The following is a 57,533-nucleotide window of genomic DNA, read 5'->3' on the forward strand; positions in this document are numbered from 1 at the left end:
CGCGCCGCCCCGCGAGGAGGTGAAGCCCACGCCCGAGCCTGTCCGCCCTAAAGTGGACCAGCGGGCCGTGTTTACGCCCCGCGCCAACCGCGCCGATGGGGGCGGCAACGGCGTAAACGGCACCAGCAACGCGCCCACCGGCAACAACAACGGCGACAACCCCGGCACCGTGGGCGACAAAGGCGACCCGCGCGGCACCTACGACGGCAAAGCCTACTCGGGCGAGCCCGGCAGCGGTGGCCGCGGCACCAGCCCCGGCAGCGGCGGCCTCGACATGGCCGGCTGGGCCTTTGTCAACCGCCCCACGGCCCCGGCCATCGACAACACCTCAGGCTTCATCCGCTTCAGCATCAAAGTGAATGCCGATGGGGAGGTGGAAGCCGTGCGCAAAGTGTCTGGCAACGTGTCGCCGGCCCAGGAAAAAGCCTGCCGCGACGCGCTGGAAAGCGCCGAATTCCGCCGTACTAACTCGGCCAACGGCGGGGCCACGGGCTTCTACACGTTTAAATTTACAGTGCGCTAAGCTGTAGCGCTGACTGAACGATGTAGGGGCGGGGCTTGTCCCCGCCCGCCATTGAACGGGGCCATCAGAACGGCCGGGCTTGCGTACCGTTGTGGCGGCGGGCGGGGGCAAGCCCCGCCCCTACATCGTTTCAGCTGACAGCTCACAAAAAATGACCTACCAGCAGACCCTCGACTACCTCTACGCCCGGCTACCCATGTTCCAGCGGGTGGGAGTGGCGGGATACAAGCCGGGACTGCAGCGCACCGAGGCGCTGGCCGAAGCGACCGGCCACCCCGAGCGGCGGTTTCGGAGCGTGCACGTGGCGGGCACCAACGGCAAGGGCAGCTCCAGCCACCTGCTGGCAGCCGTGCTGCAGGCCGCCGGCTACCGGGTGGGCCTGTATACTTCGCCCCATCTGAAGGAGTTTACCGAGCGAATCCGCCTCAATGGTCAGCCACTGGCCCCGGAGTTTCTGGTAGAGTGGGTGGCACGCTGGCGGCCTACTTTTGAGCAGGCTGAGGCCTCCTTTTTTGAGGTGTGCGTGGCACTGGCCTTCGATTACTTCGCCCAGGAAAAAGTTGATGTGGCCGTAGTGGAAGTGGGCCTGGGCGGCCGGCTCGACTCGACCAACATTCTGCAGCCGCTGGTGTCGCTCATCACCAATATCAGCCTCGACCACCAGGCGCTGCTCGGCGACACGCTGCCGCTGATTGCGGCCGAAAAAGCCGGCATCATTAAGTCCGGTACGCCCGCCATCATCAGCCAAACCCAGCCCGCAGTGGCAGCCGTGTTCGAGCAGAAAGCCCGGCAGGAGGGAGCCCCGCTGCTGTTTGCCGACCATCACTATCGCGCCGAACTGCTCCGCCCGCCCGCCCCCGACGAGTCGTGCAGCACCTGCGAATCTGGCACGACGGTGAGGTTGTGCTGGACGATGTGGAGCTGGGCTTGGTGGGCGACTACCAGCGCCACAACCTGCCGGGCGTACTGGCTACGGTGGCCGAGCTGCGCCGCCAAGGCTTCGTTATCAAGGAAAGCCACCTGCGCGAAGGCCTGCGCGAGGTAACCCACCTGACCGGCCTGCGGGGCCGCTGGACCATTCTGGACCGCCGCCCGCTCGTCATCTGCGATACGGGCCATAACGAGGCTGGCATCCGGTTCATCGTGGAGCAGCTGGCGCGGTTGCCGCATCGGCGGCTTCACTTCGTGCTGGGCGTAGTGCAGGACAAGGACGTGAGCAAGATGCTGGCCCTGTTGCCTCATGAGACCACCTACTACTTCTGCCAGGCCACCATCCCGCGGGCCCTGCCGGCCACCGAGCTGGCCGAACAAGCCGCCACCTTAGGCCTGAGGGGCACCACGTACGTCACGGTGCCCGCCGCCGTAGCGGCTGCCCGCGCCGCCGCCGAAGCAGATGATGTAGTGTTTATCGGAGGCAGTACCTTTGTGGTAGCCGAAATTGAGGAGCTTTAAGTTCGTCGAAAAGTCCGTCAAACCCACTATTTCACTATCTGACCACTTCACCTTGAGCAGAAGTAAACTCCGGCGCTTTGCCGCCAATGCCGACCGACCGACCATTGTGGAACCGGGCAAAGTAACCTACGAGCAGCTGTCCGGGCGCTGGCACGCCGACTTTTTTGGAAACGACCACCCGATTACGCTCGAAGTGGGCTGCGGCAAGGGCGAATACACCGTGGGGCTGGCCGCGCGCTACCCCGAGCGCAACTTCCTGGGCCTCGACATCAAGGGCGACCGAATCTGGAAGGGCAGCACCCTGGCCCTGGAGCAGGACCTGACCAACGTGGGCTGGCTGCGCACCCGCGCCCACGACCTGGCCGACCACTTCAGCCCCGGCGAGCTGCACGAAATCTGGATTACCTTCCCCGACCCGCGCCCCCGCGACCGGGACATCAAGCGCCGCCTCACCTACCCGCGCTTCCTCGACCTCTACCAGCGCATCCTGCGCCCCGGCGGCCGGCTCCACCTCAAAACCGACAACGGGGACCTGTTCGACTACACCCTCGAGACCCTGCAGCAGCGCCCCGGTACCACCATCATCGCCCAGACTCGCGACCTGTACGCCACGCCCGAGCTATTACCTCACGCCGAGGACATTCAAACCACCTTCGAGCGCAAATACCGCAAGCAGGGCGTTCCGATTAAGTACGTACAGTTCGAGTTGTAGGGGCGGGGCTTAGCTGCGCTGTCCTGCGGTTGTCCCCGCCCGCCGTTGAACGGTACCCATACGGACCGTCCTCGCGGCGTGCGGGGACAAGCCCCGCACCCTACATCGTGCCGCTACTCCTCCAGCGCCTCGAAAAGCGCATCCAGCTCGTCGAAGTCGCGGATGCCGGGCTTGATTTCGTCGCCGCCCTGCAGGATGAGGCCGGTAGGCTGTAGCTGGGCGATTAATTCTGCCACCTGGGCGGGAGCAGGGTTGCCGCTCAGCCACGACGGCTGCTGCTGGGTGCTGGTCGGTAATGTCGCTTCCGACAGACGGGTGATGAGCTCGAAGCCGGCAGTTAGCGCCGTGCGCAACTGGTCCAGGGTATCGGCCGCCACTGGCTGCGGCAGCTCGACCAGTGCCGGGACGGCTACGGGACCATCGGGCCACGAGCCGGTTGCCGGCAGGTTGAGGACAATGCGGGTGAGGCTACACTCCTCTACCAGTCGGTTGATTTCTGATACGGGCATTTCGCTGCCGAACTCCCCGATGATTTCCACGCCGGCCACCCAACCGGCCAGCTCCTTTACTGTGGCCACGTCCACTGCTCCGGGCAGGGCAGGGTCGAGGGTGAAGATGAGGCCGTCGGCGCCCATGCCGGCGCAATAGCGGGCATCGGACAGGTTGTTGATACCGCGGACGAGGACGGGCAGAAGCAGGGACATGCGGGAAGGAGTGAGTCGGTGAACGAGTGAGTGAGCGGGCAAAGATACGCGCATCGGTCCTGCTGCGGGAAACCGTTGCCGCCTCAGCTCGTCACCGGCTTCGTATCTTTGCCCATTCGGCCGGAACCTTTCACGCTCCGGGCGCAATTACAACTGGTATGAACACAACGAAAGGACGGGTGCTGGTCGCTATGAGCGGCGGCATCGACAGCTCGGTAGCGGCCGTGATGCTGCACGAGCAAGGGTATGAGGTGGTCGGCATGACCATGAAAACCTGGGATTATGCTTCGGCGGGCGGCAGCAAAAAGGAAACCGGCTGCTGCTCGCTCGATTCCATCAACGACGCCCGCCAGATTGCCGTGGAGCTGGGCTTCCCGCACTACATCATCGACATCCGCGACGAGTTCGGCGAGGCCGTCATCAACAACTTCACCGACGAGTACCTGGCCGGGCGCACGCCCAATCCCTGCGTACTATGCAACACCCACATCAAGTGGGACGCACTGCTGCGCCGCGCCGACCAACTCGGCTGCGAGTTCATCGCCACCGGCCATTACGCCCAGGTGCGCGAGGAAAACGGCCGTTACGTCATCAGCAAGGGCATCGACGACAACAAGGACCAGAGCTATGCCATCTGGGGCGTGAGCCAGGCCAGCCTGGCCCGCACGATGTTTCCGCTGGGCGAGTTGCGCAAGTCGGCCATCTATGATTTCGCCCGCGAGCGGGGCTTCACCGAGCTGGTGAACAAGCCCGAGAGCTACGAAATCTGCTTCATTCCCGACAACGACTACCGCAGCTTCCTGCGGCGGCGCGTGCCGGGTCTGGAAGCGCGCGTGGCCGGTGGCGAGTTTGTGCTGCGCGACGGCACGGTGGTGGGCAAGCACGAAGGCTACCCATTCTATACCATCGGCCAGCGCAAGGGCCTGGGCATCGCGCTGGGCTTCCCGGCCTACGTCACGGCCATCGACCCCGATACCAACCGCGTGGTGCTGGGCAACTTCGAGGAGCTGGCCAGCTCGCGCACGCTGGTCGGGCAGCTGAACATGGGCAAGTTTGCCTCGCTCGAAGGGCGAGGGCTGGTACCGAGCACCGTTAAAATCCGCTACAACCACGACGGTTCCGCGGCCTTTTTGGAGCAGCGGGGCGAGAAAATCTACGTGTACTTCGAGGAGCCCGTGCACGCCGTGACGCCCGGCCAGGCCGCCGTTTTCTACGAGGGCGACGACGTGCTGGGGGGCGGCTGGATTGAGCGCCACACCATTGGCGAGATTCCCGAGCCGCTGGCCGAGCTGAGCGCTTAGTTGATTGTACTTCGTGCTTCGTTTTTAGTGCTCAGAGGAAAAAACTTCTGAACCGTTACCTTCCGCTTATTAATTGCTACCTGATGAATAAGAACTATCTGCGCCGGAATGGATTGGTTGGTCTGCTGGGCCTGTCGGCAACGGCGCTGTTGCTGGCCAGCTGCGGCGACACCGCCGAGATACAGCCGCAGCTGCAGCCCGACTATTACCCGCTCAGTGTGGGCAGCGTCCGCATCTACGACGTGGCCGATACGACGTGGCGCGACAACGTGCCTACGGCCAGCCGATTCCAGTTCCGGGAGCAGGTACTGGCCGCCCCCGAGCCCGATGCAGCCGGCAAGCTGGTGTATCAGGTGGTTCGTTCGCGCCGCGCTACGGCCGCCGGGGCCTGGCAGCCCGATTCGGTGCTGACCGTAACGGTGGCCCCGCTCAACGTAACGGAGCAGTTCAACAACCGCCGCACGGTGGCGCTGGTGCTGCCGGCCGTGGAGGGTAAAAGCTGGAACTACAACGCCTTTAACTCCCTCGATACGGTGGTGGCCGTCACCCGCTTTTATCAGCAGGTAAATCAGCCCTTCAGCATTACGCGCAACGGCAAAACCTATACCTACCCCAACACCATCACTACTATAAACGACCTGGCGAATTCCATCAATGCCGTGGAGAGCACCATTCAGCGCACCACTTTCGCGCTGGGCGTGGGGCCGGTAAACCGCGTCAGCCGCCGCTACAAGAACGACTGCTCGGGAGCTGAGGGCTGCCGGAGTCCATTCGTCCGGAAGCTCGGCCAGTCGCGCAATCAGGTGCTGATCGAGAGCAGCAATTAGCGGGCGCCGCGAGGCAACGCACCAGTACGTTTGGCGTCCGGGGGATCTGACGGTTCAAATGGCAGAGTAGGGTCCCCTGAACGTTCAACTTACTTTGCCAGCGCATGCGTCGTTTTCTACTGATTGGATTGTTGGTGGGTCTGAGCCTGCCCTCCCTGGCCGCCCGCCCAACTCCGCCCACTGCGGCTACGGATGTGGCTAAAAACACGGTGCGCCGGCACCTGATTTACTTCCGCGACAAAACCGGCACGCCCTTCAGCATAAGCCGGCCCGAGGAGTTTCTGTCGGGGCGGGCGCTGCAGCGGCGCCAGCGCCAGCAGATTACCGTGCTACCCCGCGATTTGCCGGTGAGCCCTGGCTACGTGCAGCAGGTAAAGGCGGTGCCCGGCGTGCAGCTTTGGTACACCTCGCGCTGGTTTAATGCCGCCGTAGTCGCCTGCGACTCGGCCACGCTGGGCCAGCTGCAGGCGCTGCCTTTCGTGCTGAGCGCCCGCACCCTCAACCGCGGTCTGCCCCAGGGCAATGCCCAGCCTAAAACCACTCCTGCGGCCCCAGCCCCCGACCAGACCGCGGCCGACCGCAGCCAGTACGGAAAGGCTTACGCGCAGGTGAAGCAGCTGGGTGCCGAGCGCATGCACGCGGCCGGGTTCCGGGGCGAAGGCCTGCAGATTGCCGTGTTCGATGCCGGCTTTACGGGTGTGAATACGGCCTCCGTGTTTGCTTCTATGTTCACCGAAAACCGCCTGCTCAGCACGTTTAACGTGGTGGAGAAGTCGGCCGCCGTGTTCGGGCGCGACAGCCACGGCACCCAATGCCTGAGCACAATGGCGGGCAACGAGCCGGGCCGCTACCTGGGCACGGCCCCCAAGGCCTCGTACCGGCTCTTCATCACCGAAGACAATGTGGGCGGAACCGAACACCCCATTGAGGAAGTGAACTGGCTGGTAGCGGCCGAATACGCCGACTCGGCCGGGGTGGACATTATCAGTTCCTCGCTGGGCTATACTACCTTCGATGAGCCCTCGCCCAGCTACAGCTACGCCGATATGAACGGCCGGACGGCCCTCTCGACGCGGGCGGCCACCGTGGCGGCCCGCGTGGGCATGCTGGTGGTGAATTCCGCCGGTAACGAGGGCAATCGGTCGTGGCGCTACATCGCGGCCCCGGCCGACGCCGACTCCATTATGACGGTAGGCGCAGCCGACTCGCTGGGTACGGTAGCCAGCTTCAGCTCGCGCGGGCCCACCGCCGATGGCCGCATCAAGCCCAACCTTTCGGCAATGGGCGTGGCCACGGCCATTGTAAACCCAAGCGGCTTGGTTTCGCGGGGCAACGGCACCTCGTTTGCCTGTCCGGTGCTGGCGGGCGTGGCGGCCGGCTTCTGGCAGGCCAACCCCCGCCTCACGGTCCAACAGGTTATCACGCTGCTGCAACGCTCCGGCTCGCAGGCCACGGCCCCCGATAACAACCTGGGTTACGGCATCCCCGACTTTGTACGGGCCTACAACCTGGCCAACCCCGGTATACCGCTGGCCACCGCCCCGGTCCGCGGGTTAGCCGGGGTGTATGTGTATCCCAATCCGGTCGAATCGGATGAGCCACTGTATCTGCAGCTGCCCGCCGGACTGGGCGCGGGTGGCCTGGAAATCCGCATTTATGATGCCCGTGGGGCGTTGGTAGCCAGCCAGCAGGTGGCGCCGGCCGCTACCGGCGCGGTGCGGCTCGAAACGACGGGGCTGCGGCCGGGCATCTTCACCTGCCTGATCGGCCAGGGGCCACAGCAGCAGGCAGTGCGCTTCGTGAAGCAGTAGCCCAGCGCGGCAGCCGTCTAATAGATGTCCACCAAAAAAAGCAGGCCCGCCGGACCTGCTTTTTTTGGTGGACACTATCTGTAAAATCTGCTGCTAAGGATTTGCCGGAGGAGCGGAGGGCTACTGACTGCTGACTTTCTCAGCAGCTTTTACTGGCTGCGCGGCTACCAGAACCGATTGGTGCACACTACCTGCGCTTTTTTCTTCAACCGCAAACCGAGCAGTATTTCGTGGGTGCCGTTGTGGTAGGGCGACAGTCGCGAATGGCCCAGGTCGTAGGAGTAGCCCAGCGCAAACTGCTCGTAGTTAACGCCGGCCATTGCCACGGCTGCGTCGGAAGTGCGCCACGAGATGCCGGCCCACAGCAAATCCTGGTACTTGAGCTTGGCATTGACATCGACGGAAAGCGGGGCCGGACTGACGGCCTTGACCAGCACGGAGGGTACCAGTGACCAATCGTCGGTAAGCGGTAGCATCACTCCGCCCGTGAAAAAGTAGTGCCGCCGGAGTGAGTTGCCCGAGCCGGATGCCAGTTGGTTGGGGCCATAGGAGAAATCGAGCTTATTGGCCAGCAGCTGGGTGCTGGATACGCCCACGAAAAAATTCGAGCTGTACACCCACAGGCCAACCGAGCCGTCGAGCACCCGCGAGGATTCGTTGGGGGCCAGCACCAGGGGGTCGGGGCCGGGGTCGAAGAACTGCAGCTGGCTGCCATCGACGGCAAACTGCTGCAGACCTGCCGACATGCCCAGTGCCGCCCGCAGATTGGGCCTGAGCACCACGTTGTAGGCGTAGGAAACATAGGCGCTGGTGCGGCTGATAGGCCCCGTTGCGTCGCGGTACACCATGCCACCTATTGCATGAAACGGCCGGCGCAGGTCACGCCGGGTGCGCTTGGTGGTGGTGAGCCATTTGCCCAGCGAGGAGTTGACACTGGCGTAGTAGGTTCGGGGGCCGCCCTGCAGCCCTACCCACTGCGCGCGGTAGCTGAACTTCACATCAATATAGTCCTCCGCACCCGTCGCGCCGGGGTTGATGAGGTAGTTGTTATTCATGTATTGGCTGTACTGGGCCTCCTGTTGGGCCAGGGCCGGCGCGGCGGTTAGTAGTAGCAGCAGCGACAGGAGAGAAAAAGGTGTTTTCATAATAGCAGGGGTATTAATTTTCAGGTGCCGGTTGCCAGTGCCCAGTTGCCACACACTGGCAGCCGGGCACTGGTACCAACTCAATAAAGTACCGTCAGCGACCCGCTGTAGGACTTGCCTAGGGGGCCTTTAGTGACAACCACGTAATAGTAGGTGCCTACCGGCGCGGGCTTACCGTTGATGTCGCCGCGCCACTCGTTGGCCCGGCTGTAGTTCTGGGCCGAGAAAACCTGGCTTCCCCAGCGGTTGAACACAGTGACGGTGTTATCGGGGAATTCTTCGATAAACTCAATCTGCCAGGTGTCGTTGCGGCCGTCGCCGTTGGGTGTGAAAGCGTTGGGAATCCGGATGGCCTCGCGCACGGTTACCGTCACCTGGTCGGTGGCGGCGCAGCCGCCGGCCCCGGCCGAGAGCGTGTAGGTGGTGGTGGTAGTCGGTGAGGCCCGGGGCCGCAGCGGGTCGTTGCCCGAGAAATCGAGGCCTGCTGTTGGGGTCCACGTGACGGGGTAATTACCATCAGCAGTGCCTTCCAGCACCACCGAGTTGCCGAGGATAACCTCCTTGTCGGGGCCGGCGCTTATTTTAACCGTCGGCTGAACGCGCACGATTACCCCATTGGAAACAGCCGTTACGGTTTGGCCACAGCTGTTTACCGTGCTCAGGCGCAGCGTCACGGTCTGGCCATCGCGCAGCGTACTGCTGATGAAAACCGGATTGGTAGCGCCGGGTACGTTGTTGCCATCAACCTGCCACTGATAACCGGGGTTCGCGCCGCCTTCCGTTACGCTGGTTGCTCTGAACGTCTGGGGTTCGCCCTGGCAGGCCGGTGGGCCGGCTTCCCGGGCAATAACCAGCGTGGGCGTGGGGGTAGCGGTGCGGGTAACTGTAATTGTGGCCGTAGCCGGCCCGGTACTGCACAGGCCTGCCGTGGCCGTTACTTCCACCCGCACCTGGTCGCCGGTAACCAGCGTGCTGCTGGTGTAGGTTGGGCCGCTGGCCACGGGAATGTTGTTGACAAACCAGCGAAAAGTTGGTGCCGTCCCCGCGTCGGTTGCCACGGCCGTGAAGGTAAGCGGCGTGCCGGGGCACGAAGCGGGCGGCGTGGCCACGGTGACGGTGGGCGTTACCGAGGGCAGCACCCGAATGGTTACCACGTTGGAAACCTGGGTGGAGCAGGTGCCGGTGCCCGACGTAACGCGCCGCCGGAAGTACGTAGTGGCGCTTAGGACAGCTGGCTGGTAAGTGGGGTCGGTGGCCCCGCCAACGGCCGTCCAGGTGCTGTTGTTCAGCGACGACTCCCACTGGTAGGCGAAAGTGCCGGTTCCGCCGCTGGCCGGGCCGGCGCTGCTCAGTGGCGCCGGCGCAGTGCCCGCGCAGATATCCTGGTCAGCGGCAATGCTGCCGGCCAGCAGGTCGGGCAGCACCGTCAGCGTCACCACATTCGATGTCACCGGGTCGCAGGCTGCCGTTAGGGCCTGGCGGCGGAAGTAGGTGGTAGCCGTAAGCGGGCCCGGCGAATAGTCGGCGCTGGTCGCGCCGCTCACTGGCGTCCAGGTTACGTTGTCAGTCGAAATCTCCCACTGGTAAGTCAAGGCACCCAACCCGCCGGTGGCGTCGCCGGTGCTGGTCAGGCGGGCGGGCGTGGCTCCTCGGCACAGGGCCTGGTCGGCGCCAATAGTGCCAGCCACCAGCGCCGGGGCTACCGTAATCGTAACTACATTGGACACGGCCGGGGTGCAGGCAGTACCCGAACTGGCACGGCGGCGGAAGAAGGTGGTAGCCGTCAGGGCACCAGGCTGGTAAGTTGGGTTTGTAGCGCCGCCGACAGCCGTCCAGGTGGCGTTATCGGCCGATGACTCCCATTGGTAGGTAATGGGGCCGGTACCGCCCGTGGCCGGGGTGGCGCTGGTAAGCAGGGCCGGTACTGCCCCGGTACAAACGGCCTGGCTGGCCGCAATAGTACCGGCAGTCAGGGCCGGCGTTACGGTAATGGTAACGACGTTAGACGGGATACTATCGCAGGGGCCGGAGCTTACCTGGCGGCGGAAGAAAGTGGTAGCCGTAAGCGGGCCGGGCGCATACGTTTCGCCCGTGCCGTTGGCCAGGGGCGTCCAGGTGGCATTATTCGGCGATGATTCCCACTGAAAGGTGAATGTGCCGGTGCCTCCGGTTGGGGCCGCCGTGCTGGTGAGCGGGGCCGGTGCGGTGCCCACGCAGACCGTCTGGTTGGCGGCAATGGTGCCCGCCGCCAGGGCCGGCGTTACGGTAATCTTAACCGAAGCCGAAGGGGTGCGCGGCGCGCAGAAGCCCGAGGTAACCAGGCGCCGGTAGTAGACGTCGGCGTTGGGGGCCACGGGCTGATAGGTTTCGCCGTTCGCGCCGGCAATGTCGGTCCAGTTGGTATCATCGGCCGAACGCTGCCACTGGTAGCTGTACTGCCCAGTGCCTTCTGCCGCCGGGGTGGTGCTAGTGAGGAGGGCCGGGGTTTGTCCGGCGCATATGGCCTGCGCCGCCGCAATGGTGCCTGGGGTAGGAGGGCCGAAAATCCGGACTATGCTCTTACTCTCCCGGCAAAAGCACTCCGTTGTAATGCGCAGCGTCACCTCGTAGTCGCCGGGGCGGGGGTAGGTGTGCGGGGGCGGGTTTTGCGCCGTTGACGTGGTGCCGTCGCCAAAGTCCCAGGCGTATTGTGGATTATCAAATTCAACCGGGGGAGCCTCGAAAGTATACTGCAGACACCCCGTAGGTTCTCCGCCGAAGCCAAAGCGCAGCAGCGAGCTTTGGTTGAAGTTGACCAGGCCCAGCCCGCTGAGCTTGCCGCCCAGCTGCAGGCTGTCGTCGGCGTAGGCAATGGCAGCACCCAGCGAATCGGGGTAAGAAATGAAGCCCAGTGCGGGCTGGTTTTCGCGGGCCACATAAATCTTGCCGTCGGGAGCCGTCTGCATCGAGCCCAGGTTTACCGGCGTGGTTTGCCCGAGCGGAATAACCTCGCGGCCTACCGGGCCATTGCCGGCACCGGTGCCAATGGTGCTGATATCGAACTGCAGCAGCTGCGGCAGCCGGGGCGCCGCGCCCAGCACCGTAGCATACAGCCGGCTGCGACCCGGCGAAAACGCCACGCCATAGTAGCCGCCCTGGTTGGCATCAATGATTCGGGGGTTGCTGACCGCTCCCGTCCCGGTGTCGAAGCTGAACAGCTCGACGGTGCTGCTGCTGTCCGTAGTTACTTCGCTGTAGCGGGCCAAAGCCAGCTGCGCTCCGTCGGGCGTCACCTTCATCTGCCCCCGGTAACCCACCGGCGACACGCTCGGCGCGTGCAACGAGCCCACGGTGGAAATGATGGGCGCATCAATAGTTACCGGACCCGTGCCCATGCCGCCGGTAGGAGGCTTCACGCGGTAGGCCAGGAAGGCGTCGCCGCGGTTGTCGTTGCCGGACGTTGCGCTGCCCCAGCCATGCACGATAAGCCAGATGTCACAGCCGTTTTTATGAAACACGGCCGTCATTTTCTCGGCGGTGCCTTTGGCGAGCGGCGTGTTTTTGGTGGCCAGAACTACTGTGCCGGGGCCTCCGCCGGCCGGAATAATAATTTCGGAATAGCTGAGGCCCCGGGGCCCGCCCGCCGCGTCCTGCGTGAACAGCAGGTAGCGCGTTGCTGCATTCGGCGTAGCGGGGGGTGGGCTGCCGGGCATCCGGATCGGGAGCGGGCCATCGGTAACGAGCCGGCTGCCGGCCAGGCCGGAGCCGTTGGTCATTACGCTGCCATCTCCGTTCCAAACGGTTTCACCGTTGCTATAGAAGAGAATCTTGCCGCTACCGTCCGACATTACGCCGGCACCGGCCGGCGCGTCCATGGCCCCATTGGTAAGCACCGTGGGCAAAATGCTGTCGGTGGCCATGTTGAAATCGAGCCCCGCCTTGAAGCCGAAATACCAGGTGTTGGCGAACTTCTCGTCCTCGCTGCATTTCGGCGGACCCGTTGGGCCGGTTTGGGCGCGGGCCGCGGTAGCTAACAGCAGCACCAGCAGTGGGAGCAGCCAGGCCGCTACCAACTGCGGCCACCTGCCTAACCATCGGCGGAGCCAGCCAGCTGGCCGGCCAAAAGCAGACCCGGCCGCAGCAGGTGTATAAAAGATAGTTGGGGCAGAGCGTTGAGGATTTGCGGGCATAGTGGGGCAGGCAAGTAAGCAGGCACTCAAAAGCAGGCTAACAGCAATTCAAAACGGGTGCATTCTGCTTTGTGACTGACAGATACACGCTGCTATATAATACACTTATTCTGCATAAACTACCAGTAGTACTTAGGAAAGCTATATTCTGCCGACCAGGTTTGTCGACCGTTGTTATAAAATGGGGTAAAAGGCCCCAGAAGCAGGATTTTTAGGGCAAGTATAGCTATATCAATAGTTTAGAAGAAACCCGGTAGTGCCCATTTGAGGGCCGGCTTTACCGGTATTAATATGCCAAATATATTAGCTTTCATAATGCGAAAATTATTAGTAATTTGGCATTGATTCCCAGTTGAAGTAGGTTGCCGGCGGAGGCCCGGATTTGGGGTAGCTCCTCCGCGTCGCCGTTCACCAAGTCATCTTCTTTTCTCTTTTGTTATGCTGCAAATGATGGTTACCAGGCGCCTCGGGCGCCGCCAGTTTCACTTCACCGTTCAAGGAGCCAACTTCCACGAAACCGTGGCCGAGTACGACCGGCTCAGCTTCCCCGACGTGGCTAAGTGCGGCCTCTGCGGCTCCGACAACCTCGACCTGACTGCCCGAGAGGCCCAGGGCAAGTTCAAATACACCAGCCTCAAGTGCCTCGACTGCCGCGGCGACGTTACCTTCGGCAAGCGCCAGGACGACGACCAAACCGTATTCCTGCGCAAAACCGAAGACGGCAAGCTCGACTGGCGGGCTTATGAGAAGCCAGCTTAAGTAAGGGCTTAGGGATTAGGGCTTAGAGATTAAGGTGTTTTGAGCATCGCCTGGCACCTGACATACCGGTTATGATAGCCATGTCGTTCACCAATTCGACGCCTCATTCAGCGTCAGGCGAAAAATGACGCTGCCTCTAAGCCCTAATACCTAATCCCTAATGACTACTTTCGTGGCATGAACCCGACTCGTCGCCAGGCCCCGCTGCTGGCCCCCTCGCTTCTTTCCGCCGACTTCGGCAACCTGCAGGCCGAAACCGAGATGCTGGCCGACTCGGCCGCCGACTGGCTGCACTTCGACGTGATGGACGGCCGCTTTGTGCCCAATATCTCATTCGGGATTCCGGTGCTGGAGGCCGTGCACCGCTACGCCCGCCAGCCCATCGATGTGCACCTGATGATAGCGGAGCCCCAGCATTACCTGAGCGCCTTCCGCGACGCCGGCGCCGCCATTATAACGGTGCATTACGAGGCCTGCACCCACCTGCACCGGGTGGTACAGCAGATCAAGCAGTTGGGCTGCCGGGCCGGAGTGGCCCTGAACCCGCACTCGCCCGTGAGCCTGCTCGAAGACATTGCCGCCGACCTCGACGTGGTGCTGGTTATGTCGGTGAACCCCGGTTTTGGGGGGCAGGCCTTCATTCCGAACACGCTGCGCAAGGTGGCCCAGCTGAAAGAGCTGCTGGTAGACGCCGGCTCGTCGGCCCTGATTGAAGTGGACGGTGGCGTAACGCTCGACAACGCGCCCGCCCTGGTGGCGGCCGGGGCCGATGTGCTGGTCGCCGGCTCGTTTGTGTTCAAGGATGGCGACCCGGTAGGCACATTGGCCCGGATGCGGGCCGAGCTGGCCCCCGAAGCCCTCGAAACCAACGACTAAGCCCCGCGGATGCTGTCTGATTTCCGTGCTTCTTTCTGCGCTCCGACTCGTTTGTGGCTCCGGCTGCTGACGGCCCCCGCCACCCGCCCGGGCACCGCGGCGCTGCTGCTGGCAGGCCTGGCTTCCCCGGCGCTGGCCCAGACCAGCCGCGTAACCATAACGGGTATAGTGCGCGACGGCAGCGGCCGGCCCTTAGATGACGTGACAGTGGGCGTGGAAGGCCAGCCCGGCGGCACCAGCACCAACGAACAGGGCCGCTTTTCGCTGAATGTAGGGCGGCCGGCGGCCGGTGGCGCGACCCCGGTGCTGGTGGTGCGCCGCCTCGGCTACCGCCCCGAGCGCCTGAAGCTCGACCTAGCCCAGAATCCGGAACTGCGCCTGGCGCTGGTCGATGACGGTCGGGCCCTGGAGAATGTAACCGTGCGCGGCCGCCAGGACGGCACCGACACTCGCGAGCAGGTGAGCATTATGCAGCTGGAGCCGCGCGCGGCCAAGGAAATTCCTTCGCCGTTCGGCGACTTCTCGGCCATCCTCAAAACGCTGCCCGGCGTAACCAGTACCAACGAGCTGACCAGCACGTACTCGGTGCGGGGCGGCAACTACGAGGAAAACCTGATTTACGTCAACGGCTTCGAGGTGTACCGGCCGTTTCTGGTGACGACGGCCCAGCAGGAGGGCCTGAGCTTCGTGAACCCCGATTTGGTGAACACGATTGAGTTTTCGAGCGGGGGCTGGCAGCCTAAATTCGGCGACAAGCTCTCGTCGGTGCTCAACATTGAGTACAAGCGGCCGCTTAAGTTCGGGGCCTCGGCTACGGGTAGCCTGGTGGGCGGCACGGCCCACGTAGAGGCCGCCTCGCCCAACCGCCGCGTCAGCTACCTGGCCGGGATACGCTACAAAAACGCCACCTACGTCTTTAACTCGCTCCAGCAGCAGCAGGGCGGCTACAACCCCACCTTCTACGACGGCCAGAGCCTGATTACGCTGGCCCTGGGCCCCAAAGACAACCTCGACCGCACCACGGTAAGCTTGCTGAATACCTTCGCCCACAACGATTTTCGCTTCAACCCCGAAAGTGGCGAAAGCACGTTCAGCACCGGCGTCAACCAGTTTTCGCGCCTAATAATTGACTACTCGGGGCGGGAGCGGATGCAGTACGATACCTACCAGGGCGGGCTTAGCCTGAGCCACCAGTTGCGGACCAACCTGCGCTTGGAGCTACTGGGGGGGCTACTCTACTCGCGCGAATTTGAATACCGCGATGTGGAGGCAGCATATTTCATAGCTGAAATCAACCGCGACCCCAACTCGCCCGACTTTGGGGCCGACCGCAACAGGCGGGGCGTGGGCTCGCTTTTCAAAAACTCGCGCAACACGCTCGAAGCCCGCGTGGCCTCGCTCGAAACCCGCGGCACCTGGACGCCGGGCCTGCGCCACACCGTGCGCTGGGGCCTGAAAGCGGGCCGGGAGCAGATAAACGACGTGCTCAACGAGTATAGCTTCGTCGATTCGGCCGGGTATGTGCCCGATTTTCGACGTACCCGTCTGCGCTCCGACCTCAGCCTGAACAGCACCCGCACCCAGGGGTACGCCCAGCACACCATTCGTTTCGATTCGCTGCGCACGCTCACCTACGGCGCCCGCCTCAACTACTGGACCGTGAACGGGCAGACCACGCTCAGCCCGCGGGTACAATACGCTTTCCGCAGTGCCCGCAACCCGCGGCTGTCGTGGAAAGCGGCGGCCGGCCTGTACGTACAGCCGCCCTTCTACCGCGAGCTGCGCTTTCAGTCCGGGGCCCCGCAAAGCCAGGAAGGCGCGCTCAACCTCGACCTGCGGGCCCAACGCTCGTGGCACTTTATTGTGGGCAACGAGCTGCGTTTCCGAAGCTGGGGCCGGCCGTTTCGCTTCACCGGCGAGGCCTATTACAAGTACCTCACCGATGTAGTGCCCTACGACATCGACAACGTGCGCCTGCGCTACCAGGCCAACAACAACGCCAAGGCATACGCCGCCGGCTTCGATGCGCGGGTGAGCGGCGAGTTCATCCCCGGTACCGAGTCATGGTTTAGCCTGGGCGTGCTCACGACCCGCGAGAATCTGGTCGGCGACTCGCTCAATGTCTTCGATGCCAAAGGCCAGGTTATCGGCCGCCAGCCCAAGGGCTACATCCGCCGCCCATCCGACCAGCGCCTGAATCTGGGGATTTTTCTGCAGGACAACCTGCCCAACGACCCCTCGGTGAAAGGCTACGTGAACTTCGTGTTTGGTACCGGCCTGCCCTTCAGCCCGCCCGACGCGCCCGATTTGCGGGGCACCAGCAAGCTTACCCGGGCCTACCGGCGGGCCGATCTGGGCTTCACTAAAGTTGTGAGCCTGCGCACTGCCGCCGAGCTGGCTGCCCGGGGCCGCACCGTACAGCTGGAAACCCTGTGGCTGAGCCTGGAAGTGCTCAATGTGCTGGGGGCCAGTAATTTGGCCGGTTACAACTACGTGCAGGACCTCAACGGCCTGACTTACAGCGTACCCAACTTCCTCTCGAACCGCTTGGTAAACCTGCGGGTAATTGCACGGTTTTAGAAGCGAGGGATTAGGGAAGAACGTCATTCAGAGCGCAGCGAAGAATCTCGCGTGCTGACCGTTGAAATAATTCACAACGATTAGCACGCGAGATTCTTCGCTGCGCTCTGAATGACGTTCTTCCCTAATCCCTAATCCCTAATCCCTAATCCCTAATCCCTAATATGCCCGGGACTGCCACTCGGTGAGGGAAAGGCGCATGTTGGGCAGGCGCGATTTGAAGGCCTCGTCGTCTTTGTCGCCCATTTTGATGGCCTTGCGGGCGTACACGATGGCCGTGCCGTAATCCTGCTGCTGGGCCAGCAGCCGGGCTTTTATCCAGTTATTGTTCACTTCGCTCTGCAGCCGGATCGACTCGTTGATCCAGGTCAGGGCGCGCTCGGGCTGCAGGTTGTTCTGCACGAGGTAGTCGGCGGCCTGGGCCAGCAGCTGCCAGTCGTTGGGCTGTTGCAGCAGGGCCCGCTCGACGCCGGCCAGCACCTGTTTGTGTACTTCTACTTCGAACAGCAGCACCACGGTGCGCTTTTCCCAGGTCAGGTTGAGGTGGGCACCGTTGGGCCGCACGTTGGAAAACCAATAAAGCAGGCTTTCCTGAAACTGGGCCGGCTCGGTCTGGGCCGGCACCCGAATTACATCCTGCTGAGGGTCGTAGCCGTCGGTGCCCCAATTGGTGGTTACGCGGTTGAGCGCCACTTCCCAGTCGCGGTCCTGGTGGGGAATAACGTAGTATGAGTACTGGCCGGCGGGCACGCTCTGTCCGTTCAGTAGCACTGGGGTCGAGAAGCGGATGAGCGTATTTTCGTTGGCTCCGGCGCGCCACACCTGCTCGTAGGGCACCAGCCCGCCCCACACGGTGCGGCTGCGCACCGAGGGCGAGTGGTACTCCACCGTTACGTCGGTGAGGCCCACGGCCTGGGCTACCAGGGCGCGGGGGCTAGCCTGGGGCAGCAGCAGCTCGATACCGGTTGGCACGCCGGTAGTGGGCGGCGGCAGCGGGGCCGCGGCCACCTCGCCAGCCAGGGGTGGCAGCGTAGCAGCTGACCTGGGCGTCTGTTGGGCGCGGACTGCGAGCAAGCTACCGGTGGTCAGGGCAAACAGGAGTCCGAAATGAAGGGCAAGAGAGCGGGCAGTCAGCATAATTCAGAAAACAAAGCAGGACAGGAAACTGTAACATAACCGGTACGACAACCGCACCATCGGTTAAGCAGTAACAATGGTGCCAAAAGTAGGTTGGCCTGTTACGGGAAACGTGAAGTTCTCGGTTTTTTGATAATTTTTTCGGGGAAAAGTTTTCATCCTATTGGTCTGCTCGTACATTTGCCCCGCTACTTAGCCCTTATGATTTTCTCCGCGCCTCGTTTTACTGTCCTGAGCCACTTGGCTGCCCCCGTAGCGGGCTGCCCGGCCGGGGCTGGCGCGTCTGAGTCTGCCGCTTGGCATCATCACGGGCACCATTCCTCTTTCTAGAGGAATGAACGCATCATATTGACCCGTTGGGCGAGCCGCATCAGGCTCCCCGGCCCCCGGAAAAATGGGGGTCCGGCCGGCCTCTGGCCATCTCCAACCGCTATGGGTTGCCCTGCCTCTTTCTTCAGAACATGCCCACCGCCGTTTCGGCTAACCGGGCCAGCCGTCAAATCTTCCCAAATCATCAATTGAGCCCAAATGGCCAATTCCTGATTCTTACTACTTAATAAAAAAAGAATGCTCCGTCTGGCTATCCAGAAATCCGGCCGCTTAAGCGAAGACTCCCTGAACCTGATTCGGGAGTGCGGCATCAGCTTCCTCGCGGCTTCCAACAAGCTCAAAACCGAAGCCACCAACTTCCCGCTCGAAATCCTGTACCTGCGCGACGATGACATTCCCGGCTATGTGCAGGACGGCGTGGCCGACCTGGGCATTGTAGGCCAGAACGTGCTGGTGGAAGCCGGTTTCCCGGATCTGCAAGTGGAAGGCCTGGGCTTCAGCAAGTGCCGCCTGAGCCTGGCCGTGCCCCGCGCCGCCGCCTACGACTCTATCCAGGACCTGCAGGGCGTGAGCATCGCCACTTCGTATCCCAAAATTCTGGGCGAATATCTGGCTGGCCAGGGCGTACAGGCCAACCTGCACACCATCAGCGGCTCGGTGGAAATTGCGCCCAGTATCGGGTTGGCCGAGGCCATCTGCGACATCGTGAGCAGCGGCTCGACGCTGCTCGGCAACGGTCTGCGCGAAGTGGAAACCGTGTTTCGCTCCGAAGCCGTGCTCATCGCCAACCAGAACTTGAACGCCGAAAAGAAGGAGCTGCTTGAGCAGCTGCTGTTCCGGATGCAGGCCGTGCGCCGCGCCCGCCGCAACAAGTACATCATCCTCAATGCGCCCGTCGCGGCCCTAGATGCGGTGAAGCAACTGCTGCCCGGCATCAAGTCGCCCACCATTACCCCGCTGGCCGAGGAAGGCTGGGTGTCGGTGCAGTCGGTGGTGAACGAGGACGATTTCTGGCACATCACCAACCAGCTCAAAGCCGTCGGCGCCGAAGGCATCCTGGTTCTCCCAATTGAGAAAATGATTTCCTGATTAGTGCTTAGTTGTTAGTGCCTGGAGCTTGGTCAGAATAGCCAAGGGTACCCTAAGTACTAACAACTAAGCACCAAGCACTATACCAGATGAATCTCATTCAATATCCTTTGCGAGCCGAGTGGGCCGCGTTGCAGCAGCGGGCGGCCCAGCAGCAGGGCGCCGATGTGGAGCAGCGTGTGCAGCAGATTTTTGAGGACGTGCGCCAGCGTGGCGACGCGGCCCTGCTCGATTATGCCCGGCAGTTCGACGGGGCCGACTTAGCCGCTGCGGGCGGGCTGCGGGTGAGCCAGTCAGAGTTGGCCGCCGCCGAAGCCCAGGTGCCGGCCGAGCTACAGGCGGCCATCCGGCAGGCCCACGCCAACATTCTTCGTTTTCACGAAGCCCAGGTACCAACCGAGGAGCGGGTGGAAACCATGCCGGGCGTACTGTGCTGGCGACGGGCGGTGCCTGTGCAGCGGGTGGGTCTCTATATTCCGGGCGGCACGGCGCCGCTGTTCAGCACCCTGCTCATGCTGGGCGTGCCGGCCAAGCTGGCGGGCTGCCCGAACATCGTGCTCTGCACGCCACCACAAAAGGATGGCTCGGTGAACCCGGTTATCCTGTTCACGGCCCAGCTGCTGGGAATTGATACTATCATAAAAGCCGGCGGGGCTCAGGCCGTGGCCGCGCTGAGCGGCGGCACTGAGTCAGTGCCGGCCGTGGACAAGATTTTCGGCCCCGGCAACCGCTACGTAACGGCTGCCAAGCAGCTGGCCACCCGCTACGGCGTGGCCATCGATATGCCGGCCGGCCCCTCGGAAGTGCTGGTTATAGCCGACGCCACCGCCAACCCGGCCTTCGTGGCGGCCGACCTGCTCAGCCAGGCCGAGCACGGCCCCGACTCGCAGGTTATTCTGCTGTCTGACTCCTTATATATACTGGAGCAAACGAAGGCCGAAGTGGAGCGCCAGCTACGGGAGTTGCCCCGGGCCGAGGTGGCGGGCCAGGCCCTGACCGAAAGCCGCGCTATTCTGCTACGTGATGCGCAGGAGATGCTGGATTTCTCGAACGAGTACGCCCCCGAACACCTTATTCTGGCTGTCGAAACGCCCGAGGCTCTGGCCGCGGGCGTCACCAACGCCGGCTCGGTGTTTCTGGGCCACCTGACGCCAGAAGCCGTGGGCGACTATGCCTCGGGCACCAACCACACGCTGCCCACCAACGGCTACGCCCGCAACTACAGCGGCGTCTCGCTCGACTCGTTCTTCAAGAAAATAACCTTCCAGCGCCTCACCGCCGAGGGCCTGCGCCAGGTAGGCCCCGTGGTGGAAATCATGGCTGAAGCCGAAGGCCTGCGCGCCCACGCCCGCGCCGTTACGCTACGGCTGGAAGCGCTGGCCAGCGGCGGAGAGCAAGGGTAAATACAGAACGTCATGCTCCTGGCGTCCGCTTGCCGAAGCATCTCTACCGCTTCGTTGCACCAGCATTGGTTAGCCAGAGGTAGAGATGCTTCGGCAAGCGGACGCCAGATGGAGCATGATGTTCAACCAGAAAAAATCAGCGAAATCACCTCAATCAGCGCAAATAAACGATTTATGTTCAACCTTGATAGCCTCGTGCGCCCCAACCTCCGGGACATGAAGCCTTACTCGTCGGCCCGCGACGAATTTCAGGGCGAGGCCCAGGTGATGCTCGACGCCAACGAGAACAGCCTCGGCAGCGCCGGCCCCACCCGCTTCAACCGCTACCCCGACCCGCAGCAACGGGCCGTGAAAGCGGAGCTGGCGAAGCTAAAGGGTGTGCAACCCGAGCAGATTTTCCTCGGCAACGGTTCCGATGAGGCCATCGACCTGCTGGTGCGCCTGCTGTGCGTGCCCGGCCAGGATAGCCTGCTGGTGCTGCCGCCCACCTACGGCATGTACGAGGTGGCTGCCAACCTTAATGACGTGGCCGTGGAGCGCCTCCCGCTGACGCTCAACTTCCAGCTCTCGCCCGAAATAGTAGCCGGCGTGCTGGCTTCGCAGGCGAAACTCGTGTGGCTGTGCTCGCCCAATAACCCCAGTGGTAACCTGCTGCACCCCGAGTACATCGAGCAGATTCTGCGCGGTTTCGGCGGACTGGTAGTGGTGGATGAAGCCTACGCCGACTTCGCCCCAATCCTGAGCTGGACGACCCGTCTGGCCGAATTCCCGAATCTGGTGGTGCTGCAGACCTTCTCCAAGGCCTGGGGCCTGGCCGGACTGCGGTTGGGCATGGCCTTCGCCTCGCCCGAAATCGTGGGCTACCTCAACAAAATCAAGCCGCCCTACAACATCTCGGAGGCCACCCAACAGCACGCGCTGGCCGCGCTGGCCGACGCGCCCCGCTTCGCAGAGCTGCGCCAGCAGTTGCTAACTGGCCGCGACTGGCTGGCCGAGAGGCTGCCCGCGCTGCCCATCGTGGCGGAGGTGTTTGCCTCGGATGCCAACTTCCTGCTGGTCCGCTTCAGGCCGGATGCCACGGCGGTGTACAACCATCTGGTGAGCCGCGGTATCATCGTGCGCAACCGCACCACCCAGCCCGGCTGCGCCGGCACGCTCCGCCTCACAGTGGGTACCACTGCCGAAAACGAGCTGCTGCTACAGGCGCTGGCGGCGTTTGAGTTTTAACTTAGCACGTCATGCTGAGCGCAAAGCAGTGGAGCCGAAGCATCTCTCCCGCTTCGTTTGATTACTACTGTAATCAAGTGGTAGAGTTACTGCAACAAGCGGACGCCAGATAAAGCATGACAACGACTTCTAACTAAATAATGAAAAAAGTACTCTTCATTGACCGCGACGGGACCATCCTCGTCGAGCCGCCGACGGATTTTCAGGTGGACGCGCTGACGCGGGAGAAATTTCAGTTTGTGCCCGGCGCCATTACCGGCCTGGCGCGCATTGCCCGCGAGCTGGACTTTGAGCTGGTGCTGGTGAGCAACCAGGACGGCCTGGGCACCGAGAGCTACCCCGAGGCTACTTTCTGGCCCGCCCACACGATGATGCTCGACGTGCTGCGCTCGGAAGGCGTGGAGTTCGTGCGCGAGCACATCGACCGGAGCTTTCCCCACGAAAACCTGCCCACCCGCAAGCCGGGCACAGGCATGCTGCAGCGGTACTTGGGCGAAGCCAGCGGCTACGACCTGCCCAACTCGTTCGTTATCGGCGACCGGCTCACCGACGTGGAGCTGGCCCAGAACCTGGGCTGCCAGTCCATCCTGCTCCAGCCGGAAAGGGAGGGGGCCAACGACCGCGCCGCCCTCACGACGATGAGCTGGGAGAAAATCTACCAGTTCCTGCGGCTGCCCGCCCGCACCGCCGTGGTACAGCGCGACACGAACGAGACTAAAATACGCATCGAGCTTAACCTCGACGGCCAGGGCCGGCCCCAGATGCATACCGGCCTGGGCTTCTTCGACCACATGCTCGATCAGCTCAGCAAGCACTCGGGTGTGGATATGAAGATTGAAGTGCAAGGCGACCTGCACATCGACGAGCACCACACCATTGAGGACGCGGCCATTGCCTTGGGCGAAGCCTTCAACCAGGCCCTGGGCGACAAGCGCGGGCTGGCCCGCTACGGCTTCCTGCTGCCCATGGACGACGTGCTGGCCCAGGCCGCCATTGACTTCTCGGGCCGGCCCTGGCTGGTGTGGGATGCCGAGTTCAAGCGCGAGAAAATAGGGGATATGCCCTGCGAAATGTTCTACCATTTCTTCAAGAGCTTCGCCGATGCCGCCCGCTGCAACCTCAACATTAAGGCCGAGGGGCAGAACGAGCACCATAAGATTGAAGCCATTTTCAAGGCCGTAGCCAAGGCCATCAAAATGGCCCTCGTGCGTGATGCGGGTCGCATGGAAATACCCAGCACCAAAGGCATTTTGTAGGTTACTCATTTGTTTATACAAATGAGTAAGGATGTGAACGGCACTCGTAAGCTCTTCAGATAGAGCGGCAAGCCTACCGGCCTCCCGTCAGAAATTACATCAGTCACTTCTGGCGGGCGAGCTTCAGCGAGCTTGAAATGCTGGGGCTGAGGCGAAGAAACTTGCTTACACAAATGTTAAAACAAATGGATAAACCCGCTTCACAATCGAATATATTTAAATGAAAATAGCCATAGTTGACTATAAGGGAGGCAACGTGCAGTCGGTGCTGTTTGCCCTGGAGCGCCTGGGAGTGCAGGCCACACTCACTGCCGACCACGACGTACTGCGCCGGGCCGACAAGGTCCTGTTCCCTGGCGAAGGCGAGGCGGCCTCAGCCATGCGGGAGCTCAGGGCCCAAGGCCTGCACGAACTGCTGCCGACGCTGACGCAACCCTTCCTGGGTATCTGCCTGGGCATGCAATTGCTGGGCCGCCACACCGAGGAGGGTGGCGGTACTGACATGCTGGGTATTCTACCCTTCGATGTGGTGCGCTTCACGGCCGCCGGGCCGGAGCACAAAATCCCGCACATGGGCTGGAACAATCTGCAGCAGCTGCGCAGCCCATTGTTCGAGGGCCTGCAGGCTGATGACTTCGTGTACTTCGTGCACAGTTACTACGCGCCGGTGGGCGACTACACCATTGCCGAGGCCGAGTATCCCGCACCCTTCAGTGCCGCGGTGCAGCACAATAACTTCTACGCCGTGCAGTTCCACACCGAAAAGAGCGGCCCCGTCGGCACCCGCATCCTAGAGAACTTCTTGAAGCTGTAAAGCTGGTACCGAAAGAACGGTGTCATGCTGAGCCTGCCGAAGCATCTCTACCGCTTCGTAGTATTTATTCAACGAAGCGGTAGAGATGTTTCGGCAGGCTCAGCATGACGAACTGAAAGCTAAGCGCGAAGCACTATCAACTAAGCATCAACCAATGGAAATCATTCCCGCCATCGACCTCATCAACGGCCAGTGCGTGCGCCTGACGGAGGGCGACTTTGCTCAGCAGACCACCTACGACTCCGACCCGCTGGCCGTGGCCCAGCGCTTCGAGGCGGCCGGCGTCAAGCGTCTGCACCTCGTCGACCTGGATGGGGCCCGCGCCAAGCAGCCGGTGAACCTGCCGGTGCTCGAACGCATTGCCCGCCACACTAACCTGCAAATCGACTTCGGGGGCGGCCTGCAGAGCGAGGAGGCCGTACGCGCTGCCTTCGACGCGGGTGCCCGGCAGATTACGGCTGGCAGTATTGCCGTACGCGAGCCCGAAACGGTGAGCGGCTGGCTGACTACGTTTGGGGCCGACCGCATCATCATTGGGGCCGACTACCGCGACAACCACATTTCCATCAACGCCTGGGCCGAGCAGAGCGAGCGGACCCTGCGCGAGTTCGTGGAGAACTACCTTGCCGCTGGGGCCACCACCTTCATCTGCACCGATGTAAGTAAGGACGGTAAGCTCCAGGGGCCTTCGCTGGCTACGTATACCGAGTTGCGTCAGCAATTGCCCGCTGCCGAGCTCATTGCCAGCGGGGGCGTCACGACCATTGCCGATATGGAGGTGCTGGCCGCCATCGGCATGCACGGCGCCATTATCGGTAAGGCCATCTACGAGGGCACCATTACGCTGGAGCAGCTGCGGCCCTGGCTGTAGCGGTTGGTTTGTCCTTTTGTTATTCTGTCTTGCCTCACTCCGCAAATGCTGACCAAACGAATCATTCCCTGCCTCGATATAAAGGACGGCCGCACCGTGAAGGGTGTGCAGTTTGAGGGGCTGCGCGACGCCGGCGACCCGGTGGCGCTGGCCGCTCGCTACGCCCGCGAAGGCGCCGACGAGTTGGTGTTCCTCGACATCACGGCCACCAACCAGAAGCGCGCCACGCTAATAGCCTTGGTGCGCGAGGTGGCCCGCGAGCTGGATATTCCGTTCACGGTGGGCGGCGGCATTGGCTCGGTGGCCGATGTGGAGGCGCTGCTGCTGAACGGGGCCGATAAGGTGAGCATCAACTCGGCGGCGCTGGCTCGCCCCGAGCTCATCAACGAGCTGGCCGCCCGCTTCGGTAGCCAGTGCATTGTGGTGGCCGCCGATGCCCGCTACCATGCCGCCGACGGCTGGCAGGTGTACACCCGTGCGGGCACCAACAACACCGGCCGCGACGCGGTGGACTGGTGCCGCGAGGCCGCCGACCGGGGCGCGGGCGAAATCCTGCTGACTTCGATGAGCAACGACGGCACCAAGGACGGCTTTGCCCTCGACATCACCGGGGCCGTTAGCCTGGCCGTCCCCATCCCGGTTATTGCCTCGGGCGGTGCGGGTTCTAAGCAGGACTTTACCAACGTTTTCCAGCTGGCCCGCGCCGACGCCGGTTTGGCCGCCAGCATCTTTCACTTCGGCGAAATTGGCATCCGCGAGCTGAAAGAACACTTGCGCCAGGACGGAATTCCGGTTCGGCTATAGGGAAGTATTGAGTAGGCAAGTATTGAGTATTGAGTTGAGAAGCGGCAGAGTAACTGTTGGTACTTCTCATCTGATGTTCGAGAACGACACTCAATACTTAATACCAACTACTCAATACTATACAGATGGATTTTGCCAAAATGCCCGATGGGCTGATTCCCGTGATTGTGCAGGATGCTGCTACGGGCCAGGTGCTGATGCTGGGCTACCAGAACGAGGAAGCGCAGCGCGTAACCCGCGAAACGGGCCGCGTCACGTTCTTCTCGCGCTCCAAGCAGCGCCTCTGGACCAAGGGCGAAACGTCGGGCAACTACCTGACCGTGGTGAGCGAGCACGAGGACTGCGACCAGGACGCGCTGCTTATCCGCGCCACTCCCGACGGGCCCACCTGCCACCGCGGCACTACCAGCTGCTTCGAGCAGCCCAACCAGACGGCCTACCCGGCCCCGGCCGTGGGCTTCATCGCGGAGCTGGAGCGGCTGGTGCAGCGCCGCCATCAGTTTCCCGACGAAGACCCCAACTCGTATACTGCCTCGCTTTTCCGCAAGGGAATGCCCAAAATCGCCCAGAAAGTAGGGGAGGAGGCCGTCGAAACCGTTATTGATGCGGTGGGCGGCAACGTGGCGGGCCTTAAGGGTGAAGCCGCCGACCTGTTGTACCATTTGGTGGTCCTGCTGACGGCCTCGGGTTTGTCCTTGGAAGACGTGGTGGCCGTGCTACGCGAGCGGCACAGCACCATTTCGGGGGGCGTGCGGCGCGAGTAAATTCGCCACCCGAGTAAGCTGCCCCAGCCATTGGACCACAGTTGCGTAACCAGAAACTCGTTTCGGCAGGGTCTGCGTACCTTGCCGCCCCTCTTCTCAGCCGTTCTGTATGTCCGTTTCCAACCCCGCCTATCTGTCCCAGCAAAGCCTGACGGTGCTCGTGCCCGTCTATAATGAGGAGGAGAGCCTGGGGCAGTTCGTTATCGAGATGGACAAGTTTCTGGCCCTCACGCCGGTGCCGACCACGGTGCTGTTCGTGAACGATGGCTCGACCGATGGCTCGCTGGCGCTGTTGCGGGAGGTGTGTGGCAGCAAGCCGGGCTACGAGTTCATCAGCCTGAGTCAGAACCAGGGGCTCAGCACGGCCATCAAGGCCGGCATCGACCACGCCCGCACCACGCTCATCGGTTACATCGACTCCGACATTCAAACCACGCCGCTCGATTTTCTGGGCTTCTTCGAGTTCTTTCCCGAGTTCGATATGGTGAACGGCATCCGGGCCAAGCGCCAGGACACGCTCGTGAAAAAGCTGTCGTCGAAGCTGGCCAACGGCGTGCGTCGCACGCTCATCAACGACGGCATTCAGGACACGGGTTGCCCGCTCAAAATCATTAAAAACGACTATGCTCGCCGGCTACCGCTGTTCCACGGCATGCACCGATTTTTAGGGGCGCTGGTGCAGCTGCAGGGCGGGCGCGTGAAGCAGCTGCCGGTGCGCCATTTCCCGCGCTTTGCGGGCACGGCCAAGTACAACCTCTGGAACCGGGCCTGGAAGCCGCTGGTCGACACGTTCGGCTTCCGCTGGATTCGCTCGCGCTGGAAGAACTACGAAATCGGCGAGCAGCACGTTGGTGCCCCGGTTGTGCCGGCCGCGCCATCAGGCGCTACTCGTTAAGCGGCCCGGCGATGCTGAAGTTACCAACGCTGCTGACGACGGCCAATATGGCGCTGGTTATCGGGCTGGTGTCGCAGCTGCTGTTTTCGAGCCGCATCGTGCTGCAATGGATTCAGAGCGAGCGGGCCCGGCGGGTGCTGGTGCCCACGCTGTTCTGGCAAATCAGCCTGGTTTCGTCGTTTCTGATGATTATCTATGGCTTGCTGCGCCACGACCCGGTGATTCTGGGGGCTCAGCTGATCAGCTATGCTATTTACGTGCGTAATCTTCAGCTGCTGGGCGAGTGGGGCAAGCTCCCCGCCGGGTTCCGGGTTGCAGCCTACGCCTTGCCGGTGGCGCTGCTGAGCTGGTTTGTGGCCGGCAACCGTCATTTCAGCCTCCGGGCCATGCTGGGCACCGAAATACCGGGCGGGCTGCTGGTGCTGGGCACCGTGGGCCAGGCCATTTTTCTGCTGCGATTCGTTTATCAGTGGATTTATTCTGAGCGCCGGGGCGAATCGAGCCTGCCCCTAAGTTTCTGGGTTATCAGCCTGGTCGGCTCACTCCTGATTCTGACCTACGCCATTATGCGCCGCGACGTGGTGCTGCTGATTGGCAACGTTTTCGGTACGGTAGTCTACGCCCGCAATATCGTGCTGTTGCGCCGGCAAGGGCTGGCCCCGTCTGGCAGCCCCTCCGAAGCCGGTCCGCCACTGGAGCGCTAGGTGTACGCCGAACGGAGTAGGGGCGGGGCTTAGCTGCGTACCCTACCTCGTGCTGCTAATTTTCCAGCGGTTGTTCTGCCAGCCAGTCCACGAAAGCCCGCAGGCCGTGCTCTAGGTTGGTCTGCGGCGAATAGCCCAGCAGCTGTCGGGCTTTGTTGATGTCGGCGTAGGTTACGTCTACGTCGCCGGGCTGCATGGGCCGGAATTCCAGGCGCGGCTCCACGTCTGCGGCTCGGCCTACGGCGTCAATAAGGTCCAGCAGTGACACGGGCTGGTGGTTGCCCAGGTTCAGGGTTTCGTACACGCCGTGGTGCGTCAGCAGATACTGCACGCCCCGGGCAATGCCGTCCACCGTATCGAGCACGAAGGTGTAGTCGCGGGCCGTGCTGCCGTCGCCGAACACCGGAATGGCCTCCTCAGCCTTTAGCAACCGCACAAATTTATGGATGGCCAGGTCGGGCCGCTGCCGGGGGCCGTACACGGTGAAGAAGCGCGCATTGAGCACATCGAGCCCGTAGAGGTGGTGGTAAGTGGCCGTGAGCTGTTCGCCACTGAGCTTGGAGGCCGCGTAGGGCGAGATGCAGCTGGCCAGCAGGTTCATGTCCTCGCGGAAAGGCTGCTCGCGGGTGTTTCCGTACACGGAGGAGGAGGAGGCAAAAAACAGCTTCCCAATGTCGCGCCCCCGCATCCATTCCAGCAGATGGGCCGTGCCGAGCACATTGTTTTCGAGGTAAGCGGCCGGCAGCTGCACCGAGGGCCCCACGCCGGCTTTGGCGGCTAGGTGCACTACTACGTCCATCGGGTCGGCGGGCAGCGCGTCCACCAGTGCGTCGGGGCCGTGGCGTAGGTCGGTTTCGTGGAAGCTGAAGCGCGGGTGCGCCCGGCAGGCGGCCAGGTTGCGCTCCTTGAGGGCGCGGGCGTAGAAGGGGTCGAAGTTATCGAGGCCGATAACGCGGTGGCCGTCGTGGAGCAGGCGTTCGGCCAGGTGTGAGCCTATAAAGCCCGCGCAGCCGGTAATCAGAATTGAAGCCATGAAAAGAGGCAGGAGAATGTCAATCGGGACCCGTAGGGGTAGTTGGGCAAATGTAATCCGAATTCGGGGTCCGGCGGTTGCTCTTTGCTCGCCGCTGCTACTGCCTTGTGCGCTGGAGGTAGTATGCGGCACAATACCTGTAGCTTTCAGCTGCACCGCAAGCGAACCTAAAACTGGCTCTGTTGCTACCCGCATTCCAGTAGCTACCAGTCAGTCCTTGCTACTATCGTCTATACTACGCTATGTCTCTGCGTTTATTTAAGCGGCCGTCCTCGGCCAGTTCCGGGCTACAGCGGCGCCTCTACGGGGCCGCATGTTCTATGATGCTACTCCTGCTGCTGATCAACTGCCCAGCTCTGAGTCAGGTCCGGGCCGGCTGGCAGGCGCCGGTGCCTTTGGTTGAAGGGCCGTTGGCCATTGGGCATGCGGGCTCGGGCTTTCTCACACAGTTTCGGCCCTTCAACCCGTTGCCGCCCAGCAGCAAGCAGAGTGTTCGGCGGGCTCTGGCCCGTGGGGCCGATGGAGTGGAGGTAGACGTGCGCCTGAGCCAGGACAGCGAGGCCATCCTCTACCACGATTCTCAGCTCGAATCGATGACGACCGGCACGGGTTGCGTAAGCCAAACCCCCGCCCGGGCCCTCACCCAACTCGACTATCGGGTCAGCTGGCCCTATCGGTGGTTTCAGCCCTACGAGCAGGTCGGCCGGCTCGATAGCCTGCTGGTTTATCTGAGAAAGCAGCCCAATTTCCCCTATCTGCATCTCGACCTGCACGAAGACGACCTCTGCGCCACTCACGTACTGGGGGAAGGGCTGATCAGGGAAGGTATTCTTATTGGCAGCACGCTGGCTATGGTCCTGAGTATTATCGTGCTGGTCATGCCGGCCTACCCGCGTTGGGAGGGCCGCCGTGATATAACCGGGCGGCGGCATATGCGGGAGCTAAGGCAGCTTCCGGGTCTTCGGGGGGTGGGGGAGTGGTACAGTCTCGATACACTGCACGTTAAGCAGGTTTGGGCCGCCGGGCAGGCTGTACCTATCTGGCATCCTACTACAACCCAGCTGTCCTCACTGGCCCATCCTATAGTTGTTGTATCGGGCCGGCCAGCCGAGTAATGGATACCATAATGTTTTTCTATTTTATATAACTTAACATAAGTAATAAACAGTCATGTATGTGTTGATCTCAGGAGTTGTAGGAGCAGACTTCCCGTAATGGCTCTCCATTTAAAAACCGAACAGGATCTGCACATTAAATCCGCCAGTATGTGGTGTTTTAGAGGGTCAGATAGTGCTCCTTGGGATATAAACAGTTCGGGCTTACCCTACCGCACATCACATGGGGTAGGGTAAGCCCGAACTGTTTACTGTCTGATATAACCGACTATTCGGTCAGCTGACGCTTGATCTTGTTTAATAAGGCCTGAACCAGCTCCAAATCATCCACGTGCTCAATGGTCAGGTGTGTGTTCAACCCAGGACCGTGCAGATGGATAGCGAATGTATTGGTGGGTATGGCAGCATCCTGTGGTGCTGATGTTACTCCTTTGTCGCTCGTAGCGGTCCGGAGTGGGTCAGCATTGGCTGCTTGTGTTTCTACAGGCCGTGGCTGGTCTTGAGGCTCGGTAGGTACAAAGGTCGAAGGTCGTACGATGGCTGGGGCATCGGTGGTAATTACAGAAGCTGTGGTTCTAGGCTGATCCTCTATATCGTCCGTGTCTAATCCAAATAGGCTGGACACGGCATCCGGGAGGCGTTGTACCTGGGTGCCCTGAGGTACAAATGCCGGTTCCGCCGATATACCGGATACCTTGGTATCCCGGGCAGGTGGTTGGCCAGCACTATCCACCATCGATTGAAATCGGCTTAGTGGTAGTTCGGCACTGGCTAGTTCTCGGCGTGGCTGTTGCTGAGCGGCTAGCTGATCGATATCGGCAATCATATTTTGCTCATTGAGGACACCAACCATGCGTGCACCATCTATAAAGGACTTCGTTACCGCTTGGGCATTGATTTCCTCCACGCCGAATTCACGTACCAGCATCACGTCGAACATGTGCACCGGTAGCTCACGGTTCCTAAACTTGCGGCAGATCTGCGTAAACAGGGGTGGGTGCAGGAACGCCTCGCGCTCGTAAATACGCTCTTCCTGTTTATCGTAGGCATTTTTAATGCGGCGAAACAGATTGGTTGTAGTCAGCAATTCCCGCTTGCTAGTCAAGAGACCAAACTTAACCGCCGAGCCTATGATGGCCTTAAAAGACCCACTCACCTTGCGGTTTAACTTACGGGCTGCTGTGTCGATAGCACATTTGCCACCAGTGTCGTCAACAACTTCAGCAACTTCCCATGCGCTCTGATAAGATGTGCGCGGGTAGTCAATAGTCTTAGGCATAAAGAAGGGAAATGGACGGTAGTATGAAGTCGGGAGCAATAATAAACAAAATAAATAAAAACAGTATTAATAAGTAGTATATAGTATATAAAATTATTACTTTCTTGGACTTTTTATGCTTTTTTTTACCATATCTGTTAATTATTACTACTTTATCTAATTACACTAAACGTATAATAAATACCTTCTATCGTAGGAGCCAGCGGGGCGGGAGGAGAGGTTAATTTAGTGCTACGCGGCTTTCTTCATGCCTACAACTGCTCAACAAGACAAAGTTGCCAAGCAACCAATATTAAGAGCACGCTATTGGTAAAGACCTATCAGAAGCCCTGAAACAGAAGGCTTATCAGATGCTGATGAGATTTTACATTTCAAACAGGGGTGAGGATGCATCTTCTCTCCGTGAGCAGACGGCCTGGCTATATATTACAAGGCTTCCGGTTTAGCCATTGTGTTATCAGCTGTTCACCAATCTAGGCCACCCAAAAGCAACGGGTGGTCCATCAAGACCAACAAAGACAACTCAGATTAGGAAGCTATAAACAGCCAAAGAATATCATACAATATCCTTTTACCATTCCCGACAGATTCGATGCAAGCAGTACATTAGTTCGTGCGCCCATTGACACGGATCCATAACAACAGCCATGCTCTCGGGAATAACACACACCTCATGAGCAGCTCACGCATCTTCAGCCGCATCAGATTCTGTCAAACCAAGCACGGCCGCCACATACAATGCACGAAGCCGTATGATTTGCTCAGGCAAGACCGGGCGGCACAATTGGCAGACTGCCCGGAAAGAGCTATTTCAACCGATGCAATCTGTGCGTGACAGTAGTTGCGGATGCTCCACTCGGTCTTGCCTGAGATATAGATTTATGTTATATAGGTCACGACCAGAACAAACTCTGATACTGCAGATCTATGGGCGGCACGCTAGGGACGATACCAACTAAGGGCAAGCTAATACACCTTTTGGGCGTACCATTTTCCGTGTCATATTTTGTCTTATAATTTATATTATGTTAAGTGATGTGTATTGAAATGTGGCCGACTATATAGCCGGCCACATTTTGGGTCTCCCCTCTACTTGATTATTGAGCTAAACAGAAACCCGACTGTCCTTACTTTACTGCATCCAACTTGGTCGACATTCGCTGCGAATCAGCTTTACGATCCAAACGCAGATACACTTTCTGTAACGCGCTCATCGTGCCGCGGTCGTCGGGCTGCACCTCCAGCGCCTTCTCGAAATACGGCAGCGAATCCTGAAAGAACTTCTTGCCCTCTATTTCCAGCTTCTTTCCCGACTTCTGGTATTCCGCCAGACTCATTTTGCTGGCCCGGGTATAGAAGTCAGCGGCCTTGTTGTAATTATAGATGCCAAGATTGAAGTTGGCGTCGAAGTTATTTGGGTCTATCTCCACAGCCTTCCGATAAGCAACCAGCGCTTCAGCCGGCTTTTTGTCAGTGTCGAGAATCGAGCCTTTCACCGCGTAAAGGTTCGAGTTGGTCGGATCGGCTACGATGGCCCGGTCGATTTTCTCAAGTGCTTCTTTACCGCGGCCTGCGCTCAAGTACATATTCAACTCTTCCAGCATAAAGCCCTTGTTGTTGGGATATGCCTTCAGCGCGTCCTGCACTACTTTCAATGCGGCGGCATCGTCTTTCTGCTGCCGGGCAATCTGCAGCATCCGGCCGTACATCTGGGTCGACTGGTAACCGATACCCTGTAGCTTGCCATACATTTCCTTGGCGCCGGCAAAATTCTCGTTCGCTTCAGCAGCATAGGCAGCGTACAGATACGCCGTTGTATCCTGGGGCTTGATCTGCTGGGCCATCCGATAGGCGTCCATTGCCTTCGCAAAGTCTTTGCTATTGTAGCTTTCTACACCGGCGTTCAGGGCCATACCGTACAGGCCGTCGAGCTTGGCCTCGGCCTGCTTGCCATACTCACCATCCTTACCGTCCAGGCTCAAGGCTTTCGTGTAAGCTTCAAAGGCAATTTTGGCCCCGTCTTCGGTACCGAGGCTTTTCTTATAGATGGGGCTATTCACCATGCTCTCGTAGATTTCGCCCCGGGTAAACCAGGTTTTGGCCTTACCCGACGTTTTTTCGTTGGTAACAGCCTTATCGATTTCCGTCTTAGCCTTGTCCAGCGTACCCTGGCGCTGGTAAAGAATAGCGTTGGTAACGGCCGAGTTCTGGGCCGAGGCCGTGTGTAGGGCAGCGGCGGCCACAAGCGTTAAAAGAACTTTCTTCATGAGAGTTGGGTGAAGAATCTGCAGTTTAGTGGAAGGAATTATAGCGCAAACGGCAGAACTTCCGGGGAAGTTCTGCGTCGCAAGTTAACAGTTGCTTAGTTAGCGCTGAGCGTGTCCGGGTCGGTCAGTTCCGTCAGGTCGTCGTCCGGGGCAGCGGCGGCCGGCAATTCGGCCGGGGCACTACCGTTGGGCTCCGCTCCTTCCAGCAACCCCGCATCCGCCTCAAGCTCCTCGATTTTCTCTTCGGCCGCCACTTTGGCCACTGACGAAATCTCGTCGCCGTTGCTGATTTTCAGCAGCCGCACACCCTGGGTGGCGCGACCGATGCTGCGCAGCTCACTCATCCGCAGGCGAATGGTGATGCCCGACTTGTTGATTATCATCAGGTCGTCGGTGTCGTCTACGGCCTTGATGGACACGAGCTGACCGGTTTTGTCGGTTAGCTTCATGGCCCGCACGCCTTTACCGCCGCGGTTGGTGATGCGGTATTCGTCGAGCGGGCTGCGCTTGCCGTAGCCATTCTCCGACACTACCAGCAACTCCTGCTCGCTCTCCTTATCGAGGCACACCATACCTACCACCCGGTCGCCGCCGGGGAGGTCGTCGGCCAGGGTGATGCCGCGTACGCCGGCAGCAGTGCGGCCCATCGAACGCACTTTGTGCTCGGGGAAGCGGACAGTACGGCCCGAACGCAGCGCCAGTACTACCTCATCGTTGCCATTGAGCAGCTGTACATCGAGCAGCCGGTCGCCTTCGTTGATGGTAATGGCGTTGATGCCGGCCGTGCGGGGACGCGAGTAGGCTTCGAGCGGGGTTTTCTTCACCGTGCCCTGCTCGGTGCAGAACATGAGGAAGGTGTTGTCGAGGTAATCGGGGTCGCGCAGGCCGCGCACGTTGAGTACCGAGCGAATGTTGTCCTCCCGCGGAATCTCAATCAGGTTCTGGATCGGACGGCCCTTGGTGTTCTTACCGCCTTCGGGCACCTCGTACACTTTCAGCCAGAACACCCGGCCGGCCTCCGTGAAGAAGAGCAGGTACTCGTGGGTGGTGGCCACAAACAGGTGCTCCGTAAAGTCATCCTGCTTGGAAGCGGCGCCGCGGGCTCCTACCCCACCGCGGCCCTGGCTGCGGTATTCGTCCAGCGCAGTGCGCTTGATGTAGCCTTCGCGCGAGATGGTGATGACCATTGCCTCGTCGGCAATCATATCCTCCATCGAGAAGTCGCCGCCGGCGTACTCAATCATGGTCCGGCGGGCGTCGCCGTAGCGTTCCTTTATTTCGGCCAGCTCTGTGCGGATGATGTCACGCTGCATGTCCTCGGAAGCCAGTACGGCCTTCAGGTGGTCTACCAGGGCCATCAGCTCGTTGTACTCGGCCACAATCTTGTCGCGCTCCAGGCCGGTAAGCCGCTGCAGACGCAGGTCGAGAATGGCGCGCGCCTGCACTTCGCTCAACGAGAAACGCTCGATGAGCTGCCCACGAGCTACTTCGCCGTCGCGCGAACTGCGGATAAGGGCAATAACTTCATCCAAATGGTCAAGCGCAATCAGCAGGCCTTCCAGAATGTGGGCGCGCTTCTGGGCTTCGGCCAGCTCGTAACGGGTCCGGCGCACCACCACGTCGGCGCGGTGCTCCACGAAGTAATGAATCAGCTCCTTCAAGTTAAGCGTCATCGGGCGGCCCTTTACCAGGCACACGTTGTTGACGCCAAACGAGCTTTGCAGCTGGGTATACTTGTAGAGGTTGTTGAGCACCACGGTGGGCATGGCGTCGCGCTTGAGGTCGTAGACGATGCGCATACCGTCGCGGTCTGACTCATCGCGCAGGTCGGAGATGCCCTCAATTTTCTTGTCATTGATGAGCGCGGCCGTCTTCTCGATCATCGAGGCCTTGTTCACCATGTAGGGAATCTCGGTGATGACGACCTGCTCCTTGCCGGTGCTGGTGGTTTCGAAGTGGGCCTTGGCCCGCATTACCACCCGGCCCCGGCCGGTTTCGAAAGCTTGCTTAACCCCCTCGTAGCCGTAGATGGTACCGCCGGTAGGGAAGTCGGGGGCCGTAACGTGCTCCATGAGCTCGGCAATAGTGATATCGGGGTTAGCCAGATAGGCCACAATACCGTCCACTACTTCCGTCAGGTTGTGGGGCGCCATATTAGTGGCCATACCCACGGCAATACCGGTAGTACCGTTTACCAGCAGGTTGGGGAACTTAGCTGGCAGCACCGACGGCTCCTCCAGGGAGTCATCAAAGTTGGGCTGGAAATCCACCGTATCCTTATCAAGGTCGCCGAGCAACTCGTCGGCCAGGCGCTTGAGGCGGGCTTCGGTGTAACGCATAGCGGCCGGCGAGTCGCCGTCGATGGAACCGAAGTTACCCTGGCCATCAACGAGCGGGTAGCGCAGGCTCCACTCCTGGGCCATGCGCACCATAGTGTCATACACGCTGGAGTCGCCGTGCGGATGGTACTTACCCAGTACCTCACCCACAATACGGGCGCTTTTCTTGTGTGCTTTATTGTAGGAAACGCCCAGATCGGACATCCCGTAGAGCACGCGGCGGTGCACGGGCTTGAGGCCGTCGCGCACATCGGGCAGCGCCCGGGAGATGATAACCGACATCGAGTAATCGATGTAGGCCCCGCGCATCTCATCTTCGATGTTAATCGGAATGATTTTTTCGCCTTCCGCCATAGGGAGCTTATAGTCGGCCGGTAAATCTCCGGGTAAAGGAGGAGCTTACCGGCCCGTGAAAATGAACTTCGTTGAAGCCTGCAAGATACGCAAAAAAGCCCGTTTTATCTAGCCTGAAAGGCTCTTTCAACCACCGTTGGGAGCTCCCTTACCAGCGTAGCAGCAGCGCCTGTCGCGCCCAGGTTTAGGCAGCTCAGCACAACCGCCAATCCGCTTAGTCGTTGATGGTGCGGCTCCGATCGTTTTTGCGCTTCACGTCATCGGGCTTGTACACCTTGATTTTCTCGCCGATGGCCGGGTTCTGCTTTTTCCAGAGCGGCTGCCCGCGGAACTTGGTGCCGTTGTGTAAATGCACCTTGCGGGTGTGGCAGGACTGCATGGGACAGGTGCGGCAAGACGAAACGGCCAGCAAAGCCCCTACCAGCAGAGCTGGCAGACGTAAACGGGAAAGCAGCAGACGAAAAGTATTCATTGGAGTAAAGGTACCAAATATGACGAAGCGAAGAAGGCGCACGGGCGCTTTTAGCGAGGGGCTGATGCTGTTAGCAGCCTATAGACCTGCTCCAACGGTTCGAGGCTACCCAGTTCGGCTACCCCCGGCAACGGCCGACTGACGCCCCCGCGGTTGAGCCATACCGGCCGGATGCCCACGGCCTGGGCCCCCACCACATCGGCCACCCAGTTGTCGCCCACCATCACGGTTTCGGCTGGCCGGCCCTGCAGGCGCTGCAGGGCCACGTGGTAGATGGCGGGGTCTGGTTTGAGCACGCCAACGGCCTCCGACGTAATCAACGCATCCACCAGCCCGCTCATTCCCAGATAATCGAGCTTCTCTTCTTGCTCGCTCGTGCGGTTGTTGGTAACTACGCCTATCCGGAAATCGGGCTTGAGCCGCCGCAGCAGCGCCAGGGCCCCGGCCACCGGCTGCCGAAACTGCCGGTAATGGCCGTAGTGCTCCTCGGCCAGCCCAGCTAGGCTACCGGCCGTAGGGGCCGCCTCGTAGGGCTCGAGCAGTTGCCGGAACCGCAACTCGCGCGCCGTCAGGTAATCCAGCTCGCCGCGCATCACCCGCGGGTGCATCTCTTCCAGCAAGTCGCTGTAACGCATGTACAGCGTATCGGCCGGCACCTCGCGCAGACTGGCGCGGCCAGCTGCCGTGGCCGCCAGCGCCGCCCGGGCCGTGGCCGTGTGGTCGTAGAGCGTATCGTCTAAGTCGAAGAGGATGGTGGTAACAGACATATTTTTTAGCTGTTGGCTGAGAGCTTTTAGCCAACAGCTCATCGTTGAACGAAGCTAACGGCTAGCAGCCGTTAGCTAAAAGCTCCGTTAAGACTGCACGTCCTCCCCTTCCCACTCGCGCAGAAACTGCTGCAGAAACTGCTCCATATAGGCGTGGCGCTCCTCGGCTACCCGGCGGGCGGCGGGCGTGTTCATCCGCTCCCGCAGGTGCAGCAGCTTTTCGTAGAAGTGGTTGATGGTGGGGGCCGTATTCTGCTTATAGCTCTCGAACGAGTCGTGGCTGACGGGTGGCACGGCGGGGTCGTGCAATTGGCGGTTTTTATGGCCCCCATAGGCGAAGGCCCGGGCCACCCCAATGGCCCCAATGGCATCGAGCCGGTCGGCATCCTGCACCAGTTCGCCCTCCACGCTGCTCATGGGCGTGGGCACGCCGAGGCCCTTAAAGCTGATTTCGCGGATGATGGCCTCTACCCTATCCATTACGGCTGGCGTGGCTTGCTGGCTCGTCAGCCAGACGCGGGCGGCGCGCGGGCCAACTTCTTCGTCCCCGCCGTGGAACTTCCAGTCGGCCACATCGTGCAGCAAAGCCCCCAGCTCGGTTACCAGCAAGTCGGCTTCGGGGGTTTGGGCGGCCAGCCGGCGCGCTACCTGCCACACCCGGCGGATGTGCTCCCAATCATGGCCCGTGCCCTCATGGAGGAATTTTTCGCGGATGAAATCGACCGTGGCCGCAATGAGTTGGGAATCGGCAGCAGAAAGTGACATAGAAAGAAAGCGGATAAGAGAGGTTCCGGGCAAAAGTAGGCTGAACCAGTTGAGCCAGCCATAGGAAGAGTTGAGGAATTATTGATCCGATGCCGGAGTTTCACGTATATTGCCTTCAGATGACGCTTTAATATTCCGCAAATGACTATGGTTCGTAGTACTTCCGTGGCCGACATGGTAGCCCTGATGGGTGGCCCGGCCGTAATTCCGCAGCTCGTGCGCAACGAGATGGACCTGCTGGGCGTGGCCATAAAGGGCCTGTCGGTGCAGGCCGTGCGGGCTTTACAGCGCCACCTGGGCTTCTCCAACAAGGAGATGAGCGCGGTGCTGGGCGTATCGGAAAGCACCCTTACGCGGCGCGAGCAAAGCCAGAAGCCCCTAACCCTCGACGAAAGCGAGAAGGCCATTCAGCTCTCGGCCGTGCTGGCCAAGGGCATGGAGGTATTCGAAGAGGAAGCCGATCTGCATTTCTGGCTCAACTCCCCCATACCCGCCCTGGGCGGCCAGAAACCCAAAGACCTGCTCTACTCGGTTATCGGCCGCAGTCAGGTGCACGATATTCTGGGCCGCATTGAGCACGGACATTTTTCCTGAGCTTTTAGCTGAGAGCTATTCGCTGTTAGCTCCCGTTCATTCAGTCGAAAACAAGTCGGCCCGAAAAGCTAACAGCTCTCAGCTAATGTCCAACAACTCAAATCATGAAGCTTTACCGTTTGGGCAAGGCCCCTTATATATCGGATACTTCGGGAAAGGGCGGGCTATACTATGGGGGGCGCTGGCATACGGTAGGGCGGCAGATTCTGTACACGGCGGAACATTTGTCGCTGGCGAAGCTGGAAGTGCTGGCCAACTCGCCGGTGCTGCCGCGCCACTACTTCGCCCTCACGCTGGAAATCCCCGACGATACGCCGTTTCTGGAGTACAGTCCGGCGGCGCTGCCCGCCAACTGGCAGCAGGTGCCCTACCCCGCCGATCTGGCCGAGCTGGGCCGGGCCTGGCTGGAGGCGGGCAGCCACTGGGTGTTGCGCGTGCCCTCGGCCCACGCCCCGGCCGAGTGGAACTACCTGCTCAACCCCCTGCACCCCGACCATAGCCGGCACCTGCGCGTGCTGAGTATCGAGCCTCACCCCTTCGATGAGCGGCTGAAATAGGGCTTCTCCTGATTTGGGGTTGTGGGGCGGCTTATCCCATAGCTGGTAATTCGGGCCGTGGTACGCCGGTTGTAGGATTCGGGAATCGTATACCCATTATGATGCGATAATTCCGGGCATTTATTTCCTATAATGATCAATATTTACTTTACTGACAGGTGATGTATTAGCTGACTTTTACAATCAACATATTTAGTTTGGTATATTATTTTTTGTTGCTGTAAATCCGGAGAGCGGCAAAGGGGCGTAAGTGGGGTCAGATTGTTTCAAAACGTCTCTTCTACATTCCCTCTTTACTTCCGATGAAAAAGCAACTTCTTTCCCTCGCTTTCGTGGCCCTGTTGGGCGGCGCTTCCGCTACCACTGCTTCGGCCCAGGCCAAGATGACGCCCAACACCGTAATGGTTGGTGGCATGGCCATGTACCCCAACAAGAACATTGTTGAAAACGCGGTCAACTCCAAAGACCACACCACACTGGTAGCCGCCGTAAAGGCCGCTGGGCTGGTAGAAACCCTGCAGGGTAAAGGTCCCTTCACGGTTTTCGCCCCCACCAACGCCGCTTTTAACGCCCTGCCCGCCGGCACCGTTGAAACGCTGGTAAAGCCTGAGAACAAGGCCACGCTCACCAAAATCCTGACCTACCACGTGGTTGCCGGCAACATGACGGCCGACAAGATTATGGCCGCCATCAAGGCCGGCAAGGGCACGGCCACCATCAAAACCGTGAGTGGCGGCACGCTCAAGGCCATGATGAACGGCCCCAAGAACGTGGTACTGCAGGATGAGAAAGGTAACGTATCCAGCATCTCCACCTACGACGTTATGCAGAGCAACGGCGTAATTCACGTAATCGACAAAGTACTGATGCCCTAACTGGCACAATATTTTTAATTAAATAAGCCCGCCCCGATATATTTTATATCGGGGCGGGCTTATTTAATTTCAATAAAAGCAAGTTGCAAATCAACCCATTTATTGCGGAAGGCAAAGCCAGCAACCCATGCCACCTGTGACTTTTACGGGCCGTCGTGGTTACCCTCACTCCCACCATCCAATACCTTCCGCTGCATGCGCCACTTTACCGCCGCCGACCTCGGCCAACTCGAAAAGGTTTACCGCCTCAACCTCATCAACGCCATTACGGGCTTCAAGCCGGCCAACCTGCTGGGCACGGCCGATACCGTGGGGCGCACCAACCTGGCCATCATCAGTTCGGTAGTACACCTGGGCTCCAACCCGGCGCTATTGGGCCTGATTATGCGCCCGCCCACCGTGGAGCGCCATTCCTACGACAACATCCGGGCGACCGGCTGCTACACGCTAAACCACGTGCACGAGGGTATCATCAAGGCGGCGCACTATACCTCCGCCAACTTCCCGCGGGAGGTTTCGGAGTTTGATGCCTGTGGCCTCACGCCCGCGTACCACGACGATTTTTCGGCGCCCTACGTGCAGGAAAGTCGCCTGCAAATCGGGCTGGATCTACTTCAGGAAGTGCCCATCGAGGCCAACGGCACGGTGATGCTCATCGGCCGGGTGCAACATCTGTATCTACCCGACACGCCCGGCGTACTCCGCCCCGATGGCTCGCTCGACTTGGCTGCTGCCGGCACCGTGGCCCTCAGCGGCCTCGACACGTACTACGAGGCCCGCCCGGTGGTCCGCTACGGCTACGCCCGCCCCAACCAGGAGCTGGAGAAACTGGATATGTAGGGCAGTATGGACTGGCATTCTTCCTTCGTCGGAATAACAGCTTATGTAACCCCTATCTCACTACTTCAGACCACCCCAAACGCCGCCAGCTCTTCCCAGACGCGGTGGACAGGCAGGCCCATGACGTTGAAGTAGGAGCCTTCGAGGCGGGTGATGGCCACCATGCCAATCCAATCCTGGGCGCCGTAGGAGCCGGCTTTGTCGAAGGGCTGGTAGTGGCGGACGTAGTGCTCGATTTCGGCGGTGGTAAGCGGGCGGAAGTGCACCCGGGTTTCGTCGGCGAAGACCACCTGGCGGCCGTCGGCGGCCAGCAGGCAGACGCCGGTGTACACCTCGTGGGCGCGGCCCTGCAGGCGCTGGAGCATGGCGACGGCCTCCGCTTCGTCGGCGGGCTTGTTGAGCACGTCGTCGTCGAGGCAGACTATGGTGTCGGCCGTGAGCACGATTTCGCCGGGAGCCAGGCCGGGAGCGTAGGCGGCGGCTTTGTGGGCGGCCAGGTACTCGGCAATTTCGGCCCGGCGCAGGTGGTCGGGAAAGCTCTCATCCACTTCCAGCAGCCGGATTTCGTAGTCCAACCCCAAATCGGAGAGCAGCTGGCGGCGGCGCGGCGAGCCGGAGGCCAGCACCAGCCGCGGCCGGGTCGCAGGGGAGGTATTCAACGCAGAAGCAGACAAATCAGAATCAGACACGGAAAACGTCGGTAAACGGGGCGCTGGTTTCCGCCTCGGCAATGCTGCTGAACAGGAAACCGCCAATGGTTTTGGGGAAGAAGAACGTGGATTTGGCCGGCATCACGGCCCCCGAGTGGCATACGCGCTCCACTTCGACCATGCTCACCTCGTTGGTGATAAAGGCGGCCCGGGCCTCGCCCTTGTCTACGCGGGTAAGGCACTCGGGGAAGTTGCGCACGTAGGCAATGCCGGGCCACTGCCGCTGCGCATCAGAGCCCACGATGCCCAGGACCTTTTCGAGCACGAAGTAGTGCAGCACCGTCAGATCGAGGTTTTTGACTTCCGTGGTTGTGGGCCAATCCAGCTGGGCGTGCACTTCAGGACGAAGGCGGATTTTGTACACCTCCCCTTCCCCCAGATACAGCCCGAAAGCCCACTGCTTGCCGGCAATGCGTTCGGGCAGATCGTAAGGGTCGTCGAGGGTGAGCACGGTAAAGTAGGGCTCCAGACGGGCCAGCAGCTCGGCCGCGCTGCCGATGCCGGGCAGGTCGAGTAGCAGCCGGTGGGTGGGCAGAATGCGCAGATCGTCAGCCGCCGCGTTGGTCAGGTACATGAGATGGAAATTCCAGGCCTCGTGGCCGGTGTAGGCCGCTCCGGCCGCCGCCCGGCGGGCCTGGCGGTAGGCCAACGAGCCTTCGTAGCGGTGGTGGCCATCGGCCAGAATCACCTCACGGGCCGCCAGCACGCGCTGGAAATGGCGGATTACGTCGGCATCTTGGATAACAGCCAGCACGTCGCGGGCGCCCTGATAGTCCTCCTCGGTTTCGTAGAGCGGGCTGCGCATGGCCTCATCTAGGTAGGGCTCCAGGTCGAAATCATCGTCGCGGTACAGGCCGTGGGTGGCGCTGGACTGAAATTCGGTGCGGGCCAGCAGCTCGGCCCGGTCACTGACGGCGGCGGGCAGGGTGCTTTCGTGGCGCAACACTACATTCTCATCCCAATCAGTAGCCTTAATGTGGCACATGAAGCCCTTGCGGCAATATTCGCGGGAGCTGCCCGGCAGCCGGAAATACTGGTAGTACACGTAGATGCCCGGCAGCTCATCCTGCTGCAGCACGCCGGCCTGCTCCCACTCGCGCAGCCGCGCCAGGGCCTGCCCGGCGGGGTCGTCGCCGCGGGGCACCGAAAGATGGATGCTGTTGAGCGGGTTCTGATAAAGCGCCTCCCGCTGCCGGGGCGACACCACATCGAAGAGCGGCGACACGAGCCGGTCAATCTGGGAACGTAATCTGGGCCCGTAGCGCCAGCCCCGGACAGGTTGAATTTCAGCCAATCTTCTTTCGTGCTTAATTAATAGGTGATAGAGCTTCGTGCTTAGTTGATAGCGCTTTGTACTTAGTCAGTAGTGCTTAGAGTATTATCTCAATCATCGTAATTGAACGTTCTAAACTCTACCAACTAAGCATGAAGCGCTACAATCAGGGGGCCAAGCGGTTGAGGTGCCACTGGCCGGCGGCGGTGCGCTCGTACACGATGCGGTCGTGCAGGCGCGAGGGGCGGCCCTGCCAGAACTCGACGCGGTGGGGCCGTAGCAGGTAGCCACCCCAGTGCACGGGGCGCGGCAACGGCTCCTGGCCTTCAAATCGAGCCTCAATATCCTGCTCACGCTGCTCCAGGGCTTCGCGGCTGGCAATGGGCTGGCTCTGGGGCGAGGCCCAGGCACCAATTTGGCTGCTACGCGGGCGGCTCTGGAAGTATTCGGTCGAGTCAGCTTCGGAGGCCTTTTCAACCCGGCCTTCGATGCGGACCTGCCGTTCGAGGCCGGGCCAGAAGAACGTGAGAGCCGCCAGCGGGCTGCCGGCCAGTTCCCGCCCTTTGCGCGAGTCGTAGTTGGTGAAGAACAGGAAGCCTTCGTCGGCGGGCAGGCCCTTGAGCAGCACGATGCGGGCGGCGGGCTGACCGGCGGCATCCACAGTGGCCAGGTTCATGGCCGTGGGCTCGTCGAGGCGGGCGGCCAGGGCTTCATCGAGCCAGGCGCGGAACTGGGCCACCGGCTTGGGCCGCACGTCGGCCTCGGTGAGGGTGCGCTGGGAATAGGTCTGGCGCAAATCGGCCAGCTGCTGGTCGTTCATCTTAGGAGCTGTTAGCGGAGAGCTATTAGCTGGTAGCGTTGAACTGGCAGCTCTTGAACAGAAGCCAACAGCTAATAGCTCTCCGCTAACAGCTCATGTAAAACAAAGGTAGTACAATGCGGCGGGGCCGAAACCCTGGGCAGCCCGCGGGCCGTAAGAACAATTCCAGCCCCCACTGTTCCCGGCATCTTTCCCAAAAAAAGCCAACAGCTATCAGCTAAAGGCTAACAGCTTAACCCAATGGCCCGACTTCGCCCTGGCAACCTGCTTATTTCCCAGCCCTTTCTGGGCGACCCCAACTTCGAGCGTAGCGTGGTACTGCTGTGCGCGCACTCCGAAACCGAAGGCTCGTTCGGGCTTGTGCTCAACCGCCCGGCTAACCTGCACCTCTCCGACGTACTGACGCTGCCCAGCGACGAGGCCCTGCCCGCGGCGGCCACACCGCTGGGGGTAGGCGGGCCCGTCGAACCCAACACGCTGCACTTTGTACACCAGCGCGCCAGACTGCCCGATGCCGTGGCGCTGGGCGGGGGCGTGTACTGGGGCGGCGACTTCGGCCGGCTGCTGGAACTGCTCATCAAGGGCGAGCTGACACCCGCCGAAGTACGACTGTTTGTAGGCTATTCGGGCTGGGCCAACGGGCAGCTGGCCGACGAGGTGCGCGAGAAAGTATGGATTGTGGAGCCCGATGCTGCCGCGAAAGTGTTTACTTTGACTAACGATGCCTTTTGGCAGGCCATTTTGCGCGAGAAGGGCGGCCGCTACCGGATGCTTTCCAACTACCCCACCGACCCAAGTTTAAACTAAGCTGTTAGCTGACAGCCAGTAGCTGATAGCTTTTTGTTCAACAACCGACGATAAGCGCCCGTTCAGACGTAGATTTCTGTAAACCCAGCCATAGAGAGCCACCCATAACAAGAGCTAACAGCTGTCAGCTACTGGCTAACAGCTAAATTCAACCACTGTGCCCCGCCCGCTGCGGGGAGTTTTCGCCGACCCTTATGCATCCCGACCAACCGACCCCCACCGGCGCTTCCGGCGCTGACGCCAACGCCGAATCGCCCCAGCAGATTCTGGCCCGCCGCCTGGCGGAGCTAGCCGCCGACCAGCCCGCCGCGACTGACGTGGCCGCCGACGACATTACCGAGCAGCCCGCCCAGGGAACTACGCCCCTGCCCACCGACCAGCCAGCCGGTGCCGGCACGGCCGAGCCATAGGCCGCCGCCACGGAAACGGCGGAAGCCACGCACGCCGCCGCCGACCAGCCCAACACGCCTCCCGCCACTGATAACCAGCTGCCCACCAGCGTACCGCTGCCCCCCGCGCCTACTGCCACCGAGCCCCCGGCCGAAATGCCCGAGCCCAATAACGCGCCCGACCTGGCAGCCGAAGCTACCAGCGCAGAAGCGCCGCACGTAACCCCCGTGGTAGACGTGCCGGCCGGCGAAACCGTGGCCGAAGCGCTGGAAGCCACGCCCGGCGTCGGCTCGCTGCCCACTTCGTCTGATTCTCCGGCCAGCCCCGGCACTACCACCACCGCCCACCAGCCCGCCGCTCCGGCTCTGCCCGACCCGGCCGCTTCTGCGCCCGATGCGAAGGCTCAGTCAGAGGAATCTACAGTCGATTTCGATAGCCTCGATCTGGGCAGCCAAGCGGCCCACCTGCGTGGATTGATGGGGCAGTCCAACGCCGGCAAGAAGCGCCAGTCCATCACCGACCTCTACCGCCGCTACGAAACCGGCTTGAAGGCCGACCGCGCCGACCAGCGCCGGCTGTTTGTGGAAGCCGGCGGAACGGCTGAGAATTTCGCCTCGACCGACCCCGCGGGCCACCAGGAGCTGCAGCAATCCTACCAGGAGTTCCGCGCCAGCAAGGTGCGCGATGCCAAAGCTGAGGACGAGCAGCGTGGCAAGAATCTGGCCCACAAGCAGGAGCTGCTCACGCAGCTACGCCAGCTGGTGGAGTCGGCCGAGACGGAGGACAGTTCAGCCCGCATCAAGAGTCTGCAAAGCGACTGGAAGAACACCGGTCCGGTGCCCCAGACCGACTCGCAGGAACTCTGGAACAGCTACCACGCGCTGCTCGACATCTATTACAACAACCGCGGCCTTTTCTTCGAGATGAAGGAGCTGGACCGCCGCCGCAACCAGGAAGCCAAGGAGGCGCTGAGTGTGCGGGCCGAGGCCCTGGCCGATCAGCCCAACATCAACAAGGCCACCCAGGAGCTGCGCCAGTTGCATGAGGAGTGGAAGCACATCGGGCCGGTGCCCAACGAGCAGCGCGAGCCACTGTGGCAGCGCTTCCTGCAGGCTTCGGAGCTGGTGCACGGCCGCCGGCAGGAGGCTTCGACGGTCCGCAACACCGAAGAAACCGCCAACCTGGAACGCAAAACGGCCCTGCTGGAGCAGCTTACGCCCTTCGGCGAGTTCGAAACGGAGCGCGTGAACGAGTGGCGCAGCAAAACTGACGAGCTGCAGCAGCTGAAGCAGCAGTGGGATGCCGCCGGCCTGGTGCCCCGCAAGCAGGCCGAGCAGGTAAACAAGCAGTTCTGGAGCGCCTACAAAGGCTTTTTCCAGAAGAAGAATCAGTTCTTCAAAGCCCTTGATGAGGAGAAAAGCACGAACCTGAAGCGCAAGCTCGAAATGTGTGAGCAAGCTGAAGCCGCCCTCCAGAGTCCCGATTGGGAAGCCAGCCGCCAGACCGTTATTCAACTGCAGAAAGAGTGGAAGCTGGTGGGCCGGGTACCCGAGAAGCAGTCGGACAAGATCTGGAAGCGTTTCCGTACCGCCTGCGACGCCTTTTTCGACCGCAAGAAAGAGGAAGGCCGTCAGCGCGAGCAGCAGGTGCAGCAGCTCAGCGAAGACCAGACCAACCACTTGGCCACCGTCGCTGAAACCATTGCCGGCCTCTCGGCCGAGCAGCCCGGTACGCTGGAGGGTTTCCGCGAGCAGGTAGCCGGCTGGCGCGCCTTCGACGGAGCCACCCGGCCTCAGGCCGAGGATCGGTTCCAGAAGCTGATGACCCAGTACCTCACCCAGGTGCCCGACCTGGCCTACCAGGACCGTACCGACCTGCTCTTCAGCCTGCAGGTAGAGCGCCTCAAGGCCTCGCCCGACTCCCAGCAGCTGCTCTATAAGAAAGAGCAGGCCCTGCGCCGGGAAATCAGCGAACTGGAAAACGACATCTCGACCCTGCAGACCAACCTGGAGTTCTTCGCCCGCTCGAAAAACGCCGCCCAACTCCGCCAGGAGTACCAGAGCCGCGTGGATGAGGCCCAGAGCCGTATTGAAAGCCTGAAGCGGCAGTTAAAAGCCGTGCGCAGCTAGGCCATAGCAGTATTGAAGTAGATAAAAACACCCCGCTGCTTAGGTAGTGGGGTATTTTTATTTTCCGGGTAGTTAGGCAGTTAGTACAGCGAATCGGGAAAATTCAGCCGATTGCTTGGCAGGTTCACAAGCAAGGCCTACTTTTGTGCCACTTCCCCGCCTCCTTAGCTCAGCTGGTAGAGCAACTGACTTGTAATCAGTAGGTCGTTGGTTCGATCCCGACAGGAGGCTCACGTATTTAATCCCGGAACGCCCGGAAAGTCGCTCATCTGGCAACAGAAGCGGTTTTCCGGGCGTTTTGCGTCTAGCAGGAGAAACTGTTTCGTCCGGCAACGCTACCAATCGTCTGAAGATAAGTAGCAACTAAAGTCTTGCCCTGAAGGGCATAGCTTCAACTGGTGTACTTGAAAAATGAATACAGTTGTTTCCATACCAACGCTGAGTAGCCGGGGCATCCAGTCAAATTGCCGTGGGATGAAACAGCTGGCACCCGTTGGCACGCACCTGGTTCATGCCTTCGTCCAGCGAACCACACAAGGCGCTGCCGCTCTTTTTCTGGCAGAACGGGCAGGCGTGCAAGTCACCGTCGGTATCGACGTACAGGAACCGGTCGGCGGCGCCGCTGCAGCCCAGGCGGCGCTGGTGGTAGCCGTAGTAGGTAACGATGGGCCAGTCGTGGCAGGCCGGGCTGAAATTCAGCAGCTCGTAAAAAGCATCGAGCAAGGCGGTCTGCGTGGCACTCAAAGATACTTCCTGCGCGGCGTAGTGGCCTACGGCCCGCGGCTCCAGCAGCTGAATGAAGGCCACCCCGAGCTGCCGCGCCAGCCGGGCATAACGCAGCAAGTTGGCCGCCGTGGTGAATTCCTTGGTGACGCATACGGCCAAGTTCACTACCAGCCCGGCTTGCTGCGCGTAGGTGGCCGCCTGAATAGCGTTTTCGAAAGCCTTATCGGACCCTCGGAAGCGGTTGTGGAACTCGGGCACGTAATGGTCGAGGCTGATGGAAACGCCTGTCAGGCCGGCTTGCTTCAGCTTCAGCGCGTTGGCGCAGGTGAAGTTGAAGCCCGAGGTAATCACCCAGAAATCGGTGCCGGGCCGGGCGGCGGACAGCACTTGCAGTAGGTCGTGCACGCGCACCATGGGCTCGCCGCCGCTGAAGAAAATCTGGGTTACCTGCTTGTCCTGGAACCGGGCCACCAGGGCGTGGAGGTCAGCCAGCGTGAGGGATTCCTTTTGGTTCAGGGCTTCCCACTCAAAGCAATGCTCGCAGGCCAACGGGCACTTTTTGGTGATGGCCAGAAACACCATGTTCAGCGTGTTTTGCTCGGCCCGAAACGGTACCAAGCGGTTGATGGCCGTGCCGATGTAGGACGTGTACGCCGCCGACGGCCAGCCCGGGCTATGGTAGCCCCGGTAGTAGCGCCCGGCTACGCAGGCCACCTTGCGCGGCACAAACGCGCCGAAGTACTCCCGCCGCCGCTCCTCAAGTAGCGCCAGCGCCTGCCGCACCTTGTCTGGCCGACGTAGAAACCGCAGCAGCAGGCCCGCTTCTACCAGCGTAAAAAGGGCCTTCAGCAGCTTCTTTTTCAGGGGTGAAGCCAGCACGGTGGGCCGTAGGGTGGGCACCGCCACCGGGCGGGTGGCCACCGGAGCGGGCCGGAGTGCCGCACTCAGCACGGGCAGCGGCAAGAGCGTAGATGTTTCCATAACAATCAACGGTTCAGGGCGGTGAGGTTGAGCTGCCGGGCGGTTTCGTAATACCGTTCCTGCGAGAATTCCATGAAGCGGCCGGGCTTGCGGAATCCGTAGAGTTCCGGTAGGTTCGGCAGGCCCTCGTAGTGGCGAATGTGCTCGTAGTAGCCCTTGGTGCGCAGAAACACACTGCGGCCGGGCTGCGTGGTGGGCGCTTCCAGCCGGGACTGGTAACTCAGCGTCACTTCCATGCCGGGATGGGGCTGCTGCAGGTACTGGGCATCGTCGGCCGCGAGGTTGCCGGCCTGGTCCAGACCGTGCTCGTCGAGGGCAGTTTGGGGGCGGCATTTTTCCAGGGTGAAGGGCTGGTCCGGGGTGGCATCCAGGGCGGCGTAGTCTACCTCCCAAAACATGAACCCCGCCTCCAGCTTCACCCGCACCGGGCCGGGGGGCACGTTGGTCAGGTCGAGTGGCACCACCAGGTCGCGGGCAGCCAGCGGGCCGACCAGGGGAATGTTTTCGACCAGCCGCCAGCCCTGGGTGGTTGCCACATACACCTTCAGCGGCATGCCCTGGTCGCGCATCCATTGGTTGATGGTGGCGGCGGGGAGCTGCTTTTCCCTTGAGGCCCAATGGGTGTAGTAGGAGCCGAATTTCTTAGCAAATTCACCGTAGAGGTAATCGAGCCAGAGTGAGTTTTTGGCTCGCAGCACCAGCTTGGCCGTGCGGGCCGCTGCGGGCCGGGCAAATGCGAGGGTGATGTTCCGAACGGCAGTACCCGCCAGCTCTTCATTGAACAGAAAAGCGTTGTGGTCGGCCGCAGCCAACTGCTGGGCGCAGTCCGCACCGGCCAACGACACGGCGCTTATGGCCAATTGCGGGCGGGCGACGGTGTGCACGCCGCCGTGCTGGTCCAGCAGCACCTGCGTGTTGGCCGGGTGCGCCACTACCCACAGCTCAGCCAGATTGGTATACTGCCGCTCCCGCAACTCGTTGGTGAGCTTGAGGCGATACTGCTGACTTTGCGGCTCAATGCCGGGCAGCGGCAGGTAGTCGTCGCGCTCCAACGGGGCGAAAATGGCGCCCCCGTAGGCCTCACCCACAAAATGGTAATTCTGGCCATCATAGGCATACACAAACGGGCAGGAGCTCTTGAGCAGCAGCGCGATAATGCCCACGATGACGAACACGGCCGCCGCAATGCCCAGCCCCACCAGCAGGTAGGAAGCAGTGGTGCGGCCAGTATCTTTTTCCACCAGGTCGAGGCGCTGTACGGCCGCCAGCGGAATGCGCACCAGCTGGCCAGGGCTTTCCTGGTGCTCGGAAATATAGAGGTGCACCACGTTGAGGACCACGTTCTTATCTAGCACATTGTAGCGGGCCGAGGTACCGCCCACGGGTGGCTGGCTGTGCTGCGCTAGTTGCATATAGGGCGCAGCTTTCACTCCTTCCAATACCTCTCCGTTGAAACGCGGGCTGACCAGCTGCCAGGTTTCGGCGCCCTGGTGCACCACAAACACCTTGGAATCGGCCAGGGTGGTGAGCGTGGGGGCAGTTACAGCCTGGTTGCGGGTGTAGTAGTAGCTGCAGCTGAGATGGAGTGGCAGCAGCGCCACCAGCAGGAGCCAGGCGATGCCCCGCATCACCTTCGGCCGCCGGAACAAGCGTAGCATGCTCCCCCGCAGGCGAGCAAGAAGCAGCAGGTTTTTCATGGGGCAGGGGGGTTAAAATTGATAGCCAAAGCCGAGGTTGACGGCGATTTTGAAGTCGCTGCCGGCCAATTCCTCGGTATCCAGGTTTTTGTGGTCTTTGTCGAGCACCTTGGTTTGCCACCCGATGCCGCCTTCGCCCGTGAACACGCACCGCTTACCCACCTGGTACCGCACGCCGTTGTTGAGCAGCAGGGCAACATGTTCACCCACCGCGTCCTCGTAGCGGTACACTTTGCCCAGATTCAGGCCAAAAAAGTCCGCCTCGCCCATGTATTGCTCTCCCGAGCGGTAGCGGAACCGCCCGTACTGCAAAGCGGGACCGAAGAAGTAGCGAAACCGGGCGGGCGGCCCCGTATAGAAGTTAAGCTCCAACCCGGTTCCGAAGAATTTATTGCTCTGATAATAACCCCAGGAACTGCTCTGGTAAACGACCCAGGAATAATAGTTTTCGGCCCGGGCGTGGACCAGCTTCAGCGTAAGCGGCACTTTTAGCCCCACCCGACGCCGGGAGCCAAACAGGTGTTCGTAGGTGAGCGTGGCGTTGATTGAGAGTAAATCTACCGGCCGGATGCCCACTACGTTGCGGCCCAGGTTCACCGGCTTTCGCTCCTTCAGAACACTCAGTCGCTTCGGCACAACTGAAGCAAAATTCTGCTGAGTGCCATTGTGGTAGCGGATATACCGAACATAATCGGTACTGATGATGGTTATGGAGCTATCGGGCCCGGTCCAATGCTGGTAGGAGATGGCCGTGGCCTTCACGGCCAGCACCCGCGCCTCGATGCGGGTATCGTTGATGCACACAATGATGTCTTGCGCCAAGCTGTGTTCCGGATTGCCCAGGCCAGCCAGCAACAGGCCGCAAAGAGCCAATGCCCGACGGCAATGCCCCCATGCGGCCGAACTGCTCAGAAGTAAAATTGCTTGCACGATTTCCTGGTGTTAGGCGGAAGAATGAGCATTGAAATAGAGCTGATTGCGGCCGGGCCGAAGTACTTTCCGGCCTGCCCGGTTTCCACAGCAGTTCGCTTGTTAATATTCTTGTTTATAAATACTATATATTAAAGATATAATTGCGCTTTCCCAATTCCTAATGGCCAAAAATGCCTGTATAGCAGCTTTTTGCAAAAACCCATTAACTAACCGGCAGGGTGATGACCCTGGCAGGCTTTTGCGCCAAGGAGCCCGGTAGTCGCGCGGACCTGTAGTAGTTTCTGCAAATAATTTGCGCCTCTTTTGCCGCTTCCCCTAAAATCAACAGGCATGAATCCAACCACTACGCAAAGCCAGTTCTTTCAATTGGTGAAAAGCCAGCTGCCGCCCCACAAGGCCTTGGTGGATGAGGTTGCCAACCTGCTCGGCATCAGCAACGACAGCGCCTACCGCCGCATTCGGGGCGATAAGCCGCTGGCCATCGACGAGTTGGGCAAGCTGGCAGCGCACTTCCACATCTCGCTCGACCAGCTGCTGAACCTGCCCAGCAACGCCCTTATTTTCACGGGTAAGCCCCAGGCCGCTGTTACAAAAACTTTGGAGGGCTGGCTCACTAATATGCTCGGCCAGCTGCAGCTCATGAACAGCTTCGGCCACCGGCACCTCTACTATCTGCTCAAGGATATTCCGCCGTTCTACCACTTCCAGATTCCGGAACTGGCCGAGTTCAAGATGTTTTTCTGGATGAAATCCATCCTGCACTACGACAGCCTCAAAGGCGTGCGCTTCCGTTTCGGCGACCCGCACTACCAAGACTGCTACCCTATCTGCCAGCGCATCGTGCAGCTGTATAGCCAGCTGCCAACCACCGAAATCTGGAACGTGGAAAGCCTGAACAGCACCCTGCGGCAAATAGCCTTCTACCGCGAGTCGGGGGCTTTCGCTACCCCCTCCGATGCCCAGCTGCTCTACCAGAAAGTGGAAGAGCTCATCGGGGCCATTGAATACCAAGCTGAATTAGGGGTAAAGTGCATTCTGCGCCAACCCGGCAGCCCGGCGTTGCCCTACCGCCTCTTCGTGAATGAACTCATTCTGGGCGACAACACCCTGTTGGTTGAGCTGGACAACATCCGCTTTACTTATCTTAACCACAGCGTGCTGCACTTTCTGGGCACGCGCGACGAAGGGTTCAACGATTTTATGTTTGCCAACCTCGAAAACCTAATAAAAAAGTCTACTCTCATTAGTGATGTGGGCGAAAAGGAGCGCAACCAGTTCTTTAATGCCCTGCGCCGGAACATTCACCAGCGGGCCCAGGCCTTTTAAAGGACAGCAAGCCTACCTGCTTCAACTCTGGTTAGGCGCGTTTGGGCTGCCTGAATCATCCTTTTGGCAAACTAAAAGGATACATCTGGGCGAGGCAGTCTAGAGGCTGTTATGGCCTGGTGCGTTAAATCAGGGATATGACCAGCAAGTCGGGTACCCCAGTGATGTAACGGATGCAGAATGGGCCTTTGTGGCGCCATATCTGGCCTTGGTACGAGAGGATGACCCGCAACGGCAGCATTCGTTGCGCGCTGTTCAATGCCGTGCGCTACCTGGTCAAAACCGGCTGTGGTTGGCGCTACCTGCCGCACGACCTGCCGCCCTGGTCGGCCGTCTACCAGCAGGGGGCGCGTTGGCGCGACAACCGCTGTTTCGAACATCTGCTGGCCGATTTGCGCGAACTGGCCCGCTAACTGGCCGGTCGTGCTGGCCGGTCGTGCAGCCAAGCCTACTGCTGTCATGCTGGACGCGCGCACGATTCAGAGCACGCCCGAAAGCGGGACGCGGGCGGGCTACAATGGCGCTAAACGGCGCAAAAGCCCGGTTACTCCCCGGCGGTGGGCAAAACCGCCTCTTTAAGCTTGCTCAGCAGCAACGCCGCCATGGGCTCGCCCTCGGGCAGGCCTTGCTGCTGCGCAACCTCGAGGTGGGCCAGCAGTTTGTGCGGCTGCTGGCGGGCCAGGTAAGCGGGCAGGCCGAGCTGCTGCTGGCCATGGCCTACAGCTCCATCCGCCGCCGCGTGGCCGACACGCTGGTGCAGCTGCACGAGCAGCAGGCCGGCACCGAAGCCGCCGCCGCGGGCATCCAGCTCACCCGCGACGATATGGCCGCTATGGTGGGCACGGCCCCCGAGTCGCTGAGCCGCACGCTCAACGAGTTCAAGCACGACGGCCTGATTGCGCTGACGCCCAACACCATTCGGGTACTGGAACCCGAGAAGTTGCGCCAGGCGCACTGGTAAGCCGAGCGCTTAAACGGCAGTTGACAAAAGTCATCCATTGGGTTGAGATTTATCATATCAGGAATTTGCAAGGGCTGGTAGCTTTGAACCTGACTGAGTAAGCGCCGCTTCCCGGCGTTTATCTGGCTTCATTTTACCAGGTGATTCGATGAAAAACCTGCCATTTGGCATGGCCGGCCCCGCCAGCCTGCTGCTTGGGCTGCTACTGGCCGGCGGCCGGGGGCTCTGCTGGCCCAGTCGGCCACTCCCGCCGAAGGGCCGATGCTCACGCAACCCGCCGTGCTGGGTATGCTGGCGCTGCTGCTCGTCATTGTTATCGGGGCCGCCATTGTGCTGGTGTCGCGCGTGGCCTCGCTGGTGCGCGGCAACCAGCCGCCTTCCACCGAAAACGAAGCCGGCCGCTTCGATGAGACGGTGACCAACCTCTCGCCCGAGCAACTGGCGGTTATCGTGGCCCGGGAGAAGGCGCAGCATTTTGGCCTGCAGGGTGCGGAGCTGGGCAGCAACAACCCAGCCCGCGACCCGCAGGGGCTGGTGCGGCACGTCGAGATGGACGTGCATTCGCCCTGGCTGCACGAAAAACGGTCGGTGGCCCGCCTCGACAACCTCGACCCCAAGCTGGTGCGCCTCGTGTCGGCGTATCTGCTGTGCGCGGCCTTCTGGCTGGTGCTGGGCACTTTGGTGGGCTGGTACGCGGGCGTCAAATTCGTAGCGCCTGACGTGGACCACGTGGCCGCGCTGTCGTTTGGGCGGCTGCGGCCAGTGCATACCAATATGGTGTTCTGGGGCTGGACTTCGCTGGCCATGCTGGGGCTGGGCTACTTTGTGGTGGCGCGCACCAACAACACGCCTTTATTCAGCTTTAAATTGGGCTGGTGGACGCTTTGGCTGATAAACGCCAGCGTGGTGCTGGGCACGGCCTGTTTGATGGCGGGCATCAACAACGGCGGCGGCGAGTACCGCGAGTACATCTAGCCCGTGGCGCTGCTGTTTGCCGTGGGCGTGATTCTGGCGCTGGCTAACTTCTACCAGACCGTGGCGGCCCGCACCACCGAAGAGTTCTACATCTCGAACTGGTACATCCTGGGCGCGACGGTCTGGGGCATCGTGCTCACGGTGGTGACCTACCTGCCGGGGTACCAGAACGGGATGGGCGAAACCATCATTCAGGGCTACTACATGCATATGGGCGTGGGCATGTGGTTCATGACCTTCACGCTGGGCCTGATGTACTATTTTCTGCCCATGTCGCTCAATAAGCCCATTTATTCCTACTCGTTGGGGGTGCTGGCCTTCTGGACGCAGCTGCTGTTTTACTCGCTCATCGGCACCCACCACTACATTTTCAGCCCGCTGCCGTGGTGGCTCCAAACCATTGCCATTGTGTTCAGCGTGGGCATGATTATCCCGGTGCTGGCCGGCACCATCAACTTTCTGATGACCTTTAAAGGCGGCCGCAAGCGGGTGGGCGACTCCTACTCGCTGCCGTTTATGCTGCTGGGCGTGCTGTTCTATTTTGTGGGCTCGTTTCAGGGCTCGTTGCAGGCGCTGCGCTACACCAATCTGGTCTGGCATTTCACCGATTTCAACGTGGCCCACTCCCACATTACCATGTACGGTATTGTGGCCTTCATGCTCTGGGGCTGCATCTACACCCTGGCCCCCCGGCTGCAGGGCCGCGAGCCGCGGCAGGCGCTGGTGGGCGTGCACTTCTGGTTTGCGCTGGTGGGCCTGCTCGGCTACGCCATGTCGCTGATGATTGGCGGCACGCTGAAGGGTATGAGTTGGATGGCGGGCGAGCCGTTCATGCAATCGGTGGTCCTGATGGCCCCCTACTGGCTGTGGCGGGCTATTGGCGGCACATTTATGCTGCTGGCCCACTTCGTGTTTTTCTATAACCTGGTCGATATGCTGCGCCCCCGCAAGCCGGCTCCGGCGCCCCCCGTTACCACCCCCGAACCCCGCCCTCATGAAATCCTGGAGTCCGTATAAAAATCATCGCCTGTTCACGGGTACCGTTTTCGGGGTATTTGTGGGGCTCACGGTACTGATTGCCGTGCAGCCCGCCGCCCAGATTCAGGCCAACAACGCGCCCCTGCCCACTGCCGTGGCCCTCACGGCCGAGCAGCAGGCGGGCCTGCGCGTGTTTATTGGCGAGGGCTGCGTGGCCTGCCACACCCAGCAGGTACGCAACATCGACATGGACAAAACCTGGGGCGGCCGGCCGGGTATTCCGGCCGACTACGCCTGGCGCAAGCGCCTCGACGTGTGGCGGGCCACGCCCTCCACGCTGGGCTCGGAGCGCACCGGCCCCGACCTGACCGAAGTAGGCGAACGGCAGCCGAGCGACCTGTGGCACCTGCTGCACCTCTACCAGCCGCGCAGCGTGGTAAAAGAGTCCATCATGCCAGCCTTCCCATGGCTGTTTGAGGACAGCGTGGCCGGCACCCCGGCGGGCCTGGCCCTGAACATTCCGGCGGCCTGGCGCGAGCGGGGCAACCGGGCGACCATCGTGCCCACGCGCAAGGCGCAACATCTGGTGGCCTACCTGCTCTCGCTTAAGCAGGCGGAGCTGCCCACGGGCGAAGAACCCGCGTTTCTGGCCTTTTCAACGCCCGGAAACGCTCTGGGTGCGGCGGCCGGCGCGGCCCCGATGGCCGCACCCGGGGCGGCCGTCCTCCCCGACGGGGCGGCCCTCTACACCACCCATTGCCAGGCCTGCCATCAGGCTAATGGCGAAGGCCTGAAAGGCGCCTTCCCGCCCCTGAAAGGCAGTTCCGTAGTAAACGACAAGGACGCCACGCTTATGGTGAACATCATCCTGGAAGGCTACAATGCCCGCCCCGAATATGGCGTGATGCCCGGCTTCGCCGCCAAGCTGACCGACGCGGAAATTGCAGCCATCGTGAGCCACGAGCGTAGCAGCTGGGGCAACACCGCCGCCCCGGTCACTGCCGATTTCGTGAAGCAGCTCCGGGCTTTGGTGAAGCCGGTGGCTGCTCTTTAAAAGAACGCCATGCTTCGACTGCGCGGACGCCAGATGAAGCATCTCTACCGCTTCGTTTAATTACCACTGCAACGAGGCGGTAGAGATGCTTCGACAAGCTCAGCATGACGTTCTGAATACCTGCTCAATTTCTTCCTGCCATGAAAAAGAACCTGCTGTTACTCTTGCTCAGCCTGCTGCTCGCGGGGCCGGCTTTGGCATGTCCGGTCTGCGAAAAACGACAGCCCAAAGGATTTGCCAACATCACCCACGGCGTAGGGCCGGGGGGCTGGTTCGACTACGCCATGCTGTATGGCTCGATAGCCGTGGTAGTGGTTGTTTTCGCGTGTTTTTTCTGGTTCCTGCTACGGCCCGACAGCGCGC

General features: G+C 60.9%; 48 protein-coding genes, 1 tRNA gene and 3 pseudogenes (1 of these 52 running past the window's edge). 35 read left to right on the plus strand and 17 right to left on the minus strand.

Annotated features, from left to right (window positions below; genetic code table 11):
• The 4 genes and pseudogenes from D0N36_RS10455 to trmB all read left to right on the plus strand — a co-directional run.
• Positions 1-523 (plus strand): annotated as a pseudogene (locus D0N36_RS10455) (hypothetical protein); the annotation flags it as partial.
• A 151-nt stretch (positions 524-674) separates the two neighbouring features.
• Positions 675-1,568: a bifunctional folylpolyglutamate synthase/dihydrofolate synthase gene (locus D0N36_RS10460; protein ID WP_317191458.1), complete on the plus strand. Its 894-nt coding sequence runs from the start codon at positions 675-677 to the stop codon at positions 1,566-1,568.
• Complete coding sequence (locus D0N36_RS20260; protein WP_410504158.1) at positions 1,499-1,975, plus strand: glutamate ligase domain-containing protein; 477 nt, start codon at positions 1,499-1,501, stop codon at positions 1,973-1,975. The genes D0N36_RS10460 and D0N36_RS20260 overlap by 70 nt, the downstream gene beginning before the upstream one ends.
• A gap of 52 nt (positions 1,976-2,027) precedes the next feature.
• Positions 2,028-2,687 carry a tRNA (guanosine(46)-N7)-methyltransferase TrmB gene (gene trmB, locus D0N36_RS10465; protein ID WP_116941341.1) on the plus strand — a complete coding sequence of 220 codons (660 nt, stop codon included), beginning with the start codon at positions 2,028-2,030 and terminating at the stop codon, positions 2,685-2,687.
• A 113-nt stretch (positions 2,688-2,800) separates the two neighbouring features.
• On the opposite strand, the gene D0N36_RS10470 is transcribed toward trmB, so the two are convergent.
• Positions 2,801-3,391: a beta/alpha barrel domain-containing protein gene (locus D0N36_RS10470; RefSeq protein ID WP_116941342.1), complete on the minus strand. Its 591-nt coding sequence runs from the start codon at positions 3,389-3,391 to the stop codon at positions 2,801-2,803.
• A gap of 158 nt (positions 3,392-3,549) precedes the next feature.
• On the opposite strand from D0N36_RS10470, the gene mnmA reads away from it, so the two are divergent.
• The 3 genes from mnmA (at position 3,550) to D0N36_RS10485 (ending at position 7,330) form a co-directional block, all read left to right on the plus strand.
• The gene (gene mnmA / locus D0N36_RS10475) at positions 3,550-4,692 is read left to right on the plus strand and encodes a tRNA 2-thiouridine(34) synthase MnmA (protein ID WP_116941343.1); all 1,143 of its coding nucleotides are present in this window, start codon (positions 3,550-3,552) and stop codon (positions 4,690-4,692) included.
• 83 nt (positions 4,693-4,775) lie between these two features.
• Positions 4,776-5,519 (plus strand): hypothetical protein, encoded by a 744-nt coding sequence (locus tag D0N36_RS10480; RefSeq protein WP_116941344.1) that lies wholly within the window; start codon positions 4,776-4,778, stop codon positions 5,517-5,519.
• 104 nt (positions 5,520-5,623) lie between these two features.
• Positions 5,624-7,330: a S8 family serine peptidase gene (locus D0N36_RS10485; RefSeq protein WP_116941345.1), complete on the plus strand. Its 1,707-nt coding sequence runs from the start codon at positions 5,624-5,626 to the stop codon at positions 7,328-7,330.
• Between the two features lie 164 nt (positions 7,331-7,494).
• On the opposite strand, the gene D0N36_RS10490 is transcribed toward D0N36_RS10485, so the two are convergent.
• Together D0N36_RS10490 and D0N36_RS10495 are read right to left on the minus strand one after the other, a co-directional pair.
• Complete coding sequence (locus tag D0N36_RS10490) at positions 7,495-8,475, minus strand: PorP/SprF family type IX secretion system membrane protein (RefSeq protein ID WP_147320831.1); 981 nt, start codon at positions 8,473-8,475, stop codon at positions 7,495-7,497.
• 80 nt (positions 8,476-8,555) lie between these two features.
• Positions 8,556-12,497, minus strand: a complete 3,942-nt coding sequence (locus tag D0N36_RS10495; RefSeq protein WP_190242617.1) for a T9SS type B sorting domain-containing protein — start codon at positions 12,495-12,497, stop codon at positions 8,556-8,558.
• A gap of 594 nt (positions 12,498-13,091) precedes the next feature.
• On the opposite strand from D0N36_RS10495, the gene D0N36_RS10500 reads away from it, so the two are divergent.
• The 3 genes from D0N36_RS10500 (at position 13,092) to D0N36_RS10510 (ending at position 16,859) form a co-directional block, all read left to right on the plus strand.
• The gene (locus D0N36_RS10500) at positions 13,092-13,403 is read left to right on the plus strand and encodes a hypothetical protein (RefSeq protein WP_147320832.1); all 312 of its coding nucleotides are present in this window, start codon (positions 13,092-13,094) and stop codon (positions 13,401-13,403) included.
• A 177-nt stretch (positions 13,404-13,580) separates the two neighbouring features.
• On the plus strand, positions 13,581-14,279 hold the full coding sequence (gene rpe, locus D0N36_RS10505; protein ID WP_116941349.1) for a ribulose-phosphate 3-epimerase: 699 nt from the start codon (positions 13,581-13,583) through the stop codon (positions 14,277-14,279).
• 51 nt (positions 14,280-14,330) lie between these two features.
• On the plus strand, positions 14,331-16,859 hold the full coding sequence (locus D0N36_RS10510; RefSeq protein ID WP_242478873.1) for a TonB-dependent receptor: 2,529 nt from the start codon (positions 14,331-14,333) through the stop codon (positions 16,857-16,859).
• A gap of 159 nt (positions 16,860-17,018) precedes the next feature.
• On the opposite strand, the gene D0N36_RS10515 is transcribed toward D0N36_RS10510, so the two are convergent.
• Positions 17,019-17,996 (minus strand): DUF2911 domain-containing protein, encoded by a 978-nt coding sequence (locus D0N36_RS10515; RefSeq protein ID WP_116941351.1) that lies wholly within the window; start codon positions 17,994-17,996, stop codon positions 17,019-17,021.
• A gap of 567 nt (positions 17,997-18,563) precedes the next feature.
• Between D0N36_RS10515 and hisG the strand changes: the two genes are divergently transcribed.
• From hisG to D0N36_RS10565, 10 genes are all read left to right on the plus strand, one after another.
• Positions 18,564-19,415 (plus strand): ATP phosphoribosyltransferase, encoded by an 852-nt coding sequence (gene hisG, locus D0N36_RS10520; protein WP_116941352.1) that lies wholly within the window; start codon positions 18,564-18,566, stop codon positions 19,413-19,415.
• An 89-nt stretch (positions 19,416-19,504) separates the two neighbouring features.
• Positions 19,505-20,818 (plus strand): histidinol dehydrogenase, encoded by a 1,314-nt coding sequence (gene hisD, locus D0N36_RS10525; protein ID WP_116941353.1) that lies wholly within the window; start codon positions 19,505-19,507, stop codon positions 20,816-20,818.
• 174 nt (positions 20,819-20,992) lie between these two features.
• Positions 20,993-22,045, plus strand: coding sequence for a histidinol-phosphate transaminase (gene hisC, locus D0N36_RS10530; protein WP_116941354.1), 1,053 nt, complete (start codon positions 20,993-20,995; stop codon positions 22,043-22,045).
• Between the two features lie 140 nt (positions 22,046-22,185).
• Positions 22,186-23,301 carry a bifunctional histidinol-phosphatase/imidazoleglycerol-phosphate dehydratase HisB gene (gene hisB, locus D0N36_RS10535; protein WP_116941355.1) on the plus strand — a complete coding sequence of 372 codons (1,116 nt, stop codon included), beginning with the start codon at positions 22,186-22,188 and terminating at the stop codon, positions 23,299-23,301.
• A 220-nt stretch (positions 23,302-23,521) separates the two neighbouring features.
• Entirely contained in the window at positions 23,522-24,115 is a 594-nt protein-coding gene (gene hisH, locus D0N36_RS10540; RefSeq protein ID WP_116941356.1) for an imidazole glycerol phosphate synthase subunit HisH, read from the plus strand.
• A 154-nt stretch (positions 24,116-24,269) separates the two neighbouring features.
• The gene (hisA, locus tag D0N36_RS10545; protein WP_116941357.1) at positions 24,270-24,986 is read left to right on the plus strand and encodes a 1-(5-phosphoribosyl)-5-[(5-phosphoribosylamino)methylideneamino]imidazole-4-carboxamide isomerase; all 717 of its coding nucleotides are present in this window, start codon (positions 24,270-24,272) and stop codon (positions 24,984-24,986) included.
• Positions 24,987-25,031: 45 nt separating this feature from the next.
• Positions 25,032-25,790 carry an imidazole glycerol phosphate synthase subunit HisF gene (hisF, locus tag D0N36_RS10550; protein ID WP_116941358.1) on the plus strand — a complete coding sequence of 253 codons (759 nt, stop codon included), beginning with the start codon at positions 25,032-25,034 and terminating at the stop codon, positions 25,788-25,790.
• Positions 25,791-25,915: 125 nt separating this feature from the next.
• A complete protein-coding gene (hisIE, locus tag D0N36_RS10555) occupies positions 25,916-26,554 on the plus strand; it encodes a bifunctional phosphoribosyl-AMP cyclohydrolase/phosphoribosyl-ATP diphosphatase HisIE (RefSeq protein WP_116941359.1) in 639 nt (212 codons plus the stop codon).
• A 109-nt stretch (positions 26,555-26,663) separates the two neighbouring features.
• Positions 26,664-27,449, plus strand: coding sequence for a glycosyltransferase (locus tag D0N36_RS10560; RefSeq protein WP_116941360.1), 786 nt, complete (start codon positions 26,664-26,666; stop codon positions 27,447-27,449).
• Positions 27,450-27,460: 11 nt separating this feature from the next.
• On the plus strand, positions 27,461-28,153 hold the full coding sequence (locus D0N36_RS10565) for a lipid-A-disaccharide synthase N-terminal domain-containing protein (RefSeq protein WP_116941361.1): 693 nt from the start codon (positions 27,461-27,463) through the stop codon (positions 28,151-28,153).
• 55 nt (positions 28,154-28,208) lie between these two features.
• Here D0N36_RS10565 and D0N36_RS10570 read toward each other — a convergent pair whose 3' ends face one another.
• Positions 28,209-29,186, minus strand: coding sequence for a GDP-mannose 4,6-dehydratase (locus D0N36_RS10570; RefSeq protein ID WP_116941362.1), 978 nt, complete (start codon positions 29,184-29,186; stop codon positions 28,209-28,211).
• Positions 29,187-29,506: 320 nt separating this feature from the next.
• Between D0N36_RS10570 and D0N36_RS10575 the strand changes: the two genes are divergently transcribed.
• A complete protein-coding gene (locus tag D0N36_RS10575) occupies positions 29,507-30,301 on the plus strand; it encodes a glycerophosphodiester phosphodiesterase (protein WP_190242618.1) in 795 nt (264 codons plus the stop codon).
• 268 nt (positions 30,302-30,569) lie between these two features.
• Here the strand turns inward: D0N36_RS10575 and D0N36_RS10580 are convergent, their stop codons facing one another.
• The 6 genes from D0N36_RS10580 to D0N36_RS10605 form a co-directional block, all read right to left on the minus strand.
• A complete protein-coding gene (locus D0N36_RS10580; protein ID WP_116941364.1) occupies positions 30,570-31,580 on the minus strand; it encodes a hypothetical protein in 1,011 nt (336 codons plus the stop codon).
• A 1,127-nt stretch (positions 31,581-32,707) separates the two neighbouring features.
• Complete coding sequence (locus tag D0N36_RS10585; protein WP_116941365.1) at positions 32,708-33,847, minus strand: tetratricopeptide repeat protein; 1,140 nt, start codon at positions 33,845-33,847, stop codon at positions 32,708-32,710.
• A 95-nt stretch (positions 33,848-33,942) separates the two neighbouring features.
• Positions 33,943-36,540, minus strand: coding sequence for a DNA gyrase subunit A (gene gyrA / locus D0N36_RS10590; protein WP_116941366.1), 2,598 nt, complete (start codon positions 36,538-36,540; stop codon positions 33,943-33,945).
• Between the two features lie 214 nt (positions 36,541-36,754).
• Positions 36,755-37,012 carry a hypothetical protein gene (locus D0N36_RS10595; RefSeq protein ID WP_147320833.1) on the minus strand — a complete coding sequence of 86 codons (258 nt, stop codon included), beginning with the start codon at positions 37,010-37,012 and terminating at the stop codon, positions 36,755-36,757.
• Positions 37,013-37,062: 50 nt separating this feature from the next.
• Positions 37,063-37,779: an HAD family hydrolase gene (locus D0N36_RS10600; protein WP_190242619.1), complete on the minus strand. Its 717-nt coding sequence runs from the start codon at positions 37,777-37,779 to the stop codon at positions 37,063-37,065.
• Between the two features lie 87 nt (positions 37,780-37,866).
• On the minus strand, positions 37,867-38,544 hold the full coding sequence (locus D0N36_RS10605; protein WP_116941368.1) for an HD domain-containing protein: 678 nt from the start codon (positions 38,542-38,544) through the stop codon (positions 37,867-37,869).
• A gap of 147 nt (positions 38,545-38,691) precedes the next feature.
• Here D0N36_RS10605 and parS point away from each other — a divergent pair, with 147 nt between their 5' ends.
• The 4 genes from parS to D0N36_RS10625 all read left to right on the plus strand — a co-directional run bounded on the left by parS (position 38,692) and on the right by D0N36_RS10625 (position 41,410).
• A complete protein-coding gene (gene parS / locus D0N36_RS10610; protein WP_242478874.1) occupies positions 38,692-39,138 on the plus strand; it encodes a type II RES/Xre toxin-antitoxin system antitoxin in 447 nt (148 codons plus the stop codon).
• 104 nt (positions 39,139-39,242) lie between these two features.
• Positions 39,243-39,695 (plus strand): RES family NAD+ phosphorylase, encoded by a 453-nt coding sequence (locus D0N36_RS10615; RefSeq protein ID WP_116941370.1) that lies wholly within the window; start codon positions 39,243-39,245, stop codon positions 39,693-39,695.
• 302 nt (positions 39,696-39,997) lie between these two features.
• The gene (locus tag D0N36_RS10620; RefSeq protein ID WP_116941371.1) at positions 39,998-40,570 is read left to right on the plus strand and encodes a fasciclin domain-containing protein; all 573 of its coding nucleotides are present in this window, start codon (positions 39,998-40,000) and stop codon (positions 40,568-40,570) included.
• Between the two features lie 195 nt (positions 40,571-40,765).
• Positions 40,766-41,410 (plus strand): flavin reductase family protein, encoded by a 645-nt coding sequence (locus D0N36_RS10625; RefSeq protein WP_116941372.1) that lies wholly within the window; start codon positions 40,766-40,768, stop codon positions 41,408-41,410.
• A 65-nt stretch (positions 41,411-41,475) separates the two neighbouring features.
• Here the strand turns inward: D0N36_RS10625 and D0N36_RS10630 are convergent, their stop codons facing one another.
• From D0N36_RS10630 to pdxH, 3 genes are all read right to left on the minus strand, one after another.
• Positions 41,476-42,069, minus strand: coding sequence for a Maf family nucleotide pyrophosphatase (locus D0N36_RS10630; protein ID WP_190242620.1), 594 nt, complete (start codon positions 42,067-42,069; stop codon positions 41,476-41,478).
• Between the two features lie 22 nt (positions 42,070-42,091).
• Positions 42,092-43,414 (minus strand): DUF1015 domain-containing protein, encoded by a 1,323-nt coding sequence (locus D0N36_RS10635; protein ID WP_116941374.1) that lies wholly within the window; start codon positions 43,412-43,414, stop codon positions 42,092-42,094.
• Between the two features lie 145 nt (positions 43,415-43,559).
• A complete protein-coding gene (pdxH, locus tag D0N36_RS10640) occupies positions 43,560-44,213 on the minus strand; it encodes a pyridoxamine 5'-phosphate oxidase (RefSeq protein WP_116941375.1) in 654 nt (217 codons plus the stop codon).
• Between the two features lie 240 nt (positions 44,214-44,453).
• Here pdxH and D0N36_RS10645 point away from each other — a divergent pair, with 240 nt between their 5' ends.
• The 4 genes from D0N36_RS10645 (at position 44,454) to D0N36_RS10660 (ending at position 47,770) form a co-directional block, all read left to right on the plus strand.
• Positions 44,454-45,020: a YqgE/AlgH family protein gene (locus D0N36_RS10645; protein WP_116941376.1), complete on the plus strand. Its 567-nt coding sequence runs from the start codon at positions 44,454-44,456 to the stop codon at positions 45,018-45,020.
• A gap of 194 nt (positions 45,021-45,214) precedes the next feature.
• Positions 45,215-45,430, plus strand: coding sequence for a hypothetical protein (locus D0N36_RS10650; RefSeq protein ID WP_116941377.1), 216 nt, complete (start codon positions 45,215-45,217; stop codon positions 45,428-45,430).
• A 135-nt stretch (positions 45,431-45,565) separates the two neighbouring features.
• Positions 45,566-47,539, plus strand: coding sequence for a DUF349 domain-containing protein (locus D0N36_RS10655; RefSeq protein WP_116941378.1), 1,974 nt, complete (start codon positions 45,566-45,568; stop codon positions 47,537-47,539).
• A 158-nt stretch (positions 47,540-47,697) separates the two neighbouring features.
• Positions 47,698-47,770, plus strand: a tRNA-Thr gene (locus D0N36_RS10660).
• A gap of 228 nt (positions 47,771-47,998) precedes the next feature.
• On the opposite strand, the gene D0N36_RS10665 is transcribed toward D0N36_RS10660, so the two are convergent.
• From D0N36_RS10665 to D0N36_RS10675, 3 genes are read right to left on the minus strand one after another with little or no spacing between them, the layout of a single operon-like run.
• Positions 47,999-49,246 carry a radical SAM protein gene (locus D0N36_RS10665; protein WP_190242621.1) on the minus strand — a complete coding sequence of 416 codons (1,248 nt, stop codon included), beginning with the start codon at positions 49,244-49,246 and terminating at the stop codon, positions 47,999-48,001.
• A 5-nt stretch (positions 49,247-49,251) separates the two neighbouring features.
• Entirely contained in the window at positions 49,252-50,943 is a 1,692-nt protein-coding gene (locus D0N36_RS10670; protein ID WP_190242622.1) for a hypothetical protein, read from the minus strand.
• 12 nt (positions 50,944-50,955) lie between these two features.
• Positions 50,956-51,765, minus strand: a complete 810-nt coding sequence (locus D0N36_RS10675; protein WP_147320834.1) for a hypothetical protein — start codon at positions 51,763-51,765, stop codon at positions 50,956-50,958.
• A gap of 441 nt (positions 51,766-52,206) precedes the next feature.
• Here D0N36_RS10675 and D0N36_RS10680 point away from each other — a divergent pair, with 441 nt between their 5' ends.
• The 6 genes and pseudogenes from D0N36_RS10680 to D0N36_RS10705 form a co-directional block, all read left to right on the plus strand.
• Positions 52,207-53,202, plus strand: coding sequence for a helix-turn-helix domain-containing protein (locus tag D0N36_RS10680; protein ID WP_116941380.1), 996 nt, complete (start codon positions 52,207-52,209; stop codon positions 53,200-53,202).
• A gap of 106 nt (positions 53,203-53,308) precedes the next feature.
• Positions 53,309-53,739 (plus strand): annotated as a pseudogene (locus D0N36_RS19605) (transposase); the annotation flags it as partial.
• Positions 53,740-53,914: 175 nt separating this feature from the next.
• Positions 53,915-54,163, plus strand: a complete 249-nt coding sequence (locus tag D0N36_RS19610; protein ID WP_242478879.1) for a Crp/Fnr family transcriptional regulator — start codon at positions 53,915-53,917, stop codon at positions 54,161-54,163.
• Positions 54,164-54,712: 549 nt separating this feature from the next.
• Positions 54,713-56,155 (plus strand): annotated as a pseudogene (locus D0N36_RS10695) (cbb3-type cytochrome c oxidase subunit I).
• Positions 56,133-57,170 (plus strand): cbb3-type cytochrome c oxidase subunit II, encoded by a 1,038-nt coding sequence (locus D0N36_RS10700; RefSeq protein ID WP_116941383.1) that lies wholly within the window; start codon positions 56,133-56,135, stop codon positions 57,168-57,170. The pseudogene D0N36_RS10695 and the gene D0N36_RS10700 overlap by 23 nt, the downstream one beginning before the upstream one ends.
• A gap of 140 nt (positions 57,171-57,310) precedes the next feature.
• Positions 57,311-57,533, plus strand: the 5' portion of a protein-coding gene (locus D0N36_RS10705) for a hypothetical protein (RefSeq protein ID WP_116941384.1). The gene runs 35 nt beyond the window's last position; only the first 223 of its 258 coding nucleotides appear in the window; the start codon lies at positions 57,311-57,313; its stop codon lies off the right edge, out of view.

It is taken from the genome of Hymenobacter lapidiphilus, from assembly GCF_003417065.2.
Classification (GTDB): domain Bacteria; phylum Bacteroidota; class Bacteroidia; order Cytophagales; family Hymenobacteraceae; genus Hymenobacter.

Excerpts from the sequence above, each read along its gene's own strand:
- D0N36_RS10460 (WP_317191458.1), top strand. The coding sequence starts at position 675 with ATGACCTACCAGCAGACCCTCGACTACCTCTACGCCCGGCTACCCATG.
- D0N36_RS10470 (WP_116941342.1), bottom strand. The coding sequence starts at position 3,391 with ATGTCCCTGCTTCTGCCCGTCCTCGTCCGCGGTATCAACAACCTGTCC.
- mnmA (WP_116941343.1), top strand. The coding sequence starts at position 3,550 with ATGAACACAACGAAAGGACGGGTGCTGGTCGCTATGAGCGGCGGCATC.
- D0N36_RS10480 (WP_116941344.1), top strand. The coding sequence starts at position 4,776 with ATGAATAAGAACTATCTGCGCCGGAATGGATTGGTTGGTCTGCTGGGC.
- D0N36_RS10485 (WP_116941345.1), top strand. The coding sequence starts at position 5,624 with ATGCGTCGTTTTCTACTGATTGGATTGTTGGTGGGTCTGAGCCTGCCC.
- D0N36_RS10490 (WP_147320831.1), bottom strand. The coding sequence starts at position 8,475 with ATGAAAACACCTTTTTCTCTCCTGTCGCTGCTGCTACTACTAACCGCC.
- D0N36_RS10500 (WP_147320832.1), top strand. The coding sequence starts at position 13,092 with ATGATGGTTACCAGGCGCCTCGGGCGCCGCCAGTTTCACTTCACCGTT.
- rpe (WP_116941349.1), top strand. The coding sequence starts at position 13,581 with ATGAACCCGACTCGTCGCCAGGCCCCGCTGCTGGCCCCCTCGCTTCTT.
- D0N36_RS10515 (WP_116941351.1), bottom strand. The coding sequence starts at position 17,996 with ATGCTGACTGCCCGCTCTCTTGCCCTTCATTTCGGACTCCTGTTTGCC.
- hisG (WP_116941352.1), top strand. The coding sequence starts at position 18,564 with ATGCTCCGTCTGGCTATCCAGAAATCCGGCCGCTTAAGCGAAGACTCC.
- hisD (WP_116941353.1), top strand. The coding sequence starts at position 19,505 with ATGAATCTCATTCAATATCCTTTGCGAGCCGAGTGGGCCGCGTTGCAG.
- hisC (WP_116941354.1), top strand. The coding sequence starts at position 20,993 with ATGTTCAACCTTGATAGCCTCGTGCGCCCCAACCTCCGGGACATGAAG.
- hisB (WP_116941355.1), top strand. The coding sequence starts at position 22,186 with ATGAAAAAAGTACTCTTCATTGACCGCGACGGGACCATCCTCGTCGAG.
- hisH (WP_116941356.1), top strand. The coding sequence starts at position 23,522 with ATGAAAATAGCCATAGTTGACTATAAGGGAGGCAACGTGCAGTCGGTG.
- hisA (WP_116941357.1), top strand. The coding sequence starts at position 24,270 with ATGGAAATCATTCCCGCCATCGACCTCATCAACGGCCAGTGCGTGCGC.
- hisF (WP_116941358.1), top strand. The coding sequence starts at position 25,032 with ATGCTGACCAAACGAATCATTCCCTGCCTCGATATAAAGGACGGCCGC.
- hisIE (WP_116941359.1), top strand. The coding sequence starts at position 25,916 with ATGGATTTTGCCAAAATGCCCGATGGGCTGATTCCCGTGATTGTGCAG.
- D0N36_RS10560 (WP_116941360.1), top strand. The coding sequence starts at position 26,664 with ATGTCCGTTTCCAACCCCGCCTATCTGTCCCAGCAAAGCCTGACGGTG.
- D0N36_RS10565 (WP_116941361.1), top strand. The coding sequence starts at position 27,461 with ATGCTGAAGTTACCAACGCTGCTGACGACGGCCAATATGGCGCTGGTT.
- D0N36_RS10570 (WP_116941362.1), bottom strand. The coding sequence starts at position 29,186 with ATGGCTTCAATTCTGATTACCGGCTGCGCGGGCTTTATAGGCTCACAC.
- D0N36_RS10575 (WP_190242618.1), top strand. The coding sequence starts at position 29,507 with ATGATGCTACTCCTGCTGCTGATCAACTGCCCAGCTCTGAGTCAGGTC.
- D0N36_RS10580 (WP_116941364.1), bottom strand. The coding sequence starts at position 31,580 with ATGCCTAAGACTATTGACTACCCGCGCACATCTTATCAGAGCGCATGG.
- D0N36_RS10585 (WP_116941365.1), bottom strand. The coding sequence starts at position 33,847 with ATGAAGAAAGTTCTTTTAACGCTTGTGGCCGCCGCTGCCCTACACACG.
- gyrA (WP_116941366.1), bottom strand. The coding sequence starts at position 36,540 with ATGGCGGAAGGCGAAAAAATCATTCCGATTAACATCGAAGATGAGATG.
- D0N36_RS10595 (WP_147320833.1), bottom strand. The coding sequence starts at position 37,012 with ATGAATACTTTTCGTCTGCTGCTTTCCCGTTTACGTCTGCCAGCTCTG.
- D0N36_RS10600 (WP_190242619.1), bottom strand. The coding sequence starts at position 37,779 with ATGTCTGTTACCACCATCCTCTTCGACTTAGACGATACGCTCTACGAC.
- D0N36_RS10605 (WP_116941368.1), bottom strand. The coding sequence starts at position 38,544 with ATGTCACTTTCTGCTGCCGATTCCCAACTCATTGCGGCCACGGTCGAT.
- parS (WP_242478874.1), top strand. The coding sequence starts at position 38,692 with ATGGTTCGTAGTACTTCCGTGGCCGACATGGTAGCCCTGATGGGTGGC.
- D0N36_RS10615 (WP_116941370.1), top strand. The coding sequence starts at position 39,243 with ATGAAGCTTTACCGTTTGGGCAAGGCCCCTTATATATCGGATACTTCG.
- D0N36_RS10620 (WP_116941371.1), top strand. The coding sequence starts at position 39,998 with ATGAAAAAGCAACTTCTTTCCCTCGCTTTCGTGGCCCTGTTGGGCGGC.
- D0N36_RS10625 (WP_116941372.1), top strand. The coding sequence starts at position 40,766 with ATGCGCCACTTTACCGCCGCCGACCTCGGCCAACTCGAAAAGGTTTAC.
- pdxH (WP_116941375.1), bottom strand. The coding sequence starts at position 44,213 with ATGAACGACCAGCAGCTGGCCGATTTGCGCCAGACCTATTCCCAGCGC.
- D0N36_RS10645 (WP_116941376.1), top strand. The coding sequence starts at position 44,454 with ATGGCCCGACTTCGCCCTGGCAACCTGCTTATTTCCCAGCCCTTTCTG.
- D0N36_RS10650 (WP_116941377.1), top strand. The coding sequence starts at position 45,215 with ATGCATCCCGACCAACCGACCCCCACCGGCGCTTCCGGCGCTGACGCC.
- D0N36_RS10655 (WP_116941378.1), top strand. The coding sequence starts at position 45,566 with ATGCCCGAGCCCAATAACGCGCCCGACCTGGCAGCCGAAGCTACCAGC.
- D0N36_RS10665 (WP_190242621.1), bottom strand. The coding sequence starts at position 49,246 with ATGGAAACATCTACGCTCTTGCCGCTGCCCGTGCTGAGTGCGGCACTC.
- D0N36_RS10670 (WP_190242622.1), bottom strand. The coding sequence starts at position 50,943 with ATGAAAAACCTGCTGCTTCTTGCTCGCCTGCGGGGGAGCATGCTACGC.
- D0N36_RS10680 (WP_116941380.1), top strand. The coding sequence starts at position 52,207 with ATGAATCCAACCACTACGCAAAGCCAGTTCTTTCAATTGGTGAAAAGC.
- D0N36_RS19610 (WP_242478879.1), top strand. The coding sequence starts at position 53,915 with ATGGCCTACAGCTCCATCCGCCGCCGCGTGGCCGACACGCTGGTGCAG.
- D0N36_RS10700 (WP_116941383.1), top strand. The coding sequence starts at position 56,133 with ATGAAATCCTGGAGTCCGTATAAAAATCATCGCCTGTTCACGGGTACC.